At 40.2% G+C, this 52,725-nt stretch carries 51 protein-coding genes, 2 tRNA genes and 2 pseudogenes; 6 read left to right on the forward strand and 49 right to left on the reverse strand.

Annotated features, from left to right (window positions below; all coding sequences use genetic code 11):
• Window positions 1-775: 775 nt before the first annotated feature.
• The 17 genes from lysS to ACTHOQ_RS13625 form a co-directional block, all read right to left on the reverse strand.
• Entirely contained in the window at window positions 776-2,278 is a 1,503-nt protein-coding gene (gene lysS, locus ACTHOQ_RS13545; RefSeq protein WP_440496682.1) for a lysine--tRNA ligase, read from the reverse strand.
• 188 nt (window positions 2,279-2,466) lie between these two features.
• Complete coding sequence (gene dusB / locus ACTHOQ_RS13550; RefSeq protein ID WP_440496730.1) at window positions 2,467-3,447, reverse strand: tRNA dihydrouridine synthase DusB; 981 nt, start codon at window positions 3,445-3,447, stop codon at window positions 2,467-2,469.
• Window positions 3,448-3,513: 66 nt separating this feature from the next.
• Window positions 3,514-3,717, reverse strand: a complete 204-nt coding sequence (locus ACTHOQ_RS13555; RefSeq protein WP_440496683.1) for a helix-turn-helix domain-containing protein — start codon at window positions 3,715-3,717, stop codon at window positions 3,514-3,516.
• The gene (gene folK / locus ACTHOQ_RS13560; protein WP_440496684.1) at window positions 3,669-4,190 is read right to left on the reverse strand and encodes a 2-amino-4-hydroxy-6-hydroxymethyldihydropteridine diphosphokinase; all 522 of its coding nucleotides are present in this window, start codon (window positions 4,188-4,190) and stop codon (window positions 3,669-3,671) included. Before folK ends, ACTHOQ_RS13555 begins: the two co-directional genes overlap by 49 nt.
• On the reverse strand, window positions 4,187-4,555 hold the full coding sequence (folB, locus tag ACTHOQ_RS13565) for a dihydroneopterin aldolase (RefSeq protein ID WP_440496685.1): 369 nt from the start codon (window positions 4,553-4,555) through the stop codon (window positions 4,187-4,189). Before folB ends, folK begins: the two co-directional genes overlap by 4 nt.
• A gap of 10 nt (window positions 4,556-4,565) precedes the next feature.
• Window positions 4,566-5,426, reverse strand: coding sequence for a dihydropteroate synthase (gene folP, locus ACTHOQ_RS13570; RefSeq protein ID WP_440496686.1), 861 nt, complete (start codon window positions 5,424-5,426; stop codon window positions 4,566-4,568).
• Window positions 5,410-6,273, reverse strand: a complete 864-nt coding sequence (pabC, locus tag ACTHOQ_RS13575) for an aminodeoxychorismate lyase (protein ID WP_440496687.1) — start codon at window positions 6,271-6,273, stop codon at window positions 5,410-5,412. Before pabC ends, folP begins: the two co-directional genes overlap by 17 nt.
• Window positions 6,274-6,285: 12 nt before the next feature.
• Window positions 6,286-6,855 carry an aminodeoxychorismate/anthranilate synthase component II gene (gene pabA / locus ACTHOQ_RS13580; RefSeq protein ID WP_440496688.1) on the reverse strand — a complete coding sequence of 190 codons (570 nt, stop codon included), beginning with the start codon at window positions 6,853-6,855 and terminating at the stop codon, window positions 6,286-6,288.
• On the reverse strand, window positions 6,852-8,261 hold the full coding sequence (locus tag ACTHOQ_RS13585; RefSeq protein WP_440496689.1) for an anthranilate synthase component I family protein: 1,410 nt from the start codon (window positions 8,259-8,261) through the stop codon (window positions 6,852-6,854). Before ACTHOQ_RS13585 ends, pabA begins: the two co-directional genes overlap by 4 nt.
• Window positions 8,262-8,456: 195 nt before the next feature.
• Complete coding sequence (cysK, locus tag ACTHOQ_RS13590; RefSeq protein WP_440496690.1) at window positions 8,457-9,392, reverse strand: cysteine synthase A; 936 nt, start codon at window positions 9,390-9,392, stop codon at window positions 8,457-8,459.
• 242 nt (window positions 9,393-9,634) lie between these two features.
• Complete coding sequence (locus ACTHOQ_RS13595) at window positions 9,635-10,600, reverse strand: peptidyl-prolyl cis-trans isomerase (RefSeq protein WP_440496691.1); 966 nt, start codon at window positions 10,598-10,600, stop codon at window positions 9,635-9,637.
• Window positions 10,584-11,465: an Hsp33 family molecular chaperone HslO gene (hslO, locus tag ACTHOQ_RS13600; RefSeq protein WP_440496692.1), complete on the reverse strand. Its 882-nt coding sequence runs from the start codon at window positions 11,463-11,465 to the stop codon at window positions 10,584-10,586. Before hslO ends, ACTHOQ_RS13595 begins: the two co-directional genes overlap by 17 nt.
• A gap of 17 nt (window positions 11,466-11,482) precedes the next feature.
• Entirely contained in the window at window positions 11,483-12,250 is a 768-nt protein-coding gene (locus ACTHOQ_RS13605; protein ID WP_440496693.1) for a type III pantothenate kinase, read from the reverse strand.
• Between the two features lie 159 nt (window positions 12,251-12,409).
• On the reverse strand, window positions 12,410-14,446 hold the full coding sequence (gene ftsH / locus ACTHOQ_RS13610; RefSeq protein WP_440496694.1) for an ATP-dependent zinc metalloprotease FtsH: 2,037 nt from the start codon (window positions 14,444-14,446) through the stop codon (window positions 12,410-12,412).
• A gap of 188 nt (window positions 14,447-14,634) precedes the next feature.
• Window positions 14,635-15,177 (reverse strand): hypoxanthine phosphoribosyltransferase, encoded by a 543-nt coding sequence (gene hpt, locus ACTHOQ_RS13615; RefSeq protein ID WP_440496695.1) that lies wholly within the window; start codon window positions 15,175-15,177, stop codon window positions 14,635-14,637.
• 32 nt (window positions 15,178-15,209) lie between these two features.
• Complete coding sequence (tilS, locus tag ACTHOQ_RS13620; RefSeq protein WP_440496696.1) at window positions 15,210-16,616, reverse strand: tRNA lysidine(34) synthetase TilS; 1,407 nt, start codon at window positions 16,614-16,616, stop codon at window positions 15,210-15,212.
• Between the two features lie 21 nt (window positions 16,617-16,637).
• Window positions 16,638-18,992 carry a SpoIIE family protein phosphatase gene (locus ACTHOQ_RS13625; RefSeq protein ID WP_440496697.1) on the reverse strand — a complete coding sequence of 785 codons (2,355 nt, stop codon included), beginning with the start codon at window positions 18,990-18,992 and terminating at the stop codon, window positions 16,638-16,640.
• 276 nt (window positions 18,993-19,268) lie between these two features.
• Here ACTHOQ_RS13625 and ACTHOQ_RS13630 point away from each other — a divergent pair.
• The 3 genes from ACTHOQ_RS13630 (at window position 19,269) to ACTHOQ_RS13640 (ending at window position 19,759) form a co-directional block, all read left to right on the forward strand.
• Window positions 19,269-19,345, forward strand: a tRNA-Met gene (locus ACTHOQ_RS13630).
• 7 nt (window positions 19,346-19,352) lie between these two features.
• Window positions 19,353-19,424 (forward strand) — tRNA-Glu (locus ACTHOQ_RS13635).
• Between the two features lie 143 nt (window positions 19,425-19,567).
• On the forward strand, window positions 19,568-19,759 hold the full coding sequence (locus tag ACTHOQ_RS13640; RefSeq protein ID WP_440496698.1) for a sodium:potassium antiporter: 192 nt from the start codon (window positions 19,568-19,570) through the stop codon (window positions 19,757-19,759).
• 115 nt (window positions 19,760-19,874) lie between these two features.
• Here ACTHOQ_RS13640 and ACTHOQ_RS13645 read toward each other — a convergent pair whose 3' ends face one another.
• The 8 genes from ACTHOQ_RS13645 to spoVT all read right to left on the reverse strand — a co-directional run bounded on the left by ACTHOQ_RS13645 (window position 19,875) and on the right by spoVT (window position 25,965).
• Window positions 19,875-20,303 (reverse strand): S1 domain-containing RNA-binding protein, encoded by a 429-nt coding sequence (locus ACTHOQ_RS13645; protein WP_008408265.1) that lies wholly within the window; start codon window positions 20,301-20,303, stop codon window positions 19,875-19,877.
• A gap of 255 nt (window positions 20,304-20,558) precedes the next feature.
• Window positions 20,559-20,993 (reverse strand): FtsB family cell division protein, encoded by a 435-nt coding sequence (locus ACTHOQ_RS13650; RefSeq protein ID WP_440496699.1) that lies wholly within the window; start codon window positions 20,991-20,993, stop codon window positions 20,559-20,561.
• Window positions 20,994-21,043: 50 nt separating this feature from the next.
• Window positions 21,044-21,502, reverse strand: a complete 459-nt coding sequence (yabQ, locus tag ACTHOQ_RS13655; protein WP_440496700.1) for a spore cortex biosynthesis protein YabQ — start codon at window positions 21,500-21,502, stop codon at window positions 21,044-21,046.
• Window positions 21,499-21,798 (reverse strand): sporulation protein YabP, encoded by a 300-nt coding sequence (gene yabP / locus ACTHOQ_RS13660; protein ID WP_440496701.1) that lies wholly within the window; start codon window positions 21,796-21,798, stop codon window positions 21,499-21,501. The genes yabQ and yabP overlap by 4 nt, the downstream gene beginning before the upstream one ends.
• 86 nt (window positions 21,799-21,884) lie before the next feature.
• Complete coding sequence (locus tag ACTHOQ_RS13665) at window positions 21,885-22,175, reverse strand: RNA-binding S4 domain-containing protein (protein WP_440496702.1); 291 nt, start codon at window positions 22,173-22,175, stop codon at window positions 21,885-21,887.
• A gap of 4 nt (window positions 22,176-22,179) precedes the next feature.
• Window positions 22,180-23,646 (reverse strand): bifunctional methyltransferase/pyrophosphohydrolase YabN, encoded by a 1,467-nt coding sequence (gene yabN / locus ACTHOQ_RS13670; RefSeq protein ID WP_440496703.1) that lies wholly within the window; start codon window positions 23,644-23,646, stop codon window positions 22,180-22,182.
• 9 nt (window positions 23,647-23,655) lie between these two features.
• Window positions 23,656-25,263 (reverse strand): putative polysaccharide biosynthesis protein, encoded by a 1,608-nt coding sequence (locus ACTHOQ_RS13675; RefSeq protein WP_440496704.1) that lies wholly within the window; start codon window positions 25,261-25,263, stop codon window positions 23,656-23,658.
• 165 nt (window positions 25,264-25,428) lie between these two features.
• Window positions 25,429-25,965, reverse strand: coding sequence for a stage V sporulation protein T (gene spoVT / locus ACTHOQ_RS13680; protein ID WP_440496705.1), 537 nt, complete (start codon window positions 25,963-25,965; stop codon window positions 25,429-25,431).
• A 253-nt stretch (window positions 25,966-26,218) separates the two neighbouring features.
• On the opposite strand from spoVT, the gene ACTHOQ_RS13685 reads away from it, so the two are divergent.
• Entirely contained in the window at window positions 26,219-26,530 is a 312-nt protein-coding gene (locus ACTHOQ_RS13685; RefSeq protein WP_440496706.1) for a hypothetical protein, read from the forward strand.
• Window positions 26,531-26,604: 74 nt separating this feature from the next.
• On the opposite strand, the pseudogene mfd reads toward ACTHOQ_RS13685, so the two are convergent.
• The 8 genes and pseudogenes from mfd to ACTHOQ_RS13725 form a co-directional block, all read right to left on the reverse strand.
• A pseudogene (gene mfd / locus ACTHOQ_RS13690) lies at window positions 26,605-30,116 on the reverse strand (transcription-repair coupling factor).
• An 84-nt stretch (window positions 30,117-30,200) separates the two neighbouring features.
• Window positions 30,201-30,428, reverse strand: a complete 228-nt coding sequence (locus ACTHOQ_RS13695; protein ID WP_440496707.1) for an anti-sigma-F factor Fin — start codon at window positions 30,426-30,428, stop codon at window positions 30,201-30,203.
• A 59-nt stretch (window positions 30,429-30,487) separates the two neighbouring features.
• The gene (pth, locus tag ACTHOQ_RS13700; protein ID WP_440496708.1) at window positions 30,488-31,051 is read right to left on the reverse strand and encodes an aminoacyl-tRNA hydrolase; all 564 of its coding nucleotides are present in this window, start codon (window positions 31,049-31,051) and stop codon (window positions 30,488-30,490) included.
• 72 nt (window positions 31,052-31,123) lie between these two features.
• Window positions 31,124-32,335, reverse strand: a complete 1,212-nt coding sequence (locus tag ACTHOQ_RS13705) for an MFS transporter (protein WP_440496709.1) — start codon at window positions 32,333-32,335, stop codon at window positions 31,124-31,126.
• 832 nt (window positions 32,336-33,167) lie between these two features.
• Window positions 33,168-33,815 (reverse strand): 50S ribosomal protein L25/general stress protein Ctc, encoded by a 648-nt coding sequence (locus ACTHOQ_RS13710; protein WP_440496710.1) that lies wholly within the window; start codon window positions 33,813-33,815, stop codon window positions 33,168-33,170.
• A gap of 170 nt (window positions 33,816-33,985) precedes the next feature.
• Window positions 33,986-34,945: a ribose-phosphate diphosphokinase gene (locus tag ACTHOQ_RS13715; RefSeq protein WP_440496711.1), complete on the reverse strand. Its 960-nt coding sequence runs from the start codon at window positions 34,943-34,945 to the stop codon at window positions 33,986-33,988.
• 26 nt (window positions 34,946-34,971) lie between these two features.
• Window positions 34,972-36,342, reverse strand: coding sequence for a bifunctional UDP-N-acetylglucosamine diphosphorylase/glucosamine-1-phosphate N-acetyltransferase GlmU (gene glmU, locus ACTHOQ_RS13720; protein ID WP_440496712.1), 1,371 nt, complete (start codon window positions 36,340-36,342; stop codon window positions 34,972-34,974).
• Between the two features lie 287 nt (window positions 36,343-36,629).
• Window positions 36,630-37,877, reverse strand: coding sequence for a helix-turn-helix domain-containing protein (locus ACTHOQ_RS13725; RefSeq protein ID WP_440496713.1), 1,248 nt, complete (start codon window positions 37,875-37,877; stop codon window positions 36,630-36,632).
• Window positions 37,878-38,070: 193 nt separating this feature from the next.
• Here ACTHOQ_RS13725 and ACTHOQ_RS13730 point away from each other — a divergent pair, with 193 nt between their 5' ends.
• On the forward strand, window positions 38,071-39,357 hold the full coding sequence (locus ACTHOQ_RS13730) for an MFS transporter (protein WP_440496714.1): 1,287 nt from the start codon (window positions 38,071-38,073) through the stop codon (window positions 39,355-39,357).
• 191 nt (window positions 39,358-39,548) lie between these two features.
• Here the strand turns inward: ACTHOQ_RS13730 and spoVG are convergent, their stop codons facing one another.
• The 11 genes from spoVG to metG all read right to left on the reverse strand — a co-directional run bounded on the left by spoVG (window position 39,549) and on the right by metG (window position 49,309).
• A complete protein-coding gene (gene spoVG, locus ACTHOQ_RS13735) occupies window positions 39,549-39,848 on the reverse strand; it encodes a septation regulator SpoVG (RefSeq protein WP_440496715.1) in 300 nt (99 codons plus the stop codon).
• A 277-nt stretch (window positions 39,849-40,125) separates the two neighbouring features.
• On the reverse strand, window positions 40,126-40,500 hold the full coding sequence (locus tag ACTHOQ_RS13740) for a RidA family protein (protein ID WP_440496716.1): 375 nt from the start codon (window positions 40,498-40,500) through the stop codon (window positions 40,126-40,128).
• The gene (gene purR, locus ACTHOQ_RS13745; protein ID WP_440496717.1) at window positions 40,497-41,330 is read right to left on the reverse strand and encodes a pur operon repressor; all 834 of its coding nucleotides are present in this window, start codon (window positions 41,328-41,330) and stop codon (window positions 40,497-40,499) included. Before purR ends, ACTHOQ_RS13740 begins: the two co-directional genes overlap by 4 nt.
• A 71-nt stretch (window positions 41,331-41,401) precedes the next feature.
• On the reverse strand, window positions 41,402-42,268 hold the full coding sequence (gene ispE / locus ACTHOQ_RS13750; protein ID WP_440496718.1) for a 4-(cytidine 5'-diphospho)-2-C-methyl-D-erythritol kinase: 867 nt from the start codon (window positions 42,266-42,268) through the stop codon (window positions 41,402-41,404).
• 221 nt (window positions 42,269-42,489) lie between these two features.
• Complete coding sequence (locus tag ACTHOQ_RS13755; RefSeq protein ID WP_440496719.1) at window positions 42,490-42,681, reverse strand: small, acid-soluble spore protein, alpha/beta type; 192 nt, start codon at window positions 42,679-42,681, stop codon at window positions 42,490-42,492.
• 108 nt (window positions 42,682-42,789) lie between these two features.
• The gene (gene veg / locus ACTHOQ_RS13760) at window positions 42,790-43,047 is read right to left on the reverse strand and encodes a biofilm formation stimulator Veg (protein WP_008408296.1); all 258 of its coding nucleotides are present in this window, start codon (window positions 43,045-43,047) and stop codon (window positions 42,790-42,792) included.
• A gap of 138 nt (window positions 43,048-43,185) precedes the next feature.
• The gene (gene rsmA, locus ACTHOQ_RS13765; protein ID WP_440496720.1) at window positions 43,186-44,073 is read right to left on the reverse strand and encodes a 16S rRNA (adenine(1518)-N(6)/adenine(1519)-N(6))-dimethyltransferase RsmA; all 888 of its coding nucleotides are present in this window, start codon (window positions 44,071-44,073) and stop codon (window positions 43,186-43,188) included.
• On the reverse strand, window positions 44,066-44,629 hold the full coding sequence (gene rnmV / locus ACTHOQ_RS13770) for a ribonuclease M5 (RefSeq protein WP_440496721.1): 564 nt from the start codon (window positions 44,627-44,629) through the stop codon (window positions 44,066-44,068). The genes rsmA and rnmV overlap by 8 nt, the downstream gene beginning before the upstream one ends.
• Before the next feature lie 245 nt (window positions 44,630-44,874).
• Window positions 44,875-46,074, reverse strand: a complete 1,200-nt coding sequence (locus ACTHOQ_RS13775) for a ubiquitin-like domain-containing protein (protein WP_440496722.1) — start codon at window positions 46,072-46,074, stop codon at window positions 44,875-44,877.
• Between the two features lie 244 nt (window positions 46,075-46,318).
• A complete protein-coding gene (locus tag ACTHOQ_RS13780; protein WP_440496723.1) occupies window positions 46,319-47,095 on the reverse strand; it encodes a TatD family hydrolase in 777 nt (258 codons plus the stop codon).
• Window positions 47,096-47,347: 252 nt separating this feature from the next.
• A complete protein-coding gene (gene metG, locus ACTHOQ_RS13785; RefSeq protein ID WP_440496724.1) occupies window positions 47,348-49,309 on the reverse strand; it encodes a methionine--tRNA ligase in 1,962 nt (653 codons plus the stop codon).
• Window positions 49,310-49,650: 341 nt separating this feature from the next.
• Between metG and abrB the strand changes: the two genes are divergently transcribed.
• Complete coding sequence (gene abrB, locus ACTHOQ_RS13790; protein WP_440496725.1) at window positions 49,651-49,929, forward strand: transition state genes transcriptional regulator AbrB; 279 nt, start codon at window positions 49,651-49,653, stop codon at window positions 49,927-49,929.
• A 121-nt stretch (window positions 49,930-50,050) separates the two neighbouring features.
• Here abrB and thiW read toward each other — a convergent pair.
• From thiW to ACTHOQ_RS13815, 5 genes and pseudogenes are all read right to left on the reverse strand, one after another.
• Window positions 50,051-50,542: pseudogene (thiW, locus tag ACTHOQ_RS13795) on the reverse strand (energy coupling factor transporter S component ThiW).
• Between the two features lie 21 nt (window positions 50,543-50,563).
• Entirely contained in the window at window positions 50,564-51,568 is a 1,005-nt protein-coding gene (locus ACTHOQ_RS13800; protein ID WP_440496726.1) for an ABC transporter substrate-binding protein, read from the reverse strand.
• Between the two features lie 14 nt (window positions 51,569-51,582).
• Window positions 51,583-51,798 (reverse strand): ABC transporter permease family protein, encoded by a 216-nt coding sequence (locus tag ACTHOQ_RS13805; protein WP_440496727.1) that lies wholly within the window; start codon window positions 51,796-51,798, stop codon window positions 51,583-51,585.
• 1 nt (window position 51,799) lies between these two features.
• The gene (locus ACTHOQ_RS13810; protein ID WP_440496728.1) at window positions 51,800-52,354 is read right to left on the reverse strand and encodes an ABC transporter permease; all 555 of its coding nucleotides are present in this window, start codon (window positions 52,352-52,354) and stop codon (window positions 51,800-51,802) included.
• Window positions 52,341-52,725 (reverse strand): ATP-binding cassette domain-containing protein (locus ACTHOQ_RS13815; protein WP_440496729.1); only part of this gene is annotated, 385 nt, incomplete at its 5' end. The genes ACTHOQ_RS13815 and ACTHOQ_RS13810, both read right to left, overlap by 14 nt.

The following is a 52,725-nucleotide window of genomic DNA, read 5'->3' on the forward strand; positions in this document are numbered from 1 at the left end:
GCCAGGATCAAACTCTCCATAAAAGTAGTTTGAAAGCTCATTTGCTTTGCTAGCGATCCAGCTTCATTAAAAGCTGATATCTATTGTTTGCTTCATTTAAGAAGCTTGTTTCATTAACGTTGCTTGTTCAGTTTTCAAGGTTCATTGCGCCGTCTCAAATGACAACTTTTATATCTTACCAATCCACACTCACAATGTCAACAACTTTTTTTGAAAAAGTTGTTTAGTTTGTTTTTGTTTGAATTTAGTAACTTTTATACTTTACCACTCTAAAGTTAAAAAGTAAAGAATTTTATTTAGTTAGCTTGTCGCGTTTTAGCGACAGGTAATAATATACCATCCCTAAAGTTATATAGCAATAGTTTTTTTATAAAATATATTATCTAATTTCGCACAGAACTTTCTCTATTATATTTAATAAACTCTTTAAACTTCCCGCATACAATTAATATATTCAGGACTCCCTTTACACAATATCACTTTAATATTTAAGTATAAAATAGATATAGAAGTTCTATTAGTTATTATACTTCCTTCATCTCACATAAGCGCATTTTTCGAAAAACGGCAAGTAGGTTGCCTGCCATATTTGTAAAAAAACAAAATTATATTCGAAATGCACAAATAGACTCTCAACACGTAACGACCAAAGCTACAATTGGCTATCGTCGATAAATAAACAAAATCGCAAAAAGAAAAGTAGGAATTTTTAAATTAGCCCTCCCTTTTAATACTAAAGAAGAGCCGTGCAAATATCGCACGGCTCTCAGAAAGGTTATTTCGTTGTATGACGCATTGTTGGGAATAATAGTACATCGCGAATAGACGGTGAATTTGTTAACAGCATAATTAAACGGTCAATACCAATACCTAAACCACCTGTTGGAGGCATACCGTATTCCAATGCTTCAATGAAGTCATTGTCCATTTCGTGCGCTTCGTCATTTCCTGCTTCTTTTTCCGCCATTTGGGCTTCAAAACGTTCGCGTTGATCGATCGGATCATTTAATTCAGTGAATGCGTTTGCGTGCTCACGGCGGACGATGAATAACTCAAAGCGATCCGTGAAGCGCGGGTCTTCAGGATTTTTCTTCGCTAATGGAGAAATCTCCACTGGATGACCTGTTACGAAAGTCGGCTGCACTAATGTTTCTTCTACTTTTTGCTCGAAGAATTCATTGATGATGTGACCTACTTCATGTGCATCTTTAATTTCCACACCGTGTTCAGCAGCGTGTTTACGTGCTTCTTCTACAGTCATCAGAGCCCAGAAGTCTACACCCGTCGCTTCTTTAACCGCATCTACCATGTGCACGCGTTTCCAGCCTACACCTAATTCGATTGTATCTTCACCATATTGCACAGATGTCGTGCCTAGAACTTCTCCGGCAACATGCGCAATTAAATTTTCCGTTAAATCCATAATATCGTTGTAGTCTGCATATGCTTCATATAATTCGATCATTGTGAATTCAGGGTTGTGACGCGTTGAAATCCCTTCGTTACGGAATACACGGCCAATTTCATATACTTTTTCCAGGCCGCCAACGATTAAACGTTTTAAATGCAACTCAATTGCAATACGCATGTATAATTCCATATCAAGCGCATTGTGGTGTGTGATGAAAGGACGAGCTGCAGCACCACCAGCGATTGTATGCAGCATTGGCGTTTCCACCTCTAAATAACCGTTGCTATCTAAGTAATTGCGGATTGCACGAATGATTTTTGAACGCTGGATGAATGTTGTTTTTGATTCATCGTTTGTCATTAAATCTACATAACGTTGACGGTAGCGTTGTTCTACATCTGTCAACCCGTGGAATTTGTCCGGTAATGGGCGCAATGCTTTCGTTAAGAATGTGAATTCGGTTGCCTTTACTGATAGCTCACCAACTTGTGTACGGAATACGTTTCCTTTTACCCCTACGATATCACCAAGATCCGCTTTGTTGAATAATTCGTAAGCTTCTTCGCCGATCGCATCTTTGCGTACATAAATTTGAATTTGCCCTGCCAAGTCCTGAATATGCGCAAATCCTGCTTTACCTTTACCGCGTTTTGTCATAATACGTCCGGCGATTGTAACTTCGCGTAGGTTTTCTTCCAATTGTTCTTTATCAAATTGCTCGTTATCTGCAATAACTTCGTTCGATAAATGTGTGCGTTCAAAACGGCTGCCGAATGGGTCCATACCGTTTTCGCGAATATCTGTCATCTTCTGGCGTCTCACCAAAAGTTGGTCGTTTAATTCTTCGATATTTGACACGTGTTTCACTCCTTAATGTTTTTGCGCTCCGAAACGGCACAATAGTCCATAATATTTCTATTGTACAGTATTTCTTTTTTTGATTCACCTGTTTCGAATTAATTTAAAATGTTCGATAATTCTGTCAAGTGACTTGTTTTATGACAATGAAAAAAGGCATCGTCAATTGATGCCTTCATTTCATGTGTATGCGATTTCTAGTTTGCATGTTGCGTTAGCACCGCTTCATTTTCTTCGTATTGTGCGATGACACCGGCAATTACGATGCGCAAATCCTGCTCTGTCTCCGCCAGATTAATCGCATTGCGGATGTTTCCATTGCCTCGAATTCCTTTTAAATACCACGAAGCGTGTTTTCGCATTTCACGCACAGCCACTTTTTCGCCCTTTAAAGCTTTCAGACGTTCAAAATGGAGCAGACACACTTCCATTTTTTCGCGAACAGATGGCTCCGGAATTAGTTCGCCCGATTCCAAATACTTCACTGTTTGATACATCATCCAAGGATTGCCCAATGCCGCACGACCAATCATTACTGCATCTGCATTTGTATGCTCTAACATGCGCTTTGCGTCTTCGGGTGTTTCAATATCGCCATTGGCAATGAACGGAATATGAATATTCTTCTTCACTTCCGCTAATACATCCCAGTTCGCTTTCCCTTCATACATTTGCACACGGGTACGGCCATGCATTGCAATTGCCGCGGCACCCGCACGCTCTGCTGCTTGGGCATTTTCTACAGCAAATACATGTTCATCATCCCATCCGATACGCATCTTCACTGAAACCGGCTTATCGACCGCATCAACAACAGCCGAAACCATTTCGTATATTTTGTTCGGATCGAGCAGCCATTTTGCACCGGCTTCACACTTGATAATTTTGTTTACGGGACAGCCCATATTAATATCGATAATGTCGGCATTTGTATGTTTGTCTACAAATTTAGCCGCCTCCACTAAATTCTCTTTGTCTCCCCCGAAAATCTGCAGTGTCATCGGATTTTCGCGTTCATCTATATATAGCATGTCCAGTGTTTTTTTATTGCGGATATTTAACGCTTTATCGCTGATCATTTCCGCATATACCAACCCTGCCCCAAACTCTTTCACCGTTAAGCGGAAAGCCGAGTTGCAAATCCCTGCCATCGGGGCAAGAACGACACGGTTGTCCATTACAATATCGCCAATTTGGAAAGGCTTTTGTTCGATGTTTGACACCTTTAGTCCCCCCACAGTAGGTTATTCACCTTTTAATTCTTGGATATCTATTTTTAATACATCCGCAATCGTTTGAAGCTGTTCGTCGGAGGGAATTTTTTCGCCTCGTTCAATACGCCCTAAAATTGTCACAGATATACCAATATGTTTTGCAAATTCGGTTTGCTGAATTCGCTTTAGCTTTCGAAAGGCACGAATTCTTCGACCGTAGCGATTTTCTTCCACAGCTTGACGCCTTCTTTCTCTATGTCGAGTGCTTGTAATGCTTCCAGCACACCTTCAAGCATAACATATTTTTGCGTCATAATCTCTTCAAGCGGTACCAACACGAAAGCACGCTCGTACATGCGAGGATGTGGAATGATTAGGCTTTCTGTTTCATATTTTTCGTTGTTGTACAGCAAAATATCCAAATCGATAATTCGAGGACCCCAACGGAATTCGCGTATACGGCCTAAATCATTTTCGACTTTTTGGCATTGTGCAAGCAGCTCAAGGGCATCAAGCTTTGTTTCCAGCGCTACGGCAATATTTAAAAAATCATCCTGCTCTGTATACCCGACCGCCGCTGTTTCATAAATGGAAGAAATAGCTGTAATGGCAATCTCATCTTGGGCAAGCAGCATGGATACCGCGTCCCGTAAATTTTGCTCGCGTTCGCCGATATTCGTACCGATCGATAAATATGCTTGCATCATATAAACTGGCCTCGCACAATCTCAACCGCAACTTCTTTGTAATGGCCGGGGATTGGAGGATCAGGCTTCACTACTTCGATACGGCATCCAAAAATTTGTCCTTCATATTGCGTTAAAATACGTGCAGCAATTGTTTCGGCGACGGCTTCAATCAGCTTGTATGGCTTACCTTCTATTATTTCTTTACAGATGTCATATATACCTACATAGCTTACCGTATTATCCAGCTCATCCGTTTCGCCTGCATGCTTTATATCAACCGCTAGCGAAACATTTGCACGAAAGCGTTGCCCCAGCACATTTTCCTCTTGCAGCACACCGTGATAGCCGAAAAACTGCATTTCTCTTAAATGAATATAATCCATTACAAACTCCTTAATGTCTCGGTGCCAATTCACCTTGTACTTTAAATTTCCCTATGAGGGCATCTATCATTTTTACCGTGCGTGCAACTTCCTTCACATCGTGCACACGCATCATATGACAGCCCTTTTGCACACCGAATGCACAAGTTGCCGCCGTTCCTTCAATGCGTTCTTCTACAGGCAAATCCAAAATCGAGCCAATCATGCGTTTGCGTGATGTTGCAAGCAACACTGGATACCCTAGCGCCACAAGCTCATCCAATCGCTGCATCGTTTCAATGCTTTCGTTCAAGTTTTTAACAAAGCCAATGCCTGGATCAAGGATAATATGCTCTTCCCGTACACCAGCCGCTTTTGCGATGGCGATGCTTTCCTGCATATCTTCCAAAAAATCCGCAAAGAAATTTTCGTAGTGATCGTCCTTTCGATTATGCATTAAAATAATCGGAGCATTTAGTTCTGCGGCGACTTTTGCAATTTCCGGGTCTGCCTTCGCCCCCCAAATATCGTTGATGATATGCGCGCCCGCTTCAATTGCCGCGCGTGCCACATTCGATTTATATGTATCAATCGAAATAATCGCGGGCACTTCTTTTATAAGCGCCTGAATAACCGGCACGACGCGGGCGATTTCTTCTTCATCAGGAATACGCGTATAGCCAGGGCGTGTGGATTCCCCGCCGACATCGATAATTTTCGCCCCATCCGCTACCATCTTCTTCGCCTGGGCAACCGCTTTTTCGACCGAATTAAACTTTCCGCCATCCGAAAAAGAATCTGGTGTCACATTTAAAATGCCCATAACGAATGTTTCTTTTTTAAAATCAAGTTCAATCCCATTTAATGTGAGCGATTTATAATTTTCCAGCATGTCGTTCTCCTAAATACATAACAATTTTTTGTAAATAAGCATTATGCAGCTTATTGTAAAGTCTGCCTTCACTACTAGCAAAACGGACTTTACCAATATTAGAAATCGGCACAAGCTCCTGAACAGCAGTTGTAATAAAGCATTCATCTGCCTGCTCTAGCTCCCATGTTAAAAAACTGCCTTCCCGTACAGGAATTTGAAGCTCCTTTGCCAGCCTAATCACTATTTCTCGTGTAATACCAGGTAAAATGCCTAATTTCGTAGAAGGCGTATACAGTATACCATCTTTTATCCAAAAAATATTTGATGTGATTCCTTCTGCAACGACACCGCGCTTATCCATAAAAAAGCCTTCTTGCGCAGCTAAACTGGACAGTTCAAGACGTGCCCTTACATTATTGCCGTAATGATGGCTTTTATAGCGTACTTGTTGTTCAGGGGTATTCCGCAACGTTTGCAGCCATACCGCCTCCTTTGCCGTACCCCGCACCAGTTTCGGCAGTTCTTTTCGGAACAATATAATAGTTGGCTCGGTATATTCCGACGGTGCGAGTCCAATCGGATGCACACCGGCGGATACATTTAAACGGAAATATCCTTCCTTCCCGTCCTGGGCATTTAACTTTTCAATGACTTCTTCCATATCATGGATCGTGTATGGGAAATGGATACGGTATTCTTTTAATGCTTCAATTAAACGATTGAAATGCTCGCGCAAATATACAGCCTTTCCTTCATATGTGCGAAACGTTTCGAAAAAACCAAGCCCATATAAAAATCCGTGATCGAACGGGGAAATTTTCATCTCCTGTTCCTCTATATACTGGCCATTCATCCAGCAAAGCATTGCCAATCCCTCCTAACAGTACGTTTCTATAAATGTCCGCAATAATTGCTTGCCATCCTCTGTCATAATAGACTCTGGATGATATTGAACCCCTTCAATCGGATATTGTTTATGACGCAGCCCCATAATTTCGCCTTCTTCCGTCCATGCCGTCACTTCCAGACAATCCGGCAATGTAGTTGGCTCCACTATTAGCGAGTGATAGCGTGTTGCCGCAAAAGGATTTGCGTTTTTTCTATGTAAACCAATTCCTTTGTGCAATACAGGGGATGTTTTTCCGTGCATTAAACGCTCGGCACGGACGACATCTCCGCCAAATACTTGCGCAATCGCTTGGTGCCCTAAGCACACCCCCAATATCGGAATCTTCCCTGCGAAATGTTCAATGATGCGAAGGCTTTCCCCTGCGTCATCCGGTGTACATGGACCTGGTGAAATGACAAGCATCATCGGTTGGAGCTGCTCGATTTCCTCTATCGTAATTTCATCATTGCGCTTCACGTTTAATTCATGACCGAATTCACCGAAATATTGCACTAAGTTATACGTGAATGAATCATAGTTGTCTATCATTAAAATCATTTGCCCACCTCTTCTGCCATCGCTTTTGCTTGCCACATCGCACGTGCTTTATTCATCGATTCGATATACTCGTTTTCCGGAATCGAATCAATGACAATGCCAGCACCGGCTTGAATGTATGCGAAACCATCTTGTATATACGCCGTGCGGATGACAATATTCAACTCCAAATCGCCAGTATAGCCAATCCAGCCGATCGATCCCGTATAAAGTCCGCGGCGCACAGGCTCCAGCTCTTCAATAATTTCCATTGTGCGAATTTTTGGCGCGCCGGTAATTGTGCCTCCCGGAAACATCGCCCGAATGACATCAGCATTTGTTTTTCCTTGGGCAATTTCTCCACGCACATTCGAGACGATATGCATAACATGCGAATAATGTTCAATGACCATAAACTCATTCACCTCTACCGTCCCGTACTTGCTTACCCGCCCTAAATCATTGCGCTCTAAATCAACAAGCATTACATGTTCCGCCCGTTCCTTTTCATGCTGAATAAGTTCGTTCGCCAATGCTGAATCTTGTTCTTTTGATTTCCCGCGCGGACGTGTTCCTGCAATTGGTCTTGTCGATAGCTCATCGCCTTTGCGCTTTATGAGCAATTCCGGAGAGCCGCTTACAACCGCAAATTGCTCACTTTCGATGTAAGCCATATACGGGGAAGGGTTAAACGAACGGACTGCCTCATACACCATAATAGGGGATGTCGATAGTTTTTTCGCTTGGCGCACAGACAAATTCACTTGGAACACATCCCCTTGTGCGATATAGTGCTGAATTTTGCGTACTGCGGCTTCGAATGCCTCCGCACGAAACGAAACTTGCAGCTCTGCTTCATCTTGCTCGATATTTTTTGCTGCTTCCTTGTTGAAATGACGGTTTTCCAGCCCTGTTTTAGCCTGAGTTTGCCAGTCGTTTTGCCATGCTTGCAAATCGACTTCACATGTCGGAAATTTCATCAATGTTACTTCATCTGTTTCGACATTATGGACAGCCCAATGGTCGAATAAATAAAAGTAAATATCGGGCACCTGCAGATCGTCCTTAGCTGCAGCAGGGAGCAGTTCAATCGTGCGCGCATAATCATAGGAAATAAACCCGATTGCGCCCCCTTGGAAATCCGGCAAATGGGGAATTGCTTTAAGCTCATATCGGGCGATTACTTCTTCCAATTGTGCAAGTGCCTCCCCTTTTTTTAGTTCGACTTCTCCATTGCTCCACGCAATTTCAAGTCCTTGCTCAACTGATTTAGCTGCGGCAATTGGCTCCCATGCCGCAATCGTATAATGCCCACCGCGGCCGCTTTCCAAAAATATGCGCTGTCTTTCATTTGCTGTCTGCTCCTGAAAGCTATAAAAAAACTCGTCTTTTGTCATTTGAAATGTATGGTATTGTAGTTGTTGCATCGATTTACACCTGCTTTATTCTTTTTCTTAATTAAACTCGAAAACGCTGTAAAAATCCATTTTTAACTTAAAAGAACACAGGAAAAAAGCTATTTTACAAGTTACATCCGTAAAATAGCTTTATAAAACAATTTAGCTTCTTTCAGCAAACCTTTTACCCTGAAAGCATAGCAACAGATGCAAAGGCATAATTGTTTAGTCTTCAAATTGGTATAAAGGTGTTGATAGGTAGCGTTCACCGTTTGAAGGGATAATCGCCAATACGTTTTTGCCTTTCCCTAAACGTTTTGCTGTTTCAATGGCTGCGTAAATTGCGGCACCAGAGGAAATCCCAGCTAAAATTCCTTCCTCGCGTGCCACTTTACGTGCATATTCGAAAGAGATTTCGTTCTCCACTGGAAATACCGAATTATATATTTCTGTATTTAACACATCTGGAACGAAGCCTGCACCAATGCCTTGAATTTTATGAGGGCCAGGGTTTCCGCCTGAAAGAACCGGTGAATCTTTTGGTTCTACCGCGATGATTTCAATTTCCGGGAATTTGTCTTTTAATACTTCCCCTGCACCTGTAATCGTCCCGCCTGTACCTACACCTGCAATAAATGCATCTAATTGTAAGCCTTCTTGTTCAAATGCTTCAACGATTTCCGGACCTGTCGTTAATCTGTGAATTTCTGCGTTCGCTTCATTTTTAAATTGCTGTGGCAGGAAATAGCCCTCTGATTTTGATAGTTCTTCCGCCTTTGCAATTGCGCCTTTCATACCTTCCGGGCCAGGTGTCAGCACTAGCTCCGCACCATAAGCACGTAAAAGATTGCGTCGCTCCAACGACATTGTTTCAGGCATTACTAAAATCGCTTTATAGCCTTTTGCCGCTGCGATCATCGCAAGACCAATACCCGTGTTCCCTGATGTAGGCTCGATAATTGTACCACCCGGCTTCAATGTGCCGTCTTTTTCAGCAGCCTCGATCATCGCTAAAGCTAATCGGTCTTTTACTGATGAACCAGGATTGAAGTATTCCAATTTCACATAAACGTTACCATCATTTTCACCTGTCGCGTTGTTTAACTTTACGATTGGTGTGCGACCTACTAAATCCGCCACTGAATTTGCCAATTTACTCATCTTATCCATCCCTCTCAATTCCTACTAACTCAATAGGTTTTACTTAATTCGTATAATATCAATTTTTACTACTACTTGTCAATTGCTTACATCAATATTTTTATAAAATTTTCTGACTATTCGACCGCAACTTTTCTGCTCCACTTAAAAAATGGTTGCATCAGAAGCAAAACTCCTCATACAACCATGGAAATTTGGTCAATTTTCGCTTTTGCGATTATCACAATTAACCGTGCCCAATACTATTTTTCCTTTTTTGTCTCCCCATAGATCCACTTGGCATTAAATTCTGCCCAAAAGGCTTCAGGTGTAATCGAAGGCGGGAGCTGCTCCAGGGCCAGCTGACGCTTTACATACTCAGCTACTTCATCATAACTGAACGATTGACCTTCCACTATTTCAGCTACCATAGCAATCGCATAGCGCCCATCACTTAATACGAAGGGCTTTGATGTTTCTTTTTCTTTCAACTTTTGAACTTCCGACAATATGGAAGAATCAAGTGTTGATTGACTTGACGTTATGAAGCCAATATCGCCTCCTAAGCTTGCGGATGCCGTATCCAAAGAATGCTCGCGTGCCAAAACAGCAAAGTCAGAGCCATTTTTCAGTTCCTTTTCCACCCGTTCTGCATCCTCTTTCGAATTAACGATGATCATGCTAGTACGATAAGTCGTCGGAATATTATAAAGTGATTTGTTTTCCTCGTAATACTTCGTCGCCTCTTCATCTACTACAACGACGTCATTTGTCAACACTTTATCCAAAATGAGCTGAGCACGCACTTTTTGACGCAGCTGCTCTGGTGATAGGCTATGTAGGGATGTGTCATTTGTATCTTGAGCCGAGCGTAATAAGGCGATTTCCAAATCAACTTCTTCCTCTTTTACGTCGATTTTATATTTCTTCGCGGCTTTTTCCATAACTGCTTCATTTACTAGCCCTTGCAATGTTTCTTTTCCGTAACGGCTTTCCATTGCAGCGAGCCATTGCTGGCTTGTAATAGGGTCTCCCTCGACGGTAGCCAACTCTTCGCTACCGTCTTTTGATGAGGTCTCATCAGATGGGAGTAACCATAATACAAACCAAAATAAATTTCCGATTAACAAAATAAGCAGCAGCAGCAACGTTGGTTTCGTTTTTAAGCGTCTTTGTGTGTACGGTAAATTATTTTGGGGTGTTTGGTGTAAATTACGATTGGATTTCATTCACAAAGCCTTCAAGCTCGTTTTTGTCGAAGTGATATGTTTCCAAACAGAAGTGGCATTGCGCCTCTGCTTCCCCATCTTCGTCAATCATTTCCTGAATTTCCTGTACACCTAAACCGATAATCGCCGCACCGAAACGCTCTTTTGAACACTGACATTGAAACTGGACAGGCATTGATGAAAGAATTTGAACATTTCCTTCTCCTAATACCGCCTCCAAAATTTGCTCAGGTGAATACCCTTTTTCAATCATTTTTGATACAGGCTCAATGGATGACAGACGTTTTTCGATTACATCAATTGTTTCTTCGTCACAGCCTGGCATTAACTGGATAATGAAACCACCCGCAGCTAAAATTGTATTATCCGGATTTACTAGCACACCTAAGCCTACTGATGATGCGACTTGTTCGGATGTTGCGAAATAATATGTGAAATCTTCCGCAATTTCCCCTGAAACAATCGGTGTTTGACCTGAAAACATATCACGCAAACCTAAGTCTTTCACGACTGTTAGTGCCCCCTCTGTCCCTACACCAGCACGGACATCCAGTTTGCCCTGATCGTTCAACTCAAAATGTACATGCGGATTTGTAACAAAGCCTCGTACATCCCCCTTTGCATCTGCATCGATCACCATTGGACCGATTGGACCGTTTCCTTCAATTTTTACGGTAATTTTTTCTTCCCCTTTTAACATTGCACCCATCATTACTGATGCCGTCATAGATCGACCTAAAGCAGCAGATACGATTGGCCATGTATTATGGCGGCGTTGTGCTTCTCCTACAGTTTCTGTTGTTTTTGTTGCGAATGCGCGCACTTGCCCGTCAAACGCGATAGCTCTTACTAAGTAGTCTTTCATGGTGAAATTCCTCTTTTCTACTGGTTTCTTTTATAAATAGTCGCAAGGCCTTTTAATGTAAGAAATGGATCGACAATATCAATCATTTGTGTTTCATTGGCGATTAAATTTGCAAGCCCGCCTGTTGCAATGACGAGCGGCTCTTCTTTACTTTGTGCTTTCATACGGCTTACGATTCCTTCTACTTGTCCGAGGAAGCCATAAAAAACGCCTGCTTGCATAGCAGCAACAGTATTCTTCCCGACAATTTGCGAAACCCGCGCAATTTCAAAACGCGGTAATTTTGCTGCACGTGTATACAGCGCTTCTGTTGAAATCGCTATACCCGGTGCAATGGCGCCTCCTAAATAATCGCCGCGCTCATTTATATAGCAATACGTAATTGCTGTCCCGAAATCGATGATGATTAATGGCTTGCCCCCATATTGCTGTATTGCTGCCACTGCATTGACAATACGGTCTGCCCCTACTTCACGGGGATTTTCATACTTTATGTTCAAGCCTGTTTTTACACCTGGCCCTACGATTAAAGGCTGTATATTGAAATATTTTTTGCACATTAATTCAAGCGCAAACATTATAGGTGGCACAACTGAGGATATAATAATCCCTTTCACTTGTTCAAATGAAATGCCTTCTTGTGCAAAAAAGGCTTTAAATTGCATCGCATATTCATCTTCTGTTTTCCGTATATTCGTTTCTGTTCGCCAATGATGCATAAGCTTATCATTATGATAGATCCCTAAAATAATATTCGAGTTTCCCGCATTCATCACTAAAATCACAAGGGACACCTACTTTTCATGTTCTGAAAAAAATCATACCATATTTGGGCACTTCCTATATAGTATTCACTATTTTCCATTATCAGCTCAGGAATGGAAACTTTCAGATGAAAAAACTGGCTACCCCCTTTTATTTAGGAGTAGCCAGTTGTTCATGCATTATTTTGGACGGTCTTCATCAATGCCTTGCGGGCGGTCGACTGGAGCATCTTTAGGCAGATCTTCTACTGTCGGTGATGTTATCTCGCCCTGTACCTCTTCATTAATTGAGGCATTACCAGCCTTTTCAAGTGTTGGCATTGCTTCTTTTTGTTCTGTTTGAGGCACTGATTCAACTACCGCTTCTTCAGGAGGCAATGTACCATGGTCGCGTAAATGTTCGATTTCCTGTGCATTTAACGTTTCTTTTTTAATTAGCGTATTTGCAATTAAATCGAGTAAATCACGACGCTCTGTTAAAATACGTTTCGTACGAGCATATTGCTCATCGACGATACGCTGAACTTCTTTGTCAATTTCATATGCTACTGTATCTGAATAGTTTTGATCTGAACCGAAGTCACGACCTAAGAATGGATTGCCGCCTTGGTTTGAGCCGTATTGAACAGCTCCTAAACTATTGCTCATCCCATACTCCGTTACCATCGCACGTGCAATGCTCGTCACTTTCTGGAAGTCATTATGAGCACCTGTCAAAACTTCGCCAAGTACGATTTCTTCCGCAACACGTCCACCTAATAGCCCAGCGATACGGTCAAGCAGCTCTTGCTTTGTCGTGAAGAAACGCTCTTCTTTCGGCAACATAATCGCATAGCCACCCGCTTGACCGCGCGGCACGATTGTTACTTTATGAACAGTATCTGCTTCATCCAATTCTAGACCGACAACTACGTGACCAGCTTCATGGAATGCCACAAGCTTTTTCTCTTTTGGAGAATATACACGGCTTGCTTTTGCAGGACCAGCAATAACGCGGTCAGATGCCTCATCAATATCTGCCATGTTGATTGTCTTTTTGTTTTTACGGGCTGCTACTAGGGCAGCTTCATTTAGCAAGTTTTCTAAATCTGCACCTGAGAATCCCGGAGTACGTTGAGCAACGGCACCTAAATCAACTGTATCTGATAATGGCTTATTGCGTGCATGTACTTTTAGGATTGCTTCACGGCCTTTTACGTCTGGGTGACCAACCGTAATTTGGCGGTCAAAACGACCAGGGCGCAGAAGCGCTTTATCTAGGATGTCTGGACGGTTTGTTGCGGCAATAATAATAATTCCCTCGTTAGCGCCGAAACCATCCATTTCAACTAATAATTGGTTTAATGTTTGTTCACGCTCATCGTGGCCGCCGCCAAGTCCTGCACCACGTTGACGACCTACTGCATCAATCTCATCAATGAAAATGATACATGGCGCATTTTTCTTCGCGTTTTCGAACAAGTCACGAACGCGGGATGCACCGACACCGACGAACATTTCCACGAAGTCAGAACCTGAAATCGAGAAGAATGGTACGCCCGCTTCACCAGCAACAGCACGCGCAAGCAATGTTTTACCTGTACCTGGAGGACCTACAAGCAGGATACCTTTAGGAATACGTGCACCGATATCGGTGAATTTACGGTGATCTTTTAAGAAATCTACTACTTCAACAAGCTCTTGCTTCTCTTCGTCAGCACCTGCCACGTCATTGAAGCGAACTTTCTTCTTTTGGTCATCATAAAGCTTAGCCTTCGATTTTCCAAAGTTCATCACCTTATTGCCGCCGCCTTGAGATTGGCTTAATAAGAAGAAGAACAAAATAATAATGATGACAAATGGAATGATGCTCGTAAGGAATGTTACGAATCCACTTGTTTGCGGCTGTTCTTCAATTTCCACTCCCGGGTATTCGCCGTTTGCAACTTGCTCTTCAATTTGCAAAATGCGGTCCACAGAAGTTTGGTCATTTTGTAGAACGTTTACTGTGAAAGTTTCACCATCTGCGGCATCTTTCAGCTGACCAGTAATTTTATACACGCCTCGCTCTGGCTGTATCTTGATAGAGGCAACCTCATTGCTTTCTAAAGCCTCGAAAAATGCGTGATAATCTAGATTTTCAGTTGTCTTTTTTCCACCATTAAATGTTCCAAAAATCCCGATAATTACGAGAAAAATTAGTAAATAAAATATGGTGTATCGAAATATTCGATTCATCCCCAGCCTCCTCACAACGTTACAGAAAAACTATAAGTAAAATCTTAACATACGTTGAAATTTTCATACAATGAAAAGCACCCTACATTTTAAATGTTCGAACGAATTATGACAAAATCCGCTCAATTATCAATTATACATTGGCAAAATCCGTAATTGTGCAACTGTTTTCATTCACGGATTAGAAGTTAAAATGAGTATACTTCACGTTTCAAAATTCCGATGTATGGCAAGTTACGGTATTTTTCTGCATAATCTAAGCCATAGCCTACTACAAAACCGTCGGGCACTTCGAAGCCAACGATATCTGCTTCTAAATTTACTTTACGACCAGATGGCTTGTCTAATAATGTAATAATTTTAATCGATTTTGCTTTGCGGTATTTAAACAAATCAACTAAATAGCTTAATGTTAAGCCGCTGTCGATAATATCCTCAATAATAATGACGTCGCGGCCTTCCACACTCGTGTTTAAATCTTTGACGATTTTTACTTCCCCTGAGGATACAGTTGCATTCCCATAGGAAGTAACATCCATGAAGTCCAATTCCACATAAGAATCAAAACGCTTCATTAAATCCGTCATGAACGGCATTGCACCTTTTAATACCCCAATCGCCAACGGGAACAGATCTTTATATTCTTCCGTCAACTCGGCACCAAGTTCTTTAATGCGTTCTTGAATTTGTTCTTCTGTAATCATAATTTTTTCGATATCATTTTGAATCATGAGTAGATTCCTCCTTTGATTGTTTAAACTTTCTAAAAACGTTCATCGCTGTCGACAAGAAGCACCATTTGATGCATTGCCGATTTTACGTTAGAAAATTTATTGTTTACGCGCACAGCTAATATCGCTAAAAGCTCGTCATTAGCATCCACCAACAACGGCCAGCCAGCTCTTTTTATGAAAGGAATCTTGTCATCAATAAAAATGCGAGATACTTTTTTCTGATGCTGCATACCCTGGAGCGAAATGCGGTCTCCTTGTTTTGGAGTTCTTAAAAATAACGGAAACGATATGGTTGATGCCTCGAAAAAATGCGGTTGATGCTTTTGCAATAGCGCATCATCACATAGTGCAATCTCCCCAATATAAATGCGCATCGTCCCAAACACACACCACTCATTCAAAGCGATTTGTTGCTTTGTCGTTAAAAAGCTTTTCTTTTTAAATTCAAATACAACTTCATCATATTGTCGCCGCGCAATAAAATTCTCAGGTAAATCAAGTGAACGACTTCCTTCTGACGTTTCAAATAATGTCAAAATCGCCGTACAAAGTGCATAGCTTTGAATCGTATTCGAATCGTTATAAATATAATTTAATAGTATTAAAATGAGCCTTCTTTGTAAAGCAAGTGGCTCTTTTTGCAAGGCGGAAACATTCACTTTATAACAATTTTTGTCGACTTTATTAAAAAGCTCTGAAAAACGCGCTTCCGCAAGCCCCATTAAATAGGAGTCATCTTCTATAAGTTGCTGTGCAATGTGGACTGCATGTTGGGAAACGAGAGGATTTTCTTCTTTTAGCATTGGTACGACATAATGACGGAAACGATTGCGGGTATAGTCATTTTTCGCATTGCTTGGATCTTCACGATACAAAAGTTCTCCACTATGTAAATATTCCCCAATTTCGTATTTTGTAACCGTTAAAAAAGGGCGAATGACCGTATATTGATGAAAATTCCGAGCGGGTAAAATGCCTTTTAACCCGTTTAATGAGCTTGCCTTCGTCAGTGCCATCAACATTGATTCAAGCTGGTCATCTGCATGATGTGCAGTTACTAATTTCGTCAATTGGTTTGTGTTCATTACGTTATGGAAAAAGTGATAGCGTTCATTGCGGCAAATCGCTTGAATATTTCCTCCCTCTCTTTGCTGGATTTCTGCAATCGGGATGGCACAGCTATAGACTGGGATTCCCCAAGATCTGCAAGTTTGTTCAACAAATTGGCGATCCATAGCGGATTGCTCGCCGCGCAGCATATGGTCGACATGCGCTACAGCGAGCTCAATTTTCAAGTAGTGCCGAAACTGATAAAAAAAAGAAAGAAGCGCCATCGAATCGACGCCTCCCGAACAAGCAATCAATAGTTTGTCGCCGCTTTTAATAAGCTGTTGCTCTTTTATATATGCTAATACACGATGCTCTAAAATGTGCATTTCCTCACCTCATATTACACTTCAATGTTTCATTGTTGGCCGAAATACTTGCCATGGCTTTGTTACGTGCTGCAAACGGAAGAGCATCACTGTGCAATCGTCTGCAATTGGGTACATTTGTTTGAATTGTGTCATTACATCAAATAAAACGACTTGGATAGAGGCTCCTTTATCCAGCCCTTGCCTAATTAAACGGATAATCAGTTGTTCCTGTGCATCCCATTGTGCAGACGATGAAAATAGTCCATCAGATATCATTAAAATAACGTCCTCCGATAATAATGGAATCATTTCTGTATCGATTGCAAAATTAGGCAAAAACCCAATTGGGGCACTTGTACTTTCTATTTTGAATAAATCAGGTCCCCTCAATACATATGTTGTCATTCCCCCCGCTTTCCAGCACCATAAATGACCGAATTGCAGATCGACAAGGGCAAAATCCATCGTTGCATACATATCCGAATCATTTTTTAATGACATGACATAGTGCATTGTGTGCATTGCCGTTTCAGGATCCATATTATACGTTATACAATCTTGCATCATTTGAATTAAGCGTTCACTTTCTTCATGGGCCCTAATATTCGTTCCCATCCCATCCGATAGCATGATTGCCATTAAGCCTGGGTGTATCGGGAACACACGGTAGGAATCCCCCGAAATCGTATGGTGTGCATGTGAATACGTATATATATCATACTCCAATTGATAGCGGATTGCAGAGCGAAACTTTATTTGCCGATAAAAAATAGGCGATTGTTGTTCATAAATTTGTTCGCCTGTCAGAGGCTCATGAAACAGCTCAAACAACTGTTGTTCTAAATGGTGAATAACGACATGTGCTTCACGATGATCAGCTACATAACAAATAAACTCCCGATTCCCTATTTCCGTTTTTATCCATTGAATGTGCAAGCAATGAATATCACGCTCTCTTAAATATTGCTGGGTTTCAACGTCAATTTCCGATGTACCGATTTCCAGCTGATGACTGCTTAACAGTTTCTCAAAATGACTGCTTAAATCACGAAGCTGTAATGCAATCATTTTTTTCCCATGATAAAATTCCCGTTCCATATGCTCCTTGTTTAAAGCCGATTCCAGCTCTTCCAACAATTTCGAGGATTTAATGCACTTCCCTTTTATTTGTTCTTCGACACGAATCCATCCGACAGGTTTCGGACTTCTTTTTGCCAACCGCCATGCATCGATTATTTCTTCCATTTCCCGATTTTGCCCCCAGCACTGTTCGTAGCGAAAACAGCTTGAACATATTACAAACGGCTCTACATTTACTTTGTTTTTCGCCACTTGTTGAGTAAATCGTTCAAATACAAGCTCCTTCATAAAGGACACAAATTGCTGAAACTGTTTTAATTGAACTTCCACCACTTCATTGCGATTTACTTGCACGATGCTGACCGTATGCTGGTTATAATACATCTGACAATAGGAAAGCACCTTTTTCGGTATTAATAGAAAACCGATTGCCCCTGTCAGCATGGACAGAAAGTAAACACTATCTATTGGCAATGTTGCATCATAAAAAAAGAAAAATACACTTGGCAGCAAACTGAAAAGCGCGACCATATAACGTCCCTGATTTTGCACAAATGCCGTAACCAGCCCTGTACATGCATATAAAATCATCATTCCTGTAAATGACAAATTGGCTAAGCCGATGAAAAAGCCGAGCGAGAGCGAAAAAATTACCGTAGCGCCAACCGTCGATGTATAGGCAATAAGACAAATAAGCAGGTGAAGCACAATGAGCGGCAATGAAAAATATAAAATAGTAAAGTTTTGCATTCCGATGATTATGCCGGCCAGCACGACGATGATTGCTGTTATTTTTTCCCGTGTCCATTCAAAGTGCCCCATCCCATCGCTTGGCGAGCTGAGAAGACGCATGAAAAACAACATGGAAACAGCAAAAAAACATTCATAAACAATATAAAATAAAATCATGACAGACGGCATTCCACTATGCAATGCCAATTGCCATATCAATTGGACGCCAACAATACAAATAGCCAATAAGATATAAGGTGACAGCTTCACATACTTAAACCTTATGAGACATTCCATGAAAAGGAGCTGCACTAAAACAAGAGCGCCTTGACCAAAGCCGAGAAAGAAGGTTCCGATTATCCCGCCTAGTAACGCACTTTTTTGAAAGGAGGCGAACCGTGTTCGAATTATAAGCCAAAATGGAAGAAATAACGGAGCAACCGCTTCAAAAAATACAGCTTGGGCAAAGCAGAGCGCTATAAACATAACGGCACTTGCTATAATTAGTTTGGATTTTTCTTTATATAATAATAGGCTTAAATTCAATGATTGAAACTCGTTTTGATTATTCAACGTTACCATTTTACTATCACCTTTTCTTTTTGACGTTATTATATAAAGAAAGAAAAGTGAATTTTGTCTGTTTGTAGTACGATTTCATAAAAAGTGTTCGACGGATTTTTTATGGCATTATTCCGATTAGGCCATATTTTATTTTAGGCAAATGACAGTTAAAAAGCGGAAATATTCGAATTTCCAACATAACTGATAATAGTAATAAACTTTTGCGAAAAGAAGTTGAAAATAGTGTTGACACTTGTTATACGGCGATGTATTATTAATTCTGTTGTTAAATTTGGCGGTGTAGCTCAGTTGGCTAGAGCACTCGGTTCATACCCGAAAGGTCGTGGGTTCGACTCCCTCTGCCGCCACCATATTTTTGGCCCGTTGGTCAAGTGGTTAAGACACCGCCCTTTCACGGCGGTAACACGGGTTCGAATCCCGTACGGGTCATCCAAAAAGCCGTTTAGGAAATCGCAATTTCCTAAACGGCTTTTCTTTTTTTCATTTCAATCTTCTTTTCTTCTATTTTGTGACTTCATGGCAATCCCTGTTCCTTTTACTTTATAATAGCTAAGAAAGAGGAGGCGTATATTTTGGTACAAAATTTTACATACCTAGCATTTCTTTGTGGAGTCAGTATGCTTTTAGTTGTTGGAGGCGTTCTGTTAACAAACTTACCCCTTCCACTCCAAATTATTATGATTGCTGTCGGTTTAGTCGGGGGCATTTTCTGCTTCATCACACTTATCCGTGTACTAATCAAGCATAATATCGAAAAAGAATAACGAAAATGTGGGTTATACAATAAGAAAGAGCGGTGTATTGTAAGTGAAAAAACTTACAATACACCGCTCTTATCATCTATTCGACACTTTTTCTACGTTCAAACAGCCAGCAAAATTATCCTCTGCGAGCTCCACGGCCACCGCGCTTAGACTCAGTTGCACGCTTTAATGTAGTTAAACGCTCATCGCTATCTTTTAAGAAACGCGCCATTTTTTGTTCAAAGTTCTCTTTTGGTTGACGATCATTGCGATCGTTTGAACGGTTATTTTCACGACGAGGACGCTGTGGACGCTCTGGTCGCTCAGCTTGAGGCTTTGCTTTACGGATTGAAAGACCAATCTTTCCGTCCGCTTCAACATTCATCACTTTCACTTCGACTTCATCGCCTACTTTAAGATGTTCATTAATATCTTTTACGTAGTTATCCGCCACTTCACTAATGTGGACCAATCCTGTTTTCCCATCTGGAAGCTCAACGAATGCACCGAAATTTGTGATGCCTGTTACCTTACCTTGTACTTTGCTGCCTACTTCAATTGACATAAAAAAAATGCTCCTCCTTAAATTTTAAGAGGCCCTTCGATTGAAAAGCCATTTATCAATTATAATGAAACTTTTGTTCAATAGTTTCTTCTCTAATTATAGCTAACATAAAAAGAGTGTCAACAAGACACTCTACCTAAAGGTAATTAATCCCAAATATTTTATCGCAAAATCAACATAATGATTAGTTTTTTTATTTAATTTTCAAAGTAGCATCTTTTTCTTTAAATGGTTATATCCAATAACTATTAATAACTACTTCTTTTCATCCCTGGGCTTTTCGTCATTGCCTTTTTCGGATGTATTCGGTATTGTAAAGATTATTTCGCCTTCTTCAGAAAGGAAAAACTCTTTTCTCGCTAGCTTGGCGATGTATTCATCATCTTCCAGTTTCGCAAGCTGCAAGTTTAAAAGCTCTTGTCTGTGCAGAGCTTCGTCCAATTGTGCTGCAACAGCTGCCTTACTCTCTTCCTTGGCAGCGAGACGTTCGCTTTGTACCATATTCGCCTTTACTAATGCTGCAATTACTACTGCTGCAAATACGAAAAATACAGCCAATCTTCTACGGCGCCGAACAGCTATTTTTGCTTTCATTTGGGCTCTAGCTTGCGGATTTGATCGGACATAGTCGTTATTTAACGGCTGGACGTTATGATTATGTAGCTCTTCTTGCACATTTCTTCTTCCCACTCCGTCTCCTCCCCCACAATAAAGATAGTTGTTATTATTATACGAGTTCGCTACTTTGTTTTAAAGGCTTTTAATGAATATTTCTTAAATATTTTAATAATTGGATTACTGATGAACACAATCGGCGCTATTAATAACTTTACAATAATTTTTACAATTTTAACTAATACATGTCCAATAAAGAAAAAGGGCTTCACAAATATATTTATGCTTATCCTTCCAATAAAGCGCATACTATTTTGGAAAACTAATTCGTATATCGCAATCCCGGCGATTTGGGCAAGTGGATCAACAAACCGCCATTGCCCTCCTTTAACTAAAAATAACAAGTAAAATGTACTTACCCCTAGAAACAGCCAAACAACCCATTCGAAAAACCATGTTACCCGTCGAATAAATTTAAAGGGGATGCGATTTACGTTAATTCTTATACAATCGATTATTGCACCTACAGCTATTCCGCTTATAAACATGACAAGGATGCTTACAAGCTGCGCACTCATCATCATCCAAACAATTTATGGAGGAAACTTTTCGACAAACCGTTCTCGCTTTCATCGTATTGGAATTGCTTCACTTCCCCTTCCAATGTGAGCAACCCTTTATCCACGTCTAAATGTACGATACGCAGTTCTTCTCCACGGATTAATAAATGGCCTTGTGATGTATTTACGTAAAATTCCTCCTGATCAAATCGCTCGATACTTTTTACTGATGTCATGTCCATACGTTTTCGATTGCGTACCGTTACTAAGTGATCACCAGATGAAATAGTGTAGCGATTGCTTTCTTGATGAATCGTCATGCAAGTCCCCCTTTGAGCTTATAGTTGTACACTATATGCACAAAAGAAAAAAAGCATGACACAAAAAGATGGTCATGCCTCTATCATTATTCTTCATCGTCAATAAATTCTGGCTCAACCTTTTCTAGACGCTCTTCTTTTAAAATTGTAAACATTTTTAATGCTTCTTCTTTTTTCACATTTTCACGCAATTCTTCCACGCGTGCAGTTACGATTTTCTGTCCGAAGCGAATTGCCAGTTCGTCGCCTGCTTTCACTGTACTACTTGCCTTAGCCACTTTTCCGTTAATCATAATACGGCCTTGTACCGCTACTTCTTTTGCTAATGTACGGCGTTTAATCAAACGCGAAACTTTTAAAAATTTATCCAGGCGCATAAATTTACTCCCCTTTTTCTAATTGTTTAGCTTCATCCCAAAATGCATCTAGTTGTCCCAATGTAAAATCGCTAAATGCCTTTCCGCTATTTTTTACACTTTGTTCGACGAAGTGAAAACGTCTTGCAAACTTTTCGTTGGCGTGCAGCATCGCCTCTTCCGGCGAGATTTTATAAAAGCGCGCAATGTTGACAAGTGTAAATAATACGTCTCCAAATTCGTCTGTTTGGCTAATAGCGGAGCCTTTTGTAATTTCGTCACGGAATTCTTGCCATTCCTCCTCAAACTTTTCCCATGCGGCATCGGCGTTTGGCCAATCAAAGCCTACTGTCGCCGCTTTTTTCTGATAGCTGTAAGACGTTTGCAGCGATGAATACGGACTATATTCATCGTTTAAGAGAGGTTCATCGGCTGAATCACCCTTCTCCTCTTTTTTAATCTCTTCCCAATTGGCGACAACTTGATCAGCATCTTTCACTGTGACATTGCCAAAAACATGCGGATGGCGGCGAATCATTTTTCCGCTGATTGATGCCAGCACTTCCTCTAATGTAAAGTAGCCATCATCTTCGCCAATCTGTGCATGTAGAAATACTTGCAGAAGAACATCCCCCAGCTCATCGACCATCGCAAAATCATCTTCTGCATCAACCGCTGCCAAAAATTCATGTACTTCTTCCAATAAGTATTTTTTCAATGATTCATGTGTTTGCTTTTGATCCCATGGACAGCCATTTGGACCACGTAATTTTGCGATAATCCGGCGGAATGTCGTCCAGTCACGCAACGCATCTTCATCCGATTCAACAGGCGGGACATACACTGTCGTCAAGTTATTGATTTCGGCGGCCTGATCGAGCTCATAAAGCGGGACAGTTCGCAATCTTTCCTGGGCTGATCCGGCTGCTGTAACAATTGTTACCGGATAGTCATCACGGTATTTTTCCATTAATGTCAGTTTTACTTCCGATGCGCTGAACGAATCATATACTTGGGCAATTAAAATGTGTTGGCGCATATTAATATCATGCATCGACATACTCGTGCCATCCAACAGCTGAAACCCTTCAATCGGGTCGATTTTCAATGCCCCGAAAATCGGGTCCAAAAAGCTTTGCCCGCCTTCAATGGCAAGCTTAATGCGTCCTTCACGCTCCGCCTCAATTAAATGCTGGACTGTTTGTTCTGCTACAAGGGGATGACCCGGCACTGCATACATAATCTCTTCATCCGCAACCGCTTCGATGAGACGCTGTGCAATTTCCTCATATACCGGCCCAAATGAACCATATTTAATATAAATATTATCAAAGCTCGCAAACTCGATTCCCTCTTGCTTTAAATCTTGCAAAACAGGGTGATCCTCTGTACGTACATATATTTTCTTGGCGGCTTTAAGTTTTTTATAAACACCCATTTGCATTTGTTCAAAATCGGCTGCACCTAAACCGATGACTGTTAATTGATTCACGATAAACACCTACTTCTTTCGATTTAACAATAACTGGTATGCGGCCATTCGTCTACCGAGTGGGATTAAAAACCAGTCCTTTTCCGTCAATACCCGCATTTTGGCTACTGCCGTTATAAAGCTAAATGCACCGAGCACAACAAGCACTATGCTGTAAATAAGTGCATCAAAACGACTAAAAAAACTCGTGAACACGAAATTTAAGCTAAAAATTGCACCATATACGACGACAATCATAATCATGCAGGCAAGCGTCAATTTTTTGTAAAACATACGATTTGCCAAGCGGATCGGCGTTATTTTTTTCAAATAAACAATTAATGCGACAGCCGTGAAAAGAAGACCAATATTGCTCGCGATAGCCGCGCCTAGAATACCGAAATGCGGCAGGAAAATCACATTCCCCATATATTTCAATGCAATCCCCAATACTAAAAATAATGCGGGGATTTTTAATTTGCTATATCCTTGCAAAACAGCGGTAAACGTTAAAATAATCGATAATGGCACAATTTGAAACGAATAGAGCTTTAATACACCGGAATACGCATCGGTTTTAAAAAGCATTTGATTGACATATGGCATCACAACAATCAAACCAAGTGCCGCAGCTATGCCAAATAACAGCGAGCTTCGATATGTTAGCTGAATAAAAGGCTTTGCACCACGGCCGTTTGTTTTATTTGCCTTTAATGCAACAAGCGGCACAATCGCCAACGATAATGAAGTCGCGACGACGATCCCCAGTTGCACAAGTGGTTGGCCACGGTCATAAACACCTTTTACTTCCATCGCCTGCAACGAATCCATTCCCGATTGGATGAGCATTTTAAATATCGTAAAAGAATCGACGAGCTGGAAGCATAGCAGCAAAAGCGCACTCATACTAATGGCAATACTATATATCGTCACTTCTTTCAGCACAATCCAAATCCCGCTTTTTATAGCTGTTCGTCTTGAAGGACGGGGCCGTCTTATCATAAAATACAGCAGCAGCACAATCCCTGCTACTTCTCCTGCTACCGTACCGAGCATTGCCATTTTTCCCGCCGAGTAGACAGATCCGGTGTATTGCAGCAGCGTAATCGTCCCGACTAAAATAATCGAGACACGGATCATTTGTTCAAAGACTTGTGCATATGCGACCGGCTGCATTTTGCTTTCTGCCTGGAAATTCCCTTTTAAAATGGCGAGTATTGGCATACATAATGTAATAAATGAACCAACCTTTAACAATCCTGCCAGCTGCGGGTCTTCCATTAAATTCGCCAATGGCTGTGCTCCGAAAAACAGCAAACAGAAAAACAAAAGCGACAATGCGGATAAATAATAAAAAATGATGCGCGATACGGATTGCTTTTCTTCATATGTGCCTCCGCGTGCTTCAATATCTGCCAGCATTTTTGAAATGGCTACCGCAAATCCGCTCGATGTCCACACGACAAAAAACGAAATGAATGGATACACTTGCTGATATACATAAAAACCTTGATCGCCTACCAAATTCTGATAAGGAACACGGTATATCGCACTTAATACTTTCACGATAAGCGCCGCAACCGTTAAGAGAAGCGCGCCCTTCATATAATTTTTCATCCCAAAACTTTGCGAAGTCATTCTATTTCCTTCCTCTGCTTCATACAATGTATTAATTATATCATGAAAGCACATTCATATTTTCACTAGACATTTACAACATAAAGTCTGTTATCGGGCATCTTTATTATTGCTGCATGAAAGCAAAATAAAAACGCCCATTCATATGGACGCTTCTACATGATTTTAGTTTTCCATTTGCTTCGCCAAAAAATTTGCTGCGGTTTCTGCTGTCTTTTGTTCAATTTCTCCGATGAAATGCGCTCTTGATATTAAATAAATAGCGCCTATTGGGTCCCCATTCGAAACTATAGGCACGATGCAATATGATTTCACTTGTTCATACTGTCCAGCTACAAGTTCAATCGACATTTCCAGCTTTTCACTAACAGGTGATCGGTTTTTTATAATATCTTCCGCAAAAACCGTTAAACGTCTCGTGACATAATCCTTTTTGGAAACACCTGCAACGGCGATCATTTCATCGCGGTCGCTTATTAATGTTGGTGTACCTAATGTTTCAAATAATGATTCCGCATATTGTTGTGCAAATTCACCTAAGTCGTTAATCGGTGAATACTTTTTTAAAATCACTTCTCCTTCGCGGTCCGTATAAATTTCCAACGGGTCTCCTTCACGAATGCGAAGTGTTCTTCTAATTTCTTTTGGGATAACAACACGACCTAAATCATCGATGCGGCGAACTATTCCTGTTGCTTTCATCGTTTATGTTCCCTCACTTTCACATCAATTCACAGCATGATGCTACTAGTATGGTAAGAAAAACATGAAACTATGCATCAATGCAAAGTAATAAAAAACTTAAATCTCGTCTTGCTTTTTTCAAAAGTGATATTTATTGCCTACTTTAAAACGATGGGAAATAGGAAATTACAACGGTTTCATGCCATTAAAGTTTTGTTTTTATGAGAACGGAAATAAAGAATTAAGATAACTCTTTTTGGAGGTGCTTACAATGTTAAAAGTGGATCGAGTTACTTCTACACCCGACGCATATCGTCAGCAGCAATATTACGCAGGCACACATTTAGCTTTTTATCCAAATTTATTAAAAGAACGCGACGTTGCGATTTCCAAATTTGAAAACGGAATTTTTAAACGCTATTTGGAAAAACCGAATGGACAACGTGATCTCATTTCTGCTTCCACTACGAGAGAAAAGCAATTATTAGGTTTGCGTCAGGAACATCGTAATCGCGAGGAACTATTTCAGCGCTTAAATTATTCGGGCGGTGTACATTATAGTGTCCAACAGACTATCCTTTAATCCATTACTTGTTTCCGCTCATAAAAGAGAAGGGATGTTAAAGCGCAAAAACTTTTAACATCCCTTCTCTTTTTTTATGAATCTTTTTTCGCGGATACGATAAGTTGCATCATTTTTTCTACGACATCGAATGGTAGATGATTGCCGCATTTATGATAATCTATTGTTATCACGAGATACGCCCCTTCCATGCCAAATCCGACTGCACGGCCGAATTCCATCGATTGCTCCACAATTTGCGCGCCGTTTACATTGGCTGTTCCTTCTTCTGAAAGGATGATTGATACTGTTTGCTGCTTTTCTTTAATCGAAAGCACGCCAGCCTCGGCAGCCCACACTTTCATGCGCGCAATACGCATAAGCCTCTCTGTTTCCACCGGTAAATCTCCGAAGCGATCTTGCAATTCATCTATGATTTCCAAATAATCTTCTATCCGTTCCATTGCTTTAATTCGCTTATACATCTGAATTTTTTGATAGCCATCCGGAATATACGCATCCGGGATATAGGCATCGATATGCAGCATAACTTCGATTTCTTGCTTCTCTTCCTTTTTCACACCGCTGCGGCGTTCTTCCACAGCCTCTTCCAACATTTGCGAATACAAGTCAAAGCCTATGGAATCAATAAAGCCATGTTGCTGGGCACCAAGTAAATTCCCCGCACCGCGGATCGACAAGTCACGCATCGCAATTTTAAAGCCCGAGCCGAGTTCTGTAAATTCTTTTACCGCTTGCAACCGTTGTTCCGCCACTTCCGTCAGCACTTTGTCCCGCTCATACATAAAATATGCGTACGCAATTCGGTTCGAGCGACCAACACGCCCGCGCAACTGATAAAGCTGTGAAAGACCCATTCGATCTGCATCATGGACGATTAATGTATTGACATTCGGAATATCGACGCCTGTTTCAATAATTGTCGTCGTCACGAGCACATCATATTCCCCATCAATGAACGATAAAATAACCGATTCAAGCTTTGCCTCAGTCATTTGACCATGCGCAAACGCAACACGCGCATCAGGAACGAGCATTTGAATTTCCTCCACGCGTCTTGCAATATCCTCTACACGGTTATATAAATAAAACACTTGTCCACCGCGCGCCATTTCACGTTCAATCGCCTCACGAATGAGCGCTCCATTATGCTCCATCACATATGTTTGGACAGGGAAACGGTTTTGCGGAGGTGTCTCAATTACAGATAAATCACGTACTCCAACCATCGACATATGAAGTGTACGCGGAATGGGTGTCGCTGTTAATGTTAAAACATCGACATTCGTTCGCAATTGCTTAATTTTCTCTTTATGCGTCACACCAAAACGCTGCTCCTCATCAACGATAAGCAGGCCTAAATCCTGATATACAACATCCTTTGATAAAATGCGATGTGTACCGATCACCATATCGACCGTTCCTTCACGCAAACCTTTTAATGTATCCGTTTGCTGCTTTTTCGTGCGGAACCTGCTCAATAACCCGACATTGATCGCATAGTCTTCAAAACGCTTTGAGATCGTTTCGTAATGCTGTTGCGCCAAAATCGTTGTCGGCACTAAAAAGGCTACTTGCTTGCCATCCAAAATCGCCTTGAAAGCGGCACGGATCGCCACCTCGGTCTTCCCGTAGCCTACATCACCACAAACGAGGCGATCCATCGGGCGTTCGCGTTCCATATCTATCTTCACTTCGGCAATCGTCCGTAATTGATCCTCTGTTTCCTCATATGGGAAAGCTGCCTCAAAGCTCCGTTGTTCATCTGAATCCGGAGAAAATGCAAAGCCCTTCTCTGCTTCGCGTTTTGCATACAGCTTTATTAAATCATCGGCAATATCCTGTACAGCATTCGAAACTTTCGTACGCGTTTTTTTCCATTCCGTTCCGCCAAGTTTATGAAGCTTTGGTTCTTTTTCGCCTGATGGCACATAGCGCTGAATCAGCTCGATCTGATCGACGGGCACATACAATTTATCATCTTCACGATAGCGCACATGTAAATAATCCTGATGTGTTCCGTTTACGACAAGTGTTTCGATACCGATGTATTTCCCGATGCCGTGATGCACGTGAACAACATAATCACCTGGCTTAATTTCGGTATATGATTTAATACGCTCAGCATTCGTCATTTGCTGTGGACGCGATTTTTTCTTCGCCTGTTGCTTAAATAGCTCATCATCTGTTACGACTGCTATTTTTTGCAGTGGCAGTTCAAAGCCTGATGACAATGCGGTATTCACCAAATAAATGCCCGGCGACTCTGCATAGCCAATCGTTGATGCGATATGGTAGTCATCCAGCAAATTTTGCATTGCCTTTATGCGGTTTTCTGAATTTGCCGTAAATAAAACAATAAACTTTTCCTGTGCCCAACGCTCGATTTCATTTTGCAGCAAAGCAATTTGTCCATGAAACTGCTGCATCGGTTTGCATGAGAAGTTGACCGTCTTTTTGATTGTGACCCCTGCAAATGTGCGGGTAAACAGCGCAAAATAAATCTTCTGTTGTACTAACATTGAAAGCACTTCTTTCAATGAATGCGAAGGCTTTACCTCATGAAGCATTTTCCCTTCTTCAATCAGCGAGATGAACCATTCATTTCCTCCCGCTCCCATGCTTCCATCACCTCTTGGATTCTCCCCAGTTCATCAAACAAAATAAGGCCGTCCCTCAGGAAGTAATCTCCTAAAAAGTGCGGCTTGCCGAATAATAAGGATCCGTATTTCGCGATATGATCTGGTAAATGGCCATGGCGAAGCAGTTCAATATCGTGTTCGATATTTTGCATAAGCAACTCTTGCGTTTCTTGTTTACGGACCTTTTTCAAGCTAGCTGCCAGTGCTATTTCTAAACGCTCCGCAAGTGCGATTCGTTCATCCTTCGTAAGGAGCAGCTCTGTTGCAGGCAAAATTTTTATACTATCCAATTTATCGATAGAGCGCTGATCATCCGCAGAAAACGTGCGAATCGAATCCACTTCTGTATCGAACAATTCAATTCGTATCGGATTTTGCGCATATGGCGGGTAAATATCCAAAATTCCCCCACGCATCGCAAATTCGCCTGGTGTTGTTACCATTTCCGTTCGTATATAGCCCATTTCGACGAGCTTGTTTAACCAATATGCAATTTCGATATCCTTGCCTAAAGTTGTTGAAAGCTCGTACCCGTTCCAATCATTGGGCGCATTCAGCATATTGCGCAGCCCGGCCGCTGGGATAATGTATATGCCGCGCTCTTTATTGACCAATCTCCCTAATGTCGCAATACGCTGTGCACGCAATTCAGGCGAAGAAATCGTCATATTCGCTGCGATAAATTCCTCGGCCGGGTAATAATGCACATGATTCTCGCCGACTAATGCACTTAAATCATCGAGCATTTTCTGTGCTTGCAGCAAGTTTGACGAGATGATATAAATCGGTTTATTCGTCTCCTGATAAATCGTATGAATCAATGCCGGCCTTGCACTGCCTGTTAAACCTGTCACGAGGTTGTCATTAGCTATGTTTTTCTTTATTTGCTCTATAAAATTATCAATCTGCTTATCTTTTTTAAATAATTGATGAATTGTATCCACGCATAATCCCCTTCCTCTTTTCAATGAAACGAATATGTAAATGGAAAAAGCCTTGGCGCACTATATACGACCAAAGCAACTCCTTTACTGTAACCATTTTTTTAGCGCATAATAATCGGGAAACTGACGCAATGACTCTTCACAGTGTTCACAAATGCTATAAACGGTCGTTTCTCCCCGTTCATCTTTCTTTATGAAGTCATCGATCTCACCTATTTCAAATAAATGAAGCTTTTGAACCGTTTCTTCTGCATTGAAAGGCAAAGTACCAATCTCTACCTCACAATGTCTGCAGCGGTAGCGTACAGGCATCTCCCATGGCCTCCTTTAAACACTTATGTATATTAAAGTCTAACCATTATTTGATTAATTTATGCGCCGTTAAATTTGTTCATCACTTCTAAAAACGGCTTTGTTAAAGCTGTTTCAATAGCGTCACAGCTCTTTTCGACAGCTTCTTTTACAATTGGCTGATCCTCTTTTGAAAATTTGGCCAATACGTAATCCGCAACTTTCATGCCTGCTGGCGGACGGCTTACTCCGACACGGATTCGATTAAATTCCTGTGTCCCTAAGTGCTGAATTAATGACTTAATCCCGTTATGTCCACCAGCACTTCCTTTGCCGCGTAATCTTAATTTACCCGTTTCCAGATCTAAATCATCATAAATAACAATAATATCTTCAATTTCTATATCAAAATAATCCATTAAAGGACGAACACATTCTCCTGATAAATTCATATATGTTAATGGCTTCAATAAAATGACTTTTCCTTCAGGACGATGGGCCATTGCATACATACCATTAAATTTCGTTTGATTTAATGGCGCATTCCACCGATTTGCCAATTCATCAATCACATCAAAACCTATATTATGGCGTGTATGTTCATATGGTTTCCCAGGATTCCCTAAACCAATAATTAATTTCACTAGTAATCGCATCCTTTTTCTCTAATCGCCTTTATTTTATCATATATTTCAATTAAAAGTATGTATCGTCGATTACTGCTGCGATAATGAAACCTTTCGCTTTTTCCTGACAATATACAGCACAAAAAACGCAACTGCTGCTAAAAAGCGCATCGCCGTCGATAAATACATCGCAATTTGCATCGAATAAGTTTCGAGCAGCCAAATGCCTATTTGCGGCGAAATAAAAGCTATGACGGCAAGCAGCACATTGTAAGTTGTAATACAATACGTGCGCACATCTTCCGGAGAGTTTTCCAAAAGCAAATTAAATAAAATCAGCACGGTCCCGGATACAAAGAATCCTGACAGTACAAACATCACGACCAAATAATAATGATTCGTTGATAAAACCGTAAGCAGCGGGGCCGTCGACATCCCAAAGGCTACCCAGACAAACACACGCATATTCCCGTGTTTTTGCGACCATTTCCGCCATAATGAAAATGAAAAAATTTGTGCAACCATGCTGCCGACATTAAACATGCTGATCCAGAAAATGGTTGCTTCAGCATAACGAATATTATAAATATTGAATAATCCCCATGCCATTTGCCAGCCAAAATTAAAAACGAGCGCAACTACCAAAAACAGTACGTATTGATTATCTTTGAAAATTACCCAATTCATTGCACGCTTCTTTTCTTTATTCACTTCCCGGATCGGTTCATCATGCTTCATTAAAAAAATCAATTCCACAACCCCGATTAAAAATGTAAACATAAATAGAATTTGATATGTCATCGCATTTGCGGTTGCGTCTCTCATGACAATACCAATTACTAATGTAACGACCAGACCAACAATCGTAAGCAGTCGATTGCGGTCACTGAAAAATTGTGCCCGCCTATGGTCTTCTATAATATTGCCGATAAATGTCTGCCATCCCATATTCGCCATCGTGTTCGGGATACTCATCGCCGCAATCAGCCCAAGTAATAGCCAGGAGCCAAAACTGCCTGGCACATAGCTTACAAATGCGATTAATAAAAATACAAATCTTGCTGCTAATACTGAAAACGCCACTAATCTTTTTTGCTCAATCGCCCGGTTCAGTAAAATTGCAGCCGGTAGTGTCATTAAGAGCGTAACTAATGGTGGAAGCGAACTAATCAAGCCTACTTGATAGTTAGTCGCACCAAGTATCGTCATCGCAAAGATTGGGATATAGCTATTTGACATATTTTGAGCAACAGCAGATGCCATCCCATGATAAATGCTCATTTTTTCATTATGTGTTCTCATAACGGCCTCTAATTTTCTTAATATTTACTCATCTTTATCCCATTATACTGATTTTCTTTCGGATGTCGAAGTTTTTTTAAAAGGTATTTTTAAGAGGAAATCAGCCTGCATACATCGCACCGTGTGGAAGCAATTGAAAAAAAGATAACGAACAAAAGCGCCCTTTCAATTCCGAGTGGGCAAAACACCGCGTCGAGTGGCATACCCCCAATGACTTACATCGTGTGAGCCGCAAGTTTTGGAGGACCCCACGCAAAAGTAAACGTTCCACAACTTTTGCAGAGGGCGCTGGAAATCTGTCTTCTTTATTCAGGGCTTCCATTTCAATTAACAGTTTTTTACTGGCATAACAATCGGTCTCGTTTCTTTAAGAAATATGTCTAATATTTTATTCGTTAGCTGAATATCCCCGAGGAAAATTTATGCGAATTTTAAGCGAAGCGGCAAGATGGTGACCGAAAAAAAGAGGCGGATTCCCGAAATTTGAGACAAAGGGAGCCGCTGTTAACGGTTGAGGAATCTGTTTAAGTGCCCACTCCAATAAATAGACGGAAAAAATCCCATAACTTAATGGAGAGCCAGAATTTCCCTATAAATGGTAATTTTATCTAAATTGATATAGGGAGGGCTTATTTTCATTAAAAAATTTAAATAATCTTAGTTTTTCCACGTCCTTCTTTTGCACGGAGGAGCCAAAAGGTGCGAGGGGTTGGCGCGGTTTGCCTGAACCGGTACAACACTTTTTGTAAAGTTATCTTCAATGCCAGAATCTATAGTTTCCTTAACAATGAAAAAACCGCCCTATATAATAGAGCGGCTCTGCAATATTTCCTTAATCTTCTCGTCCTGGTCTTTCTGGCGATAATTTTTCTCCCGTTGCCTCAACATCATCCGCCGTAACATTTTCTGCATCGGCGTCTTCAACTGGCGGCGCTGGCGGTGTTATCGTTGCCAATGTGTAATCATCCTCTTCTATAATCGTAAAGCCGGTAAATTGACCACGAACATTACCCACGGATAACGCCTCACCAACTGCTAATTCGGATACATCGACTTCTATTGTATCTGGAATATCGCTTGGTTTTACTTTTATTTTCAATGTATGATTCGGTTGAGTTAATACCCCACCTTCTTTCACACCAACTGAAGTTCCGACTAATGCTACTGGAACATCCACTTCGAGCTCTTCTTTCATATTGATTGCAAGGAAGTCAACGTGTTTTACATGGCCTTTAAGGGCATCACGCTGAATGTCAGTGAGCACTGCATTCACTTTTTTCCCCTCTACGTCAATTTTAAACACGCTTGTGGAACCGTAGGCTTGTACTGCTTTTGCCGTTTCCTTATAATCCAGCGAAATCGGCGTAGTTTCTGTTCCATAGCCATAAAGCACACCTGCTAGCTGACCATTTTTTCTAAGTTGGGTTAATGTTGAACGTTTCCCAGTGTCCCGCTTTTTGGCTTGTAATACTGTAGTCATCTTCCATCGTCCCCCTTAAATAGTAGTACAGAGATATGTTTTCCCTATCTCTGCATAATTTAAACATAATCAATTGCCAGATTTTTTGCAAATATTCGAAACAGATATGCTTACTTAAAGAGGAGTCAAAAAAAGCCCGGGAAATTGAATTCCCAGGCTTTTTGATTTGATTAGTCGAATAATGTACTTACTGATTTGTTTTCATAAACGCGAGAGATTGCATCCGCCATTAATTTTGCAACAGATAATTGCTTAATTTTTGGAGAAAGTTTTTCTTCGCTTAATTGAATTGTGTTTGTGACAACCAACTCTTTAATTGAAGAATTTTCAATACGCTCGATTGCCGGACCAGACAATACCGGATGTGAACAACATGCGTAAACCTCTTTTGCGCCGCTCTTAATTAATGCCTCTGCACCAATCGTAATTGTACCTGCCGTATCGATAATATCATCGATTAAAATACATATTTTACCTTCCACATTACCAACAATATTCATGACTTCCGCTACGTTCGGCTTCGGACGACGCTTATCAATAATCGCGATTGGGGCTTTTAGACGCTCCGCCATTTTACGTGCACGCGTTACACCCCCATGATCTGGAGAAACGATGACTAATTCATCTTCGTTAAAGTCTTTTGAACCGAAATGTTCAGCAAGCAGTGGTACTGCCACTAAATGATCGATTAAAATATCGAAGAAACCTTGGATTTGAGGTGCGTGTAAATCTAATACGATGACACGAGTTGCACCGGCAGTTTCAAGTAAGTTTGCTACTAATTTAGCAGTGATTGGTTCACGCGCTTTTGCTTTACGGTCTTGACGTGCGTAGCCATAGTAAGGCATAACAACGTTTACTGTACGAGCAGATGCACGTTTAACAGCATCAATCATAATTAAAAGTTCCATTAAATGCTCATTAACAGGAGCAGAAGTAGATTGAACGATGAATACATCCATTCCTCGAATACTTTCTTCAATGCTAATTTGGACTTCTCCGTCACTGAAGTGTTTTACAGATGATTTTCCTAGTTCTACACCCATTTCATCTGCAATCTCTTTTGCAAGGGGATTGTTGGAATTTAATGAGAAGATTTTTAATTTTGAGTCAGCGTATTGATACGGCATGATGGCCTCCTGTATTTTAAATAATTTTATTTTGAATTTAATTTACTCATATAGCCTAGCTTATTTTCCTGACGAGCACGGGCAATTGCCAGCGTATCTTCCGGAACTTCTTTAGTAATTGTGGAGCCTGCAGCGATAAATGAACCTTTTTTCAGTGTCACAGGCGCTACTAAGTTCGAATTACATCCTACAAATACATCGTCTTCAATAATTGTTTTGAATTTATTTTTACCGTCGTAGTTCACAGTAATAGATCCACAGCCAATGTTAACATTGCTGCCGACTTCTGCATCACCAATATAGCTTAAATGAGACACTTTCGTATCATCACCTAACTTACTCTTCTTCACTTCAACGAAATTACCGATTTTCACGTGATTTCCTAATGAAGAATCAGGACGTAAATGAGCAAACGGACCTACCGCTGTTTCATTTCCTACCTGGCTGTTTAACACGACCGAACTATGAATTGTTGTTGCATTGCCAATTTGACTGTCCACAATGTGACTATTTGGACCAATTTTACAATCTTCGCCAATAACCGTTTTTCCTTCAATGATGACACCAGGTAAGATAACTGTATCACTGCCGATTACTGCATCTGCACTAATATGTGTAGAAATGGGATTAATGATTGTTACACCATTGCGCATATGACGCTCATTAATACGAGCACGCATCAGTTCTTCAGCTTGTGATAAAGCAAAGCGATCATTGACACCCAACGTTTCGTCGAAGTTGTCCGTTACATATGCTGCAACGACCTCCCCTTGCTTTTGTAAAATTTCAATGACATCCGGCAAATAGTATTCACCTTGCGCATTTTCATTGTTTACTTGCTTGAGCGCCTCGAACAGTGCCCCATTGTCAAAGCAATACGTACCTGTATTAATCTCTTTTACAAGCTGTTGTTCAGATGTAGCATCTTTTTGCTCAACGATTTGCGATACTTGGCCATCTTCGTTACGTAAAATCCGGCCATAGCCAGTCGGGTTATGTGTAACCGCTGTCAAAATAGTGGCTTTTGCACTTTGTGAAGTATGGTGATCGAGTAGCGCCTGCATCGTTTCAGGACGGATTAAAGGAGTATCTCCGCATACGACAAGTGTAGTTCCTGTAAGTCCTCCTAAAATTGGCTCCGCTTGCTGTACCGCGTGTGCCGTACCAAGCTGCTCTTCTTGAAGAACATACTCGCTTTTATGCCCAAGTGTTTCTTGTACAAGCTCAGCGCCATGTCCTACAACTGTTACGACACGTTCTGCATTTAGTGAGCCAATATGTTCTATTACATGTTCTACCATTGGCTTACCGCATACAGGGTGAAGCACTTTATATAATTTGGACTTCATTCGCGTACCTTGACCAGCAGCCAATACGACCGCAAAAATATTTGTCATATTACAAGTCCTCCATTTTAGCTCATTTTCTCTTATGACTATATAGTAAATTCACAATCTTTTCAAGGCATTCAGACTTGACAAATGTTTGAATTTAAAATATTTGTAGAAGTTTAGTCTCTTTTCTTTTTCCCAAATAACGCTGTCCTTTTTTGAGTGATTTCCCTCTATAATTCCGTCGGTTTTTATTTATTTGCGCAATCTTACTCATTGATTCAAATGGAAAGGACTAAGACATAAAAGAAAAACCCATCACTCGCAAATTTCCGGGCAATGGGTTCATAATATTACATAATTTTCGCGTATGCCTCATCGATAAACGCCTTATCGAGTGACGGGGCATAATCTTTCACACCGTTTGCCGCATACAAAATATCGCGCTTGGCTTTTTCCGCATCGCCTTTTTCAAAAAGACAAAGTGCGCGGATTGCAAACGAGCGGTATAAACGCGATGCATCGGATGGGTGGTGATGCAGTTTCGGTCCTTCAATATCCGACAACAGTTCAGAAGCCTCGTCCAGCTGCCGCAACTGATAGTAAGCAAAAGCCCTTTCGCCTTTTATAAATTGATCAAGCTGCATTTTTATATTTCCTTTAGCATCATAGTAATTGAACGGGGTTGCAATGACCTTTTCATATGCTTTTTCGATATAGTTCCAGTAGGCAAGCTGCAATAATCCTTCAATAGCCAAATCAATCGGATCTTCCAGGATGACCGAAAACGCCTGAATTTTCATTAAATAATCGAGCGCCTTTTCACCCTCGCCTTTCATTACATGAATGAAAAACAAATAGCGGTAAAAATCGTTCATGCGATATAAAATTTTCTCCTCATGCGCAATTTTCAGCGCCAGCTGTAAATACTTCTCTGATTGCTCCTCATTATTGAGCGCCGCATAAACAACCGTTAAATTATAATATAAATCAAGCTTTTCAATTTCCCCGACAAATGCGCCAAACTGCTCAATACAATGAACACCTTTTTGCATCCAATTAATCGATTGCTCGTATTTTTGAACCTGGAATTCGATACTGCCTAAACGGCGATAGCCGCTTACCACCTTTGAATACACATGAATTTGTTTATAGCGCTCAATACATTGTACAAAGCCGTCCATATTAGGCGTAATGTCCAAATAATGGCGCATTAAATAATACAGTTCCGTTAAGCGAATTTCCTCATATGTGCTGCCGTTTAGCTTGTTCCCGGCAATATAAGGCCCTATAAGCGTATAAATTTCCCCGCTCTTTTCACGATGGTCGGCTTCTTCATACAATTTGTTCAACTGCGCGGCAAGCGATTCGATTTTTAAATAAAATTCCTTCACCTCTTGCGTATCCTTTGACTGCATCAATTCTGCCACATCAATGCCCAGCTGCTTTGCGATATGCTGCAAACTTTCCATCGACGGCTGTGCCTTGCCATTTTCAATCAGGCTTAGCATCCCTTTTGACAAACGAGTCCCTGCTACCTGTGCGAGCGTCATTTTGCGTTCTTTGCGCAACTGTTTAATTTTTTCACCTATATTGATCACGTCGCCACCTCACTAAAAACAGTGTACCAAATCCGCCCTCCGAAATAAATAATTTTAATTTAAATAAACTTTTGAATAATAATTTAGAGTTAAATTTTCAATTTTTTTAAATTAAATTAAATTTTATTGTTGCGAAATCCATTTCAATTTCGTATTATAAGTTTAATAAGATTAAACAAAAGGGGTTTTGTATATGACAGATCACGGTAAATTAAAAAAAGCGACTTATCATTTATACACATTTTTAGTGAGCAAAATGATTGGTTCGCTTGGATCGCATGTTTATAGCTTTGGTATCAGTATGTACATTCTTTCAATGACAGGTTCTTCGTTAAGCTTCGCGCTTAATATTATTTTAAGCTACTTGCCCCGTACCATTGTTTCGCCTATTGCAGGTCTGATTGGTGACCGTGTTTCCCGGAAAAGGCTTGTGCTTGGAGGGCAAGCCGGTGTTATTTTGACTGTATCAACCCTGCTTTTATACACACATGAATTTGGTTTATCGCTTATCGCCGTTTATACGGCAACTGTGTTTAACAGCATTTTCAGCACATTTACAAGCGTTGCGTTCTCCGCTTCGATTGCCAACTTGGTAGATGAGGCCCGCCTGCAAAAAGCTATGAGTTTCAACCAATTATCATATTCCATTTCAGGCATCAGCGGCCCAATCTTCGGCGGTATGCTATTCGGCTTTGTTTCGATGGAGATTTTCCTTTTCATCTTTATTATCGCAGCGGTTATTACGATCACATTAGAAGCCACAATGGATTTTGAACTCTTTAAAAAGCATGCAACAGGAACAGATGTAAAACAGGAAACAATGCTTGAAAGCTTCAAGGCAGGCTTTCGTTATGTCAATAAAAAGCCTGTTATCAAAGCCATTTTATGGGTGGCATTATGGCTGAATTTATTTTTCATGTCTGTCAATGTTGGCGGAGACTATATTTTATTAACATTATTAAAACTTGATCCAAAGCTCATCGGTATTACAGAGGCTGGGGGTGCGGTCGGAGTGTTGGTAACATCGCTTTATTTTGCATCACGTGCAAATGTTAAGTACCCGCTGCAGCTTGTAAAACGTTCAACTTTAATTACATCATTAATCGTGATTCTTGCAGGTTTGCCGCTCGTTTTACAGCTATCAAACACATTTAACTTCATTTATTATTTCATTATTATGTTCATATTTGGCTCATTAGGTGTTGTTACAAATACGCCGCTTGGGGTGATGTTCCAAACATCCATTGATGAGGAATATCGCGGCCGTGTGTTCGGCATTATTGAGATGATGTCGATGAGTGCGATGCCTGTGGGAACGCTTATGTACGGTGTGCTATATGATATTTTGCCGGCCCAGCATGTTTTATTCGTAAGCGGGCTTATTTTAACAGGTTTGGTTTTATTATTGCTTCGCCCATCAATCGTGGAAATGGCGCATCCAGAGCTGAAGAAAACACCCGTACAGCCTGTGACAGAATAATTCCGTCTATCAGGCAGTAATGATCGCTCCCCCAATTGTCGGAAACAATTGAAGGGGAGCTTTGCTTTGTTTAATATAGTTGATCTTCCAGCATATAAAATTTGCATCATTCTATATTTTTGCGACGTCTATGAATCTCCTTAAAATCAAAAAAAGAGCCTCCTCAATTTGAGTGACCCCCTAAATATTCCTTACACATTCGCTTCTTCTAATTCCAATGCATCATCTGTATTTTCCTCAGTGGATGCATGAAAAGCTTCCAAAACAATTTCCTGGATTTTATTGCGCGTATTTGAATTGATCGGATGTGCGATATCTCGGAATTCGCCATCTGGTGTTCTTTTACTTGGCATTGCTACAAATAAACCCGCATTTCCATCAATTACACGAATATCATGAATGACGAACTCATCATCCAGTGTAATCGAGGCAATTGCGCGCATACGTCCATCCGTTTGAACGCGTCGCAATCTTACATCAGTTACTTCCATTATGAATACCCTCCTGTGCTTAGATGCATTTATTAGTTTTTAGTATTCGAGAAAAAAGACTATTTCCCTTCTCTCATACATTTAATTTCTAAATTTGCACCATTTATCAATAGAATACAATAGAATGTAATTTTTTTCTATCTACAATTTTTATAATTATTAAAATTAATGAAATATTCTGCATTTTTGTAGCAAATTAGTAATATTTCACTTAAATTTTACATGAAAAAGGCGTGCTAAAAGTTTTTAACTTCTGACACGCCCGCTAAATCAATATTTATTTTACCAATGCAATAACTTCAATTTCTACTTTCACGTCTTTTGGCAGACGTGCAACTTCTACTGCCGAACGCGCTGGCTTGTGCTCGCCGAAATGAGAAGCATAAACGTCATTCATTGCTGCAAAGTCATTCATGTCTTTCATAAATACAGTCGTTTTCACAACTTTGTCCAAAGAAGATCCGGCTGCTGCCAAAACGGCTTTTAAGTTTTCGAATACTTGATGTGTTTGTGCCCCGATATCGCCATCAACGAGGTCTCCTGAAGAAGTAAGTGGAATTTGCCCTGAAGAGTAAAACATATTATTTACGATGATTCCTTGTGCATATGGACCGATTGCTGCCGGCGCATTTGTTGTTGAAACTGTTTTCATTTTAATTTCTCTCCTTTTGAAAAAAAATTACCTTCACTTAATGCAATAGTGCGATCTTTCTCATTCACTTCTTGTAACTTTACTAAAGAATAATAATCATCTACTAAAGTTTCATCAGCATGCTGTGCCTCAACTAATACTGCAATCCCTGCTAATTCACAATCGAACTCCTCTAGTAAATTCTTCATGCCATTCATCGTGCCGCCGACTTTCATAAAGTCATCGGTAATTAATACACGCTGCCCGCTTTTCATACTGCGCTTCGATAAAACCATCGTTTGTATACGACGAGAAGATCCGGATACATAATTAATGCTTACTGTTGATCCTTCCGTCACTTTGCTGTCACGCCGTACGACAACAACCGGGACATTCAAATGTCTTGCAATCGCATGGGCAATTGAAATCCCCTTTGTCGCAACCGTCATAATAACATCAATTTGCTGATTCGCAAAGACACTTGCAAATACTTTACCGACACGATTCATTAATTCCGGATTTCCTAAAAGATCCGTCATAAACAAATAGCCACCAGGCAATAATCGATCCGATTGACCTAATTCCACCATAAATTCCCCAATTACTTCAAGAACTTCCTGTTCCGCCATTTTAGGGATATATTTAACACCGCCTGCTGCGCCAGGGACGGTTATTAAAAGCCCAATTCCTTTTTCTTCAAATGTTTCCTTCACAATTGTTAAATCTTCGCTAATTGAAGATTTTGCAGAACTGTAAAGCTCAGAAAAATAAGTTAGCGGGATCAACTGATGTGGATGCTCAAGCAAATAATAAGTCATATCTACAAGGCGTTCACTACGCTTCCATTTCATGCGATCCTCTCCCAAATATTAATAATTAAAATACGAATGTTTAATAGTCAAATTACCATAATTATACGCCTTTATGCAAGTGGATTTCGTTCCCCTAACATACGTACTACATATACTTCCTCGCAAAAACCGCGCAGCCCATTGTAAATGCGGCTGACACGCGCCTCATTTTCCACTAATCCAAATACTGTCGGACCGCTGCCGCTCATTAAAACGGCATCCGCTCCAAAGCGCTGCATTTGTTCTTTAATCGTAATCACTTCTGGATGCAGCTTAAATGTTACAGTTTCCAAAACATTTCCAAGTGAAGCACACATTAATTCGTAATCATTCGTTTCTATTGCCCGTATCATTTGCTTTGTATTAGGATGCTGCAATCCTTCTATATTTAATCCGCCATACACATCTGCTGTAGAAACTCCGATTTTCGGCTTTGCTAATACGACCCAGCAAGTTGGAGGCGCTTGTAATTCTTCAACTTGCTCCCCTCGTCCTGTAGCCAATGCCGTACCGCCATATACGCAAAATGACACATCCGAACCGATTTTTGCCCCGTGCTTTGCTAGCTCGTCCAACGACAGGTTTAAATTCCAAAGTTCGTTCAGCCCGCGCAATGTAGCTGCTGCATCACTGCTCCCGCCGGCTAAACCTGCCGCTATCGGAATTTGCTTTTCGATGGAAATCGTGACTCCTTCTTTAATGCCGTATGTACTTTTTATTAGCTCTGCTGCTTGATATGCAAAATTCCTTTGGTCATCCGGAACAAAATTATCTGTCGAAACAATTTTGATTTGGCCATCTGCACGCGATTCCAGTCCGATTCGATCCGCTAAATCGACTGTCGTCATAATCATTTCCACTTCATGGTAATTGTCAGGACGTTTATAAAGCACATCAAGGGTTAAATTGATTTTTGCGGGTGCTTTTACATATAACATTGAATATTCCTCCTACTATATAAGGCACGCATATATGCAAATACGCGATTTAAATTCTAATGTTCCTATTTTACCATACGGAGGCCGCGTATTATGCAAGAAAGCTTTCACTTTTCTTTGCAATTTACTGCTCATACAACGCATTTTTCTCAGCTGAATGGTAAATTAAAATAACACCACCGTAAGCGGATGCCTACGATGGTGCCATCTTTTGCGTCAACTTATTTTTGGTTGTGTTGCCTTGATTGTTCAGCCAGGCTTTCCTGCGCCATTTCAACCGCACGCTTCACCATGTTTCCTGCATCACGGGCTTTAATACCGCCCCAGCCCTCACGTTGAACTACGTCATAAAATCCAAGTTCTTTTGCAATCTCTTCCTTTAGACGACTCGACATGATTTTTTGTCTTGCCATGCAAAAAACCTCCTTTTTCGTTGACGCTTTTAGCATGTGCAAAAAATAAAAAAACACTCACTTATAATGAGCGCTTTTTTTAAAATATTAAAATAAGTACTAGAAAAACTATTTGATGGTAGCTACAGCATCATCTAAAAAAGTAATCTCTACTGCTTCGGTAAGTATATCTGTGTAACTGTAAGAAACGCGCTTGCACGCATTATCTTCTTGCTTTAGTTCAATGACGAACACTGCATGATAAGTGTCACTTAAGACGCCTTCGCATTCAATTGTTTTCTTGCGACCACCATTTGCTTTTAATTGCAAACGTTTACCTAAATGACTATCTAATGACTTTTTAATGTCTGCTAACGTTTTTGGCATTTTCGCATACACCTCACTGTAAAATAGTATACCATGATGTAATTAAAATGTCAATAAAATATAATATTTTATCACCGCTATACAAAGTCGTCAACTTTTTTCTAAAGTTTTTTTGAATTTTTTAGTCCTAAATTCACATTATTGTCGAACACAAAAATTTGGATACAAGCAATCGGATAATTTACCAAATTCTTGAATTGTCAGTGTTTCACCACGGCGAGCTGGGTCGATTCCTGCCTCTTCAAGCGCCTGAACGATACGTTCTTTATTTTGCTTGCCATTCACAAGCCCATTTTGCAAATTGTTTAAAATTGTTTTACGGCGTTGCGCAAACGAGGCGCGTGACACTTCGAATAAGAAATCCTCATCGATTACCTTTACTGGCGGTGTCTCATGCTTTATTAATCGAATAACAGCTGAATCCACATTAGGCTGTGGCATAAATACAGTTTTTGGAACGACCATCGCAATTTCGGCGGTTACATAATATTGAATCGCAATCGATAACGAACCATATGCTTTCGTACCTGGTTTTGCCGTAATGCGATCGGCCACTTCCTTTTGCATCATGACTACAAAGCCGCGAATCGGCAAACGGTCATTTAAGAGCTTCATTAAAATCGGTGTTGTTACATAGTAAGGCAAGTTCGCTACAACCATAATATCTTCAATACCTGGCATTTCTTCTGCAATCACTTTCGCTACATCTGCTTTTAAAATATCTGAATGCACTATTTTCACATTATCATAAGGGCTTAGCGTATCTTCCAGCACAGGCAATAGGCGTTGATCTATTTCAAATGATACTACTTTTTTCGCATCCCGCGCTAAATGCTCTGTCAATGCGCCAATACCAGGACCGACTTCAATCGCCCCGCTATTTTCCGTTAAGCTTGCATGGCTGACGATATTGCGTAATATATTCGGATCAATCAAGAAATTTTGACCTAAACTCTTTTTAAACGAAAATCCGTATTTCTCTAAAATTTCCTTCGTACGAATCGGTGTCGCGATGTCTTTATGCATGCGTATCCTCCTGATCTAATTGCGAAATTGCTTCTGCAAACTGCTCGATTGTTATTTGAAACATTCTCAATCGTTTATGCAGCTGTTTGCCGTTTGTCATTCCAATATTTAAAATTTCACCTAGCTGGTCGCGTCGCTTTTTGGATTGCGGGTGGCCGATCAGTTTGGCTGTCATTAAATCTTCAAGTGTAATTTTTTCTTCAATTTGGGAATCCGCCAATGTATAAACATTGCTTAATGCTTCACGGATATCCTCATCATTTGCGTGTTCAATCCCTAAACCTTTACCGTTTTTGGCAATTGTTTTTGCCTTTACTAAAAACGCATGCTTCACACCTGGTATCCGCTCTTCTATAATGGCGCGAATGCGACGGCCCGGGTAATCAGGGTCCGTAAATACAATGACGCCTCGCTTCTTTTGTGCATGTGCAATCCGGCGCAATACTTCATCTGAAACTGCGGAGCCATTCGTTTCAATCGTATCCGCCCCTGTTGCACGTTTAATTGCTGTTGTATCGTCTTTTCCTTCTACAACAATAATCTCTTGTATATCCAAGAAACGTTCCTCATTTCTAACATAGTCTTTCGCTATTTTACCATAGAATGTGTCTTGATACTTCAACACATGATTTGTGAGGAAGAAAAGAATTTATAATTTCCTTTAGTACGAAAAGAAGCTTCCCCGCCAGCAGTCAACAAGCGAGAAAGCTATTATACATTTTGGAAGATGCCATTGTTTCAGTCCGATGCTTTAGCGTTCTACTTAAATAAAGCAGGGTTAAAAACAACAGCACATATAAATCATTTTAATACTTTAATGCGAACTTTTTTACGCCCCCAGCTATATGCTTCGGATTTTGTCGGCATTAAAATATCGATTTTATTCCCTTTGATCGCACCGCCTGTATCGCCTGCTACAGCATGGCCATAGCCTTCTACCCATACTTTTGTGCCTAATGGTATGATGCTTGGATCAACCGCGATCAGCTTCAATTCCGGATTTGCGCGCAGGTTAATACCTGCCGCCGAAATACCTGAGCAGCCTGCACAATATGGTGTATATGCTGTCGCTTCTACGTAAAATTCTTTCCCCGAAGCCGGTTCACCGGAACGGGAAACGCTTGCAGTGACAACTTTTGTACCTACAGATACGACTTCTGTTTTCGGTTCTTCCAATACTTTTTCGGAAGCCACCTTTTTCGATACGACTTTACCGTTCTCTTTTACGATACTGTACGTACGCTCCACTTTACCCTTTTTACCTTCTGTTACAACTTTTTCTTTACCCTTCAATAAAGAAGAATCATTTTTCTTTTCAATTGCGAAATCTACTGATTCTTCCACTACATCGGTAACCTTTTCTACGCGAACAACTGCGATTTTATCATTTGGGGTGATAACATACTCCAAATCTTTGTCGACCCGATCAGATTCGTCTAACTGAATCTCTTGTTGTTTTAAAAAGTTAGCGACCGTAGTCGAAGTGGACCATACTTGTCTCTTCTCTAAGCCATCGACAAGCGTTAACTGAAACGCCTTTTGAATATCGATTTTGTTATCTGCTCCTACTTCTGTATCCAAGCTTTGTGATACAAGATCATGCTCTGTTACTTCAATATTTGCTTCTTCCAAAATGTTCTTCACTACATTTTCAGTTGTCCAAACTTTTGACTGACTTCCATCAACTGAAATTACTACTTCTTTTGCCTGTTCCCATTTGATTGACATTCCACTATCAATCTTGGTACTCAGTGAGGGTGATACTTTATCATACTTCGTTAAATCTATATTCTGAGCTGCTAAAAGCTCATCAACCGTAGTTGCGTGTGTGTAAACTTTTGATGTCTCACCGTTCGCAGTAAACATAACGGGAGTTTTCGTCCCATGGTAAAGAACGAATGCAATTACAGAAACAAACAGGACTACTGATATAATTCGGACTCCTGTTTGCTTATTCCTCAATGATCCTAAGAACTGGCTTTTCATGGAATGATTTGACATGAAAATAACGCCTCCTTAATACAAAGTTGGATTATACGGGCTAGTTTTCGTACTGTCAATAGAAATGAATTTCCGAAAAATTATATATTTTATTCAAACTAGTGACACAACTAGTATTGGAGGCGAAATTAAACTTTAAACATTATTGAAAATTTTTTAGGCGAAAAAAATAAATGCAATATAAATTCCTCAAAATTCAGCATGGCAATTCCAAATTATTTTGTTCACCATTTACTTCATTTTTTTATTGCTCTATTTTGAAAAAGCGCTTTGCATTTTCAGTCGTTTTATACGCTACTTCCTCCACCGGCAATTCTTTCAAACGAGCAATTTCCTCAGCGACCAACGTAACAAAAGCTGGTTCGTTTCGCTTGCCCCGATATGGATGTGGTGCTAAATATGGTGCATCCGTTTCAATCAATATATGCTCCAGCGGAATTTCGGCCGCTACCTCTTTCGGCTGACGTGCATTTTTAAATGTGACAGGTCCTCCAAGACTAATCATAAAGTTCATGTTTATGCATTCATATGCTGTTTCAACACTCCCGCCAAAACAATGCATAATACCGCCAACTGATGCCGCATTTTCCTCTTTCAAAATGCGTACGACGTCTCCTGTTGCATCACGGTTATGAATAATAATTGGCAAATCCAATTTTTGCGCTAAATGAATTTGCTTCCGGAACCAATGCTGCTGCACATCTTTCGGTGATTTATCCCAATAATAATCCAGTCCTGTCTCCCCGATTCCGACTACTTTCGGGTGCGCTGCAAGCTGTTCAATCCATGCTAAATATTCATCTGTACAATCAATCGCATCTACTGGATGCCAGCCAATGACTGCATAAATGAAATCATAATCCTCTGCAAGCTGCATTGCGCGTTCAATCGTTTTTTTATCAAAGCCGATTACAACCATCTTCTCTACTTTTGCAGCAATTGCCCGATCGATTACATCCTGTAAATCCTCGTTATACTGATCTGCGTTTAAATGGACATGTGTATCGATATATGTGCTCATTATCATTTCTCCTATCGTGTATTGTACTCATTGTTAATATTTCTTAGTTTTCAGAATCATTACATATAAATTACAAAACTTTGCCGATTTGTCATTTGAACTATATAAAAAACTGTTATTACAACTAAACACCTAATAATTTTCCTTTTATAACCACCTAAAAGTTATGCTAATATACTTTTTGTAAAATACTATTGTATAAATAATGAAAAAGTCTGCTGAACACTCCTTGTCCAACAGACTCTTTACGAATTACTTCACTTGTGCGCCGTTCGTTAATTTCGGATCAACAGTGGCCAATGTTAATACACCATCATGCGAGCCCGCTAAAATCATACCTTCAGATAGCTCACCGCGCAATGTAACAGGCTTCAAGTTTGCAACGACAATTACTTTTTTGCCGATTAATTCTTCTGGTTTGTAATGCTCTGCAATACCTGATACGACTTGGCGTTGCTCATAGCCCAAGTCCAGTTGAAGCTTCAATAATTTCTTTGCTTTTGCCACTGGTTCACATGCTAAAACCGTTGCAACACGCAAATCTACTTTCATAAAATCATCAATAGTAATTTCCTCTGTTTGTGGAGCTTCCACAGAGACTGTTTCTTCTTGTTCAGAAGTTTTTACAGAGCTTTGCATCTGTTCGCGGATATATGCCACTTCGACTTCCACATCGAGTCGAGGGAAGATTGGTGTACCCTTTTCTACAACTTTAATATTTTGTGGAATAATATTGCCGAATGTTTCAATCGTGTCCCATGCTAATAATTTCTCATCAAGGCCTAATTGTTCAATAATTTGCTTTGGAGCGTTTGTCATGAAAGGTTGAACCATGACTGCAATATGTCGTAAACTTTCTGCCAAATTATTCATTACAGCAGCCAACTTCGGTTTATCCGCTTCATCCTTTGCCAATACCCACGGAGATGTTTCATCAATATATTTATTTGTGCGTGATACAAGTGTCCATAATTCAGAAAGTACGACACTAAATTGCATTTTATCCATACTTTCTTCATATTTAACACGTACATTTTCAGCATGTTCTTTTAATGCCGCATCATATTCAGTTTCCTGTAAATTTTCAGTAGGAATGATTCCAGAGAAATATTTATTCATCATTGAAACTGTTCGGTTTAAAAGGTTTCCTAAGTCGTTTGCCAAATCAAAGTTTGTACGCTCAACGAATGATTCCGGTGAAAATACGCCATCTTGACCAAATGGCAGCTCACGCAATAGGAAATAGCGTGTTGCATCCAATCCGTATCGCTCGATTAACATTTCCGGATACACAACATTGCCTTTAGATTTCGACATTTTGCCATCTTTCATCATAATGAAACCATGCGCAAAAATTTTCTTCGGCAATGGCAAGTCCAATGCCATTAAGAAAATTGGCCAATAAATTGTGTGGAAGCGGACGATATCTTTCCCAACTACATGGACATCTGCTGGCCAGTATTTATTAAACAGCTCTTCATTGTCCGAGCCATAGCCTAAAGATGTAATATAGTTTGATAATGCATCAACCCAAACATAAATGACATGCTTAGGATTTCCAGGAACTTTAATCCCCCAGTCAAAAGATGTGCGTGATACGGATAAATCCTCTAGCCCTGGTTTAATAAAGTTGTTAATCATTTCGTTTTTACGAGATTCCGGCTCGATAAATTCTAAATTATTTTCGTAATAAGCAAGTAATCGACCAGCATATTTTTTCATATTAAAGAAGTAAGATTCTTCTTTGACCTTTTGAACATCCCGGCCACAATCCGGGCACTTTCCATCGACTAATTGCGTCTCAGTATAGTAAGACTCACAAGGTACACAATAAAGCCCTTCATATTCGCCTTTATAAATGTCGCCATTGTCCAAAAACTTTTGGAAAATTTTCTCTACCGCATCTGTATGGCGCTTTTCGGTAGTTTGAATAAAGTCATTATAGGAAATATCCATAGTATTCCATAATTTTTTAGCGCCTTCCGCAATTTCATTCACATAATCTTGCGGATCCATTCCTGATTCTTGCGCTTTTTCCTGGATTTTCTGACCATGTTCATCCATACCAGTTAAAAAACGTACGTCGAAACCTTTTAAACGCTTGTACCGTGCAATTGCATCTGATGCAACCGTTGTATACGCTGTACCAATGTGGAACTTGCCACTTGGATAATAAATTGGGGTTGTTATATAGAATGTTTGTTTTTCACTCACGAAAGTGCCTCCATTTGTTTGTTAAGTATATTCTTTATTCTAACGAAGTACGAAATTTGTTTCAATGAAAGTTTATTGGAATTCCTACATGTCGAAAAGTTGAAACAAAAGTTGGGAATTTATTAAAGCTTTTTGACTATTAAAAATATTTTATAGTAAATATTTTTTATAAATTCATCCCATAGTACAAATATGACAAAAAAGTTCCTAAAATGAAGAAAATATGAATGCTAAATAATTGACGTATATGGTATTAGTTGGTATGATTTTAAATAGACACGGATTGAATGTCGAATTTTGACGAATTTAAACAACTTTTTGATATAGGAGGAAATATTAATATGAAATCAACAGGTATCGTACGAAAAGTAGATGAATTAGGACGTGTAGTAATCCCTATCGAATTACGCCGTACATTAGGCATTGCTGAAAAAGATGCTTTAGAAATTTACGTGGATGATGACAAAATCATCTTAAAAAAATATATGCCTAACATGACATGTGCAGTTACTGGTGAAGTTTCTGATGAAAACATGCGTTTAGTAGGCGGAAAATTAATTTTATCCGCTGAAGGTGCAGAAACATTAATGAAAGAAATCCAAAATAACTTAAAAAAATAAATTTGCTGCTTATTTAATTGCTATCAAAAATAAAAAATCAAGAGTTTCGATAATACGCACTCTTGATTGAATAAAGGGAAATCAAAAATCTACGTTAGACTTTTGATTTCCCTTTTTTGTGTTATTTTATTTTCATTTGTAGCATACCGCTAAATGCTTTATTTTGTACCATTGCTTTTAACATGATATATCCCAACAGGGCACCCGCAAAAGAACTCATCGTAAATGCTGGTATAAATCCAAATAGAGTTGCCTCCTGTCCTAGTAGTAAGATTGCTATCGGATAGGTTGCTAGTGCGCCAATAACTTCACCAACAGCAGCAAAGCTTAGCTTCTTCGTTTTCTGATAAAGAAAGGCTGCAAGAAAAGCTCCAATCATACTGCCTGGATAAGCAAAAATCGATCCAGTGCCTAGAAAGTTCCGCATTGTTTAGGTAAGAAAAGCACCTATTACTGCATACCATGGACCAAGCATTACAGCTGACAGGATATTGACACAATGTTGAATCGGAAAAATTTTAGCAAAGCCTAGTGGAATGTAGATTACACTACTGGATGCTGTGGTGATCGCTGCAAGAATCGCTGTGTACGTTAACTTTCTTGTTTGATTCATGTTTTAATTCCCCCTCTGCTGTTATTTTGGTACGATATTTTGTACAAATTGTTGAGGTTCAACCTCTGTAGAAATTACGCCAGCTTCATACAGCCAATTTGCTACGTTCTGCCAACTTTCTTCGTCTTGGTAACCAAACGATACGCCTTCATCCTCCATTAATGGTAGAAGAATTTTCAAGCTTTCTTTTTCAACTTCAGCATTTAATGTGGAGTCTGCATTTTCATTTGCCAATAAAATTTGTAATCCGGCATCTGGATTTTCTTTTACAAACTGTTGTCCTTTGGTAACAGCCTGCCAAAACTTTTCAATCGAATCTTTTTTCTTATTAAAGGTATTTTCACCAGTTACAATAACAAGCTCGTAATTATCCGGTACACCATAATCATCCAATCGGAAAGAATCCATCTCATAGCCTTCTTTATTGAGCAACACCAATTCATGGTTAATGTAACCACCACCGATTGCGTCTACTTTATCTGTTGCAACTGCAGGCATTAAATCCCATCCCACATCTGTCATTTTCACTTTGCTAAAATCTCCACCATCATGTTCTACCATTGTTTTTATAACCGCTTCCGTTATCACAGTGGATGGATAGCCTACATTTTTCCCTTCCAAATCCTTTGGTGAATTAATCCCTGCTTCTTTTTTCATCATAATAGAGTCAAGTGAATGACGAACATAAGTAGCAACCGATACAACCGGTATTTCTTCTGCTCTTGATTGCACGACTTGACTTTGATAGCTAATTGCTAAATCGACCTTCCCAGTTGCAGCAAGCTTTAACGGGTCATTTGTATCTGCAGGCATTTGGATCTCAACATCTAAGCCATGCTCCTCAAAATAGCCTTTTTCCTGCGCAACATAAAGTGCCGCGTGTACTGCGTTCGGATACCAATCGAGCATAATCGATATTTCCTCTAATTCTGATTCTCCATTTTCAGATGCTGTTTTATCATTACTACACCCCACCAACATGATGGCTAGCAACAGCAATCCAATAGGAATTTTCCAATTATTCATTTTCTGTTTCTCCTCTAATTTTCATATTTCCATTTTCTAAGAACCATTCGCTCAATCCATGTGGCGAACGCAAACAGTAGGATTCCTACAGAAGTTAATATCGTAATTGCCGCAAATACACCTTCCGCATTCAAATTTCCAGACATTCTCCGGCTGTAATAGCCTAACCCCTCACTTGCACCTAACCATTCCCCAATGGTTGCCCCTACTAGTGCAAATACGATAGCCATTTTAAAGCCCGAGAAAAATGAGGGTAGCGCCATTGGGATATGTAACTTTAGAAAAATCTGCTTGCTTGATGCCCCCCATTGAACGAAATAGTTCAATATAATCTTTATCGCACGCTCGTAAACCATCATACGTGCTCACCACAATAGGGAAAAATGAGATAAGCACCGTTACTGCCACCTTACTCCAAATGGAATAACCAAACCACAGTACAAAAATGGGGGATAGTGCAATAATCGGAATCATTTGCGAAATGATGACGGCCGGATACATTACTTTTTCAATAGGTTTAAAGCAAAACATCCCGATAGCCAGTGACACCCCTAATAGAACTGTTATTAAAAAGCCAATGAAAAATTCGATTGCAGTTGCCTTTAAATGCTCCAAAAATAATACTCGCCAATTATCGATAATCATTTGTAGAACTCCTGTTGGTGCAGGGATAATAAAGCCTGGCACAATACCTTGCCTCACGAGTACTTCAAGTACAACAAGTAACGTTGCAAAAAACAGTAGAAATAAAGCGTATTGTTGAAACCAACCTCTAATACGTTTCACTGGAAATCTTCCTTTCCAACTTTCTTCTTAGAGCGATGCCAGGATCCGAATAGATCATTTCGTTGGTACGTGGCCTTGGTAAATCAACGCTAATTTCCTCTACGCTTTTATCTTGATGCAGAATCAAAATGCGATCACTCAACAAAATTGCTTCCTCTAAATCATGGGTAATGAAAAGAATTGTTTTCTTTAATTGCTGCCACATCGATAATAGCCAAGTTTGCATTTCTTTTTTCGTAAAAGTGTCCAATGCGCCAAATGGTTCATCGAGTAATAACACATCTTTACCTGTTAGGAGTGCTCTTAAAAAAGCTGCACGTTGTCTCATTCCACCGGATAGTTCTTTCGGATAGGCATATACGTAATCTTTT

Source organism: Solibacillus silvestris (assembly GCF_051967575.1).
GTDB lineage: Bacteria > Bacillota > Bacilli > Bacillales_A > Planococcaceae > Solibacillus > Solibacillus silvestris_B.

Excerpts from the sequence above, each read along its gene's own strand:
- ACTHOQ_RS13780 (WP_440496723.1), bottom strand. The coding sequence starts at position 47,095 with ATGAGCACATATATCGATACACATGTCCATTTAAACGCAGATCAGTAT.
- pabA (WP_440496688.1), bottom strand. The coding sequence starts at position 6,855 with ATGATTTTAATGATAGACAACTATGATTCATTCACGTATAACTTAGTG.
- ispE (WP_440496718.1), bottom strand. The coding sequence starts at position 42,268 with ATGTTATATGTAAAAGCACCCGCAAAAATCAATTTAACCCTTGATGTG.
- yabQ (WP_440496700.1), bottom strand. The coding sequence starts at position 21,502 with ATGATGATGAGTGCGCAGCTTGTAAGCATCCTTGTCATGTTTATAAGC.
- ACTHOQ_RS13685 (WP_440496706.1), top strand. The coding sequence starts at position 26,219 with ATGTTAAAAGTGGATCGAGTTACTTCTACACCCGACGCATATCGTCAG.
- ACTHOQ_RS13805 (WP_440496727.1), bottom strand. The coding sequence starts at position 51,798 with ATGGCTATCGTATTTGCACTAGTAGGGGCAACCATTGGGGAATGGTTA.
- ACTHOQ_RS13665 (WP_440496702.1), bottom strand. The coding sequence starts at position 22,175 with ATGCGCCTGGATAAATTTTTAAAAGTTTCGCGTTTGATTAAACGCCGT.
- ACTHOQ_RS13755 (WP_440496719.1), bottom strand. The coding sequence starts at position 42,681 with ATGGCAAGACAAAAAATCATGTCGAGTCGTCTAAAGGAAGAGATTGCA.
- ACTHOQ_RS13625 (WP_440496697.1), bottom strand. The coding sequence starts at position 18,992 with ATGGTAACGTTGAATAATCAAAACGAGTTTCAATCATTGAATTTAAGC.
- glmU (WP_440496712.1), bottom strand. The coding sequence starts at position 36,342 with ATGACAAATATTTTTGCGGTCGTATTGGCTGCTGGTCAAGGTACGCGA.
- tilS (WP_440496696.1), bottom strand. The coding sequence starts at position 16,616 with ATGCACATTTTAGAGCATCGTGTATTAGCATATATAAAAGAGCAACAG.
- ACTHOQ_RS13675 (WP_440496704.1), bottom strand. The coding sequence starts at position 25,263 with ATGACTTCGCAAAGTTTTGGGATGAAAAATTATATGAAGGGCGCGCTT.
- folP (WP_440496686.1), bottom strand. The coding sequence starts at position 5,426 with ATGCTGGAAAATTATAAATCGCTCACATTAAATGGGATTGAACTTGAT.
- cysK (WP_440496690.1), bottom strand. The coding sequence starts at position 9,392 with ATGAGTAAATTGGCAAATTCAGTGGCGGATTTAGTAGGTCGCACACCA.
- ACTHOQ_RS13775 (WP_440496722.1), bottom strand. The coding sequence starts at position 46,074 with ATGTCAAATCATTCCATGAAAAGCCAGTTCTTAGGATCATTGAGGAAT.
- ACTHOQ_RS13730 (WP_440496714.1), top strand. The coding sequence starts at position 38,071 with ATGACAGATCACGGTAAATTAAAAAAAGCGACTTATCATTTATACACA.
- spoVG (WP_440496715.1), bottom strand. The coding sequence starts at position 39,848 with ATGGAAGTAACTGATGTAAGATTGCGACGCGTTCAAACGGATGGACGT.
- hslO (WP_440496692.1), bottom strand. The coding sequence starts at position 11,465 with ATGAAAGACTACTTAGTAAGAGCTATCGCGTTTGACGGGCAAGTGCGC.
- ACTHOQ_RS13595 (WP_440496691.1), bottom strand. The coding sequence starts at position 10,600 with ATGAAATCCAATCGTAATTTACACCAAACACCCCAAAATAATTTACCG.
- rsmA (WP_440496720.1), bottom strand. The coding sequence starts at position 44,073 with ATGCATAAAGACATCGCGACACCGATTCGTACGAAGGAAATTTTAGAG.
- veg (WP_008408296.1), bottom strand. The coding sequence starts at position 43,047 with ATGCCAAAAACGTTAGCAGACATTAAAAAGTCATTAGATAGTCATTTA.
- dusB (WP_440496730.1), bottom strand. The coding sequence starts at position 3,447 with ATGGACAACCGTGTCGTTCTTGCCCCGATGGCAGGGATTTGCAACTCG.
- purR (WP_440496717.1), bottom strand. The coding sequence starts at position 41,330 with ATGAAATGGAAGCGTAGTGAACGCCTTGTAGATATGACTTATTATTTG.
- ACTHOQ_RS13715 (WP_440496711.1), bottom strand. The coding sequence starts at position 34,945 with ATGCCGTATCAATACGCTGACTCAAAATTAAAAATCTTCTCATTAAAT.
- abrB (WP_440496725.1), top strand. The coding sequence starts at position 49,651 with ATGAAATCAACAGGTATCGTACGAAAAGTAGATGAATTAGGACGTGTA.
- folK (WP_440496684.1), bottom strand. The coding sequence starts at position 4,190 with ATGATGCAAGCATATTTATCGATCGGTACGAATATCGGCGAACGCGAG.
- ACTHOQ_RS13585 (WP_440496689.1), bottom strand. The coding sequence starts at position 8,261 with ATGCAACAACTACAATACCATACATTTCAAATGACAAAAGACGAGTTT.
- ACTHOQ_RS13705 (WP_440496709.1), bottom strand. The coding sequence starts at position 32,335 with ATGAGAACACATAATGAAAAAATGAGCATTTATCATGGGATGGCATCT.
- ACTHOQ_RS13645 (WP_008408265.1), bottom strand. The coding sequence starts at position 20,303 with ATGTCAATTGAAGTAGGCAGCAAAGTACAAGGTAAGGTAACAGGCATC.
- ACTHOQ_RS13800 (WP_440496726.1), bottom strand. The coding sequence starts at position 51,568 with ATGAATAATTGGAAAATTCCTATTGGATTGCTGTTGCTAGCCATCATG.
- ACTHOQ_RS13710 (WP_440496710.1), bottom strand. The coding sequence starts at position 33,815 with ATGACTACAGTATTACAAGCCAAAAAGCGGGACACTGGGAAACGTTCA.
- spoVT (WP_440496705.1), bottom strand. The coding sequence starts at position 25,965 with ATGAAAGCAACAGGAATAGTTCGCCGCATCGATGATTTAGGTCGTGTT.
- pabC (WP_440496687.1), bottom strand. The coding sequence starts at position 6,273 with ATGCTTTGCTGGATGAATGGCCAGTATATAGAGGAACAGGAGATGAAA.
- folB (WP_440496685.1), bottom strand. The coding sequence starts at position 4,555 with ATGGATTATATTCATTTAAGAGAAATGCAGTTTTTCGGCTATCACGGT.
- hpt (WP_440496695.1), bottom strand. The coding sequence starts at position 15,177 with ATGATTCAAAATGATATCGAAAAAATTATGATTACAGAAGAACAAATT.
- yabP (WP_440496701.1), bottom strand. The coding sequence starts at position 21,798 with ATGACGATTCATCAAGAAAGCAATCGCTACACTATTTCATCTGGTGAT.
- ACTHOQ_RS13740 (WP_440496716.1), bottom strand. The coding sequence starts at position 40,500 with ATGAAAACAGTTTCAACAACAAATGCGCCGGCAGCAATCGGTCCATAT.
- ACTHOQ_RS13695 (WP_440496707.1), bottom strand. The coding sequence starts at position 30,428 with ATGCCTGTACGCTACCGCTGCAGACATTGTGAGGTAGAGATTGGTACT.
- ftsH (WP_440496694.1), bottom strand. The coding sequence starts at position 14,446 with ATGAATCGAATATTTCGATACACCATATTTTATTTACTAATTTTTCTC.